Origin of the sequence: Nocardia sp. NPDC023733 (assembly GCF_040639775.1) — a bacterium.
In the GTDB taxonomy this organism is placed as follows: Bacteria; Actinomycetota; Actinomycetes; order Mycobacteriales; family Mycobacteriaceae; genus Nocardia; species Nocardia rosealba.
Genome location: NZ_JBFAAN010000001.1, coordinates 2,453,397 through 2,494,077, shown reverse-complemented (window position 1 = coordinate 2,494,077; position 40,681 = coordinate 2,453,397). Strand labels below are relative to the sequence as shown.

The following is a 40,681-nucleotide window of genomic DNA, read 5'->3' as shown; positions in this document are numbered from 1 at the left end:
CGGTAACGTGTGGAGGTGACCGGTACTAATAGGCCGAGGGCTTACTATCGAAGGTGTTACGCGTCCACTGTGCGGTATCTGAAACAACACACAGACACTGCAGCAAACCCTGACCAGGGGTGAAGTATCTCTTGGTTTTGGGGAGCGCTGTTTGTGGATAGTTTCATAGTGTTACGGCGGTTATAGCGGTGGGGAAACGCCCGGTCCCATTCCGAACCCGGAAGCTAAGGCCACCTGCGCCGATGGTACTGCACTCGACAGGGTGTGGGAGAGTAGGACACCGCCGGACAATCATTGCGATAGGGGACCCTTATTTGGGTCCCCTATCGGCGTTTGTGGGGCAGAAATGTCCCCGGCACGCCAGGCGGACGATGCCCCGTTGTCCGTCCGTGGTTGAATTCTTTGCAGGCGGGGCCATGACAACACTCCCCGGAGGCCGGGGAACCTAGAAAGGGATCGCCGTGTCGGAACACAACGACGGACGGAAGTCTTTCCGCCGGGACGGAGACGCCCGCGGTTTCGGCCGGCGCGGCGAACCGACCGACCGCCCCCGTGGCGGTCAGGGCGACAATCGTAGCTCGGCAGGCGGCTCCGGCCGCGGCGGCTACAACCGTGACGATCGCGGCGGTTCCGGCGAGCGAGGCGGTTTCCGCCGCGACGACAGCGGCGATCGTGGGGGTTCGGACCGCGGTGGCTACCAGCGTCGCGACGACAGCGGCAAGGGCGGCTACCCCCGGCGCGACGACGCCGCACGCGGTGGTTCCGGTGATCGTGGTGGCTTCCGCCGTCGCGACGAATCCGACCGTCCCGCAGGCGGTTTCGACCGCGGTGGTGACCGCGGCGGCTCCCGTCGCAACGATGACGACCGCCCCCGTGGCGGTGGTGGATTCCGTCGCAACGAGGGCGATGACCGTTCGCGCGGTAGTTCGGATCGCGGCGGCTTCCGCCGGAACGAAGGCGACGACCGTTCGCGCGGTGGATTCGATCGCGGCGGAGACCGTGGTGGTTTCCGTGGCAGCGACGACCGCCGAAGCGGTAGTTCGGACCGTGGTGGCTTCCGACGTAATGAAGGTGACGACCGTTCGCGCGGCAGCTCGGATCGCGGTGGGGATCGCGGTGGCTTCCGACGCAACGAAGGCGACGATCGGTCGCGCGGTAGTTCTGATCGCGGTGGTTTCCGCGGCAATGACGACCGTCGTGGTGGTTCCGATCGTGGCGGTTTCCGTCGCAGTGAGGGCGATGACCGTTCGCGCGGCAGCTCGGATCGCGGTGGCGATCGTGGCGGTTTCCGGCGCAATGAAGGTGATGATCGGTCGCGCGGTAGTTCGGATCGCGGTGGGGATCGCGGCGGCTTCCGCCGGAACGAAGGTGACGATCGTTCGCGCGGCGGGTTCGATCGCGGCGGAGACCGTGGTGGTTTCCGTGGCAGCGACGACCGCCGAAGCGGTAGTTCGGACCGTGGTGGCTTCCGCCGCGAAGGTGATGACCGTTCGCGCGGTAGTTCGGATCGCGGTGGGGATCGCGGCGGTTTCCGACGCAACGAAGGCGACGATCGTTCGCGTGGCTCGTCGGATCGTGGCGGCGATCGCGGCGGCTTCCGCCGTAACGAGGGCGATGACCGTTCGCGCGGTAGTTCGGATCGCGGTGGGGATCGCGGCGGCTTCCGCCGTAATGAAGGTGATGACCGTTCGCGTGGTTCCTCGGATCGCGGTGGTTTCCGTCGCACCGAGGGCGGCGACCGTTCGCGCGGTGGAGTCGATCGCGGTGCGGACCAGGGTGGGTTCCGACGTGGTGAGAGCGATGACCGTTCGCGGGGTGGCAGCTCCGATCGGGGTGGGTACCAGCGACGCGATGACGATCGCGGTGCCCGTCGAGACGACGACCGTGGACGCGGCGGGTTCAAGCGCAATGCCGGGACCGGCGGTCGCGGCAAGTACGTCGGCGAGGACGGCGCACCCCTGGACGGGACCTACCGTGAGAAGCGGAAGGAACGCGAAGGCGATGTGCTCGGTGTGATCTCGGCGGGCGACGCCGAGGGTGTTCCGGCAGACCGCGTTGCCGAGGACGCGTCCACTGAGCAGGGTAAGTCGGCGACCGAACACGTGGATTCCGGTTCCGGGCGTGAAGAGGCAGGCGGCCCGAGCGAGTCCGAGCACCGGAAGAGCTCGGACCGCGACGACCAGCCTGGTGACTCCGGTGCCACTCGCTCCGAGCTCTCGGACCGTGATGACCAGGCAACCGGCTCGGGTGTCGATGATCGCCGCTCGGCGAGCAACAGCCCGATCGACGACCTCGATGGCAACACGAAGTCGCGCGGCTCGGACAACGCTGCGGAATCAGCGGGCGGCACCGATGTCGACAGCTCGAACGCTGGCGAGAACGAGTCGGATCGCGCGAGCTCCGGATCTGACCGCGGCAACGACGATTCGGCTCGTGACTCCGCTCGCGCATCGCGTGAGAGCGAGGATTCGGCCCGTTCCGACGATCGTTCGAGCCGCGAAGACGTCGGCTCGGACCGCGGTGAAGACGACTCGAATCGTGCGGATGACCGGGCACGCGACGATGATCGCTCCAGCCGTGGGGGCTTCCGCTCGGATCGTGGTAGCGACCGCGCACCGCGTGGCGACGATCGTTCGGACCGCCGCGACGACCGCGGCGGGAGCGGTTACCGCGACTCGGGCGCCAGCCGGTTCGACAACGATGATCGCCGTCGTGGCGGCGAGGGTGCTCGTGCCGCGGGCGGTAGGCCGACCGATCGTCGGGCGGCCCGTCCCGAAGAGCCCGATATCCCCGAGGACGTGCAGGCCTCCGATCTCGATCCGGCTGTGCGCCGCGATCTGCTGAGCCTGGACAAGAGCAACGCCGAGACCGTCGCTCGGCACATGGTCATGGCCGTCGAACTGCTCGAAGACGATCCGCGGCTGGCGCTGGCCCATGCCAGGGCCGCCAGGCAGCGGGCGGGGCGGATCGCTGTGGTGCGTGAGACTGCCGGTGTGGTGGCCTACCACGCCGAGGAATGGGCCGAGGCGCTGTCGGAGCTGCGGACCGCTCGGCGCATGTCGGGTGGGTCCGGGCTGCTCGCTGTGATGGCCGACTGTGAGCGTGGACTCGGGCGGCCGGAACGGGCCATCGAGCTGGGGCGTAGTGAGGAAGCTCAGGCGCTCACCGGTGACGAGGCGACCGAGTTGCGGATCGTTGTCGCTGGTGCCCGGATGGACCTGGGGCAGTTCGATCAGGCTGTGGTGACCTTGCAGTCCTCGGATCTGGATCCGGCGCGTACGGGGTCGGCTGCTGCGCGGCTGTTCTATGCGTATGCGGATGCTCTCGTGGCTGCTGGGCGTACTGATGAGGGTTTGCAGTGGTTCCTCAATGCTGCGGCTGCCGATGAAGATGGTGAGACTGATGCGGAAGAGCGCGCCACCGAATTGACCGGTGGGGACGCTCAGTAGTTCGTTGAATGCGCAGCCGTCGGCTGGGGTCCGTAAGGGCTTCCGGTCGGCGGCTGTTGCTGTGTGTGGGCTGCGGAAGATGCGGGTCAGGACCGCAGGTTCGGTCCATGTTCGGTGCGTGGCGTCGATATCGCGAGTGTCTGCTCACTAGTTCCGACAACTCTCGGCGCTATTTCAGGCTGCGGTGGTCGGTCTTCCGACTGCGTTCGAGTGTTGGAGGGGTGATGCCGGAGGGGCTTGTTCGACGGCAGTGGTGGGGCGACGCGCCGGGGGACGGGGTGAACATGGGCACTCTGGGGGTCGGGGGTGGTGGGGATGCTCGATCATGAAGGTGGCGAGGGCGATTCGGGGTGAGCCGAATTTGTCGGTGGTCTCGCTTAGGGTCGCAGATGTACTCGGCCCGGCACGACGACGGAGTGAGGGTGTGTGAATCGGCTACGGGATCAATATGAGGCCTTGCTGCTCGATCTGGACGGGACGCTGTACCGCGGGCCCGAGGTGATCGATGGCGCACCCGAAGCGCTTGTGCCGCAGGGTGATTCAGCGCAGCGGTTGGTTTATGTGACCAATAACGCGGCGCGTGGGCCCGCGAAGGTTGCGGGGCATCTGGCCGAATTGGGGTATCCGGCGGCTGCCGAGGATGTGGTGACCAGTGCGCAGGCGGCTGCACGCATGCTCGGTCAGCGGCTGTCGGCGGGGGATGAGGTGCTGGTTGTCGGCACCGATGACCTCGCGGCCGAAGTCGAGGCGGTCGGTCTGAAGCCGGTTCGCCGGTTCGCGGACGTGCCGCCGGCAGCTGTGGTGCAGGGGCATTCGCCGACTACCGCCTGGCCCGACCTTGCCGAGGCTGCTTACGCCCTGCGCGCGGGGGTGCTGTGGGTGGCCGCCAATACCGACCGGACCCTGCCGAACGAACGGGGGCTCGCGCCCGGCAACGGTTCGATGGTAGCCGCGCTGCGCACCGCGTCCGATCGCGAACCGCTGGTGGCCGGCAAGCCCTATGCGCCGCTGATGGAAGACGCCGTCGAGCGGGCGGGGACGCGAAACGCGCTGGTCGTCGGGGACCGACTCGACACCGATATCGAGGGTGCGAACGGTCTCGGCCTCGATTCGCTGCTCGTGCTGACCGGGGTGAGCACCCTGGACGAGGTGGCCGCCGCGTCTCCCGAGCAGGTGCCTACCTACATCGCGCAGTCCCTCGACGCTCTCAATGCCGAGATCGTGCCGGGAGTGGTCGCACCCGCCGATGTCGCGGATCTGTTGCGGCAGCACCCGGGCAGGGCGGTACGGGTGCGCGCGGCCGATTCGGAAATCCGATAGCGTTGACGTCACGATGAGTACTCCGAGTTCGCCGCCGCCCGGCGCGTCACCGCAACCCCGACCAGGGATCCCGATGCCCGGCAGTCACCTGCCGGGCGCTCAGGCGCATCACGTACCGGCCGACCCGAACCGGATCAGATCCCAGGTCGACGAGTTGCTCGCCGAACTCGGCGAGCGACCCGCAGCGGGACCTGCGGAGAACACCGAGACCGGGGCCGACATCACCCGCCGCGCGCGCATCCTCGAGCAGGCGCACGAGGTGCTGGTGGACGCCCTGGCGACCGTGGACAAGATCTGAGGTGGCCAGACGAGCGCGGGTGGATGCCGAACTGGTTCGCCGCGGACTGGCCCGATCGCGGGAACACGCGGTCGAGCTGATCGGCGCGGGCCGGGTCTTGATCGCCGGGACTGTCGCGGTGAAGCCGGCTACCGCCGTGGAGGCGGGCACGCCGCTGATCGTGCGTGAGGAACCCGACGAGGTGTCGTGGGCGTCGCGTGGCGCCCACAAGCTGCTGGGTGCCCTCGAGGCGTTCGAGCCGCAGGGACTCGAGGTCGCCGGTAAGCGGTGCCTGGACGCGGGCGCCTCGACGGGCGGGTTCACCGACGTGCTGCTGAGCAAGGGCGCGCGGGAGGTCGTCGCGGTCGACGTCGGCTACGGACAGTTGATCTGGCGTCTGCAGAACGACGAACGCGTGCGCGTGTTCGACCGCACCAACGTGCGCGGCATCACCACTGAAACCATCGGCGGCACCGTCGAATTGGTCGTCGGCGATCTGTCGTTCATCTCGCTGGGACTCGTGCTGCCCGCACTCGCGGCCTGCGTGAGCGACGGCGCCGATCTGCTGCCGATGGTGAAGCCGCAATTCGAGGTCGGTAAGGAACGGGTCGGATCCGGTGGCGTGGTCCGTGACCCGGCGCTGCGTAGCGAAGTGGTGTGCGAGGTCGCGGCAGCGGCGGGCGCGCTCGGTCTGCGCACCCTCGGTGTCGTCGCCAGCCCACTGCCGGGACCGTCCGGCAATGTCGAATATTTCCTGTGGTTGCGCAAGGTCGGCCCGTTCGACTACGACGCCGAACAGGTGGCGGCGCTCGTCGCCCAGGCTGTGGAGGAGGGGCCGCAGTGAGTTCGCGTGAGAGCGGCCGCGAAATTCTGCTCGTCGCCCATCCGGGACGTGCGGAGATCATCGAAACGGCGCACCGGGTGGCGAAGATCTTCGCCGCGGCGGGCATCTGCCTGCGCGTGCTGGCCGACGAGGCCGACAGCACCCGATTCGAGGACGAGCCGGGCGGATACCCGGTGCGCGTCGTCCCGCACAGCCCGTCGGCGGCCAAAGGGTGCGAGATGGTGCTCGCGCTCGGCGGCGACGGAACGTTCCTGCGGGCCGCCGAACTCGGCAGGCCGAGCGGTGTGCCGGTGCTGGGAATCAACCTCGGCCGCATCGGTTTCCTCACCGAGGCCGAGGCCGAACACCTCGACGAAGCACTCGCCCAGGTGGTCGACCGCGACTACCGGGTCGAGGACCGGCTGACCATCGACGTCAGCGTCCGGGTGGACGATGTCGTCACCGAACGCGGCTGGGCCCTGAACGAGGCCAGCATCGAGAACGCACAGCGCATGGGCGTGCTCGAAGTGGTGCTCGAAGTGGATGGGCGCCCGGTATCGGCCTTCGGCTGCGACGGAATTCTCATCGCCACCCCCACCGGTTCGACCGCGTACGCCTTCTCGGCGGGTGGTCCGGTGGTGTGGCCGGAGCTCGAGGCCATGCTGGTGATTCCCAGCAACGCGCACGCGCTGTTCGCCCGGCCCCTGGTGACGAGCCCGGAATCGTTGATCGCCGTGGAAGCGGTGGCCACCGGGCACGACGCGATCGTCTTTCTCGACGGGCGGCGCACGCTCGCCTTGCCGCGCGGCGGCCGTGCCGAGGTGGTGCGCGGCGAACGACCGGTGCGGTGGGTGCGGCTGGACTCCGCGCCCTTCGCCGACCGGATGGTGCGCAAGTTCCAGCTGCCGGTCACGGGCTGGCGGGGTAGACAGCGAACGGGGAAGGACACCGATGCTGACCGAGATCAGGATTGACGGACTCGGCGTCATCTCGACGGCCACCGCGCAATTCCACGAGGGACTGACCGTGCTCACCGGCGAGACGGGTGCGGGTAAGACGATGGTCGTCACCAGCCTGCACCTGCTCAGCGGCGCCCGCGCGGACGCGGGCCGGGTACGGGTCGGTGCGTCGAAAGCGGTGGTCGAAGGCCGTTTCGTCGTCGACGACGTGAACGACGCCGCCCGCGCCGCGATCGGCGAGGTACTGGAATCGGCCGGTGCCGAGGCCGACGAGGACGGCAGCGTGATCGCCGTGCGCACCGTCAACAGCGACGGGCGTTCGCGAGCCCACCTGGGTGGTCGCGGCGTGCCCGCGGCGGTGCTCGGCGAGTTCACCTCCCGCCTGCTGACCGTGCACGGACAGAACGATCAGCTGCGCCTGCAGCGGCCCGAACAGCAACTCGCCGCACTCGACCAGTTCGCGGGCGACGGTGTGGCGTCGTTGCTGCGCAAGTACCAGGTGCACCGCCGCACCTGGCTCGACGCGCGCACCGAACTCCTCGAACGCACCGCCCGCAGCCGCGAACTCGCTCTGGAAGCCGACCGGCTCAAGCATTCGCTCGCCGAGATCGACGGCATCGCACCCGAACCCGGTGAGGACGCCCGGCTGGTCGCCGAGATCCGCAGGCTCAGCGACCTCGACTCGCTGCGTGAGGCCGCTGCCGCAGCCCACGAGGCGCTGTCCGGGCCCGCCGACTCCAGCGCCGACGGCGGCGGGGTGCTCGACCTGCTCGGTGGGGCGCGTGCCCGCCTCGACTCGGCCGACGACCCCGCCCTGACCGCACTCGCCCCGCGCCTCGGTGAGGCGATCGCGGTGGTCGTCGATGTGACGACCGAACTCAGCGGCTACCTGTCGGAACTGCCCTCGGACCCCAGCGCCCTGGACACGATGCTCAACCGCCAGGCCGAACTGAAATCACTCACCCGCAAATACGCACCCGACATCGACGGTGTGATCGCCTGGGCCGACGAATCCCGCGCCCGCCTCGACTCTCTCGACGTGTCCGAGGACGCGCTGGCCAAACTGGCCGCCGAGGTCGAGATCGCCGCGGGCAAAGTGCGCGAGGCTGCCCGCAAACTCAGCGCCGCCCGCACCAAGGCTGCGACCAAACTGGCCGCCGCCGTGAGCACCGAACTCGGCGGGCTGGCAATGGGCAAGGCGCGCTTGGAAGTTCAGGTGCGGCCGTTGCGGGCGAGTGCCCAGGACTCCGCGCCGCTCGATGTCGACGGGACCACCCTGCACGCGGGGTCCAACGGCGTCGACGAGGTGGAATTCCGGCTGTCGGCGCACTCGGGCGCGCAATCGCTACCGCTGAGCAAGAGTGCCTCCGGTGGTGAGCTCTCGCGCGTGATGCTCGCGCTGGAAGTAGTGCTCGCCGGCTCGGATCACGGCGCGACCATGGTGTTCGACGAGGTCGACGCGGGCGTCGGCGGTCGGGCCGCGGTGGAGATCGGCAAACGCCTCGCCCGCCTGGCCCGCACGCATCAGGTGATCGTCGTGACCCATCTACCGCAGGTGGCGGCCTTCGCCGACACCCACCTGGTGGTGAACAAGTCCGACGACGGAAAAGGCAAGGTGGACAGCGGGGTTCGCACCCTCACCGACGAGGAACGCGTGGTGGAACTGGCCCGCATGCTGGCCGGCCTCGACGACACCGAGACCGGCCGGGCACACGCGGAGGAACTGCTGGAGACCGCTCGATCAGAGCGAAGCGTCTCGCTCTGATCAGCGCAGCGCCTTGCGGATGCCGCCGATGAGCTGGTTGGTCAGCTGGCGCAGGCCGAACTCCATGGCCTTGGCCGGAACGGGCAGCGACGGCTCGGATTCCATGGTGTAGACCACGCGGGTGCCGCCCTCGGCGGTGTCGGCGAAGGTGATGATGCCGACGTGGCGCTTGACCGGCGCGCCCTTGACGATCTTGTACTCCATGCGCTCGCCGGGGACCAGCGCGGTGATCTCCTCGGTGACGCCGAGCTTGCCGAAGCCGAGCAGGTGCTGGGCGCCGACACCGGTGACGGCGTCGCCCTGCTTCACGAGCTTGACCTGGATGGGCAGATGGGGGCTCACGCTCTCCCGCTCACTGAAAAGGCGGTAGACGATGTCGCGTGGGGCGTCGAGAACCGTCTCGACAGTGCTGCTCGGCATTGTTTTCTGCTCCTGATCGAAGTATCTGTGACAGGGAGCATACGGGTATCGGGGCGGTCGGTGACTCGGCGCGCCTCCACCAAAGGTTGAGGGTTTGGCTTCATCATCGGGCTCATGAAGATGCCGGCGTTGTTGTCACGGAACACCGAAACGCTGCCCGGTGTCGCCGGGATCGCGCGGGTGGATCGCAATACCCGGCGATTGCTCGGTCGGGTCGGCGCGGGCGATGTCGCGGTCCTGGACGAGACCGATCTGGATCGCCACACCGCCGACCGGCTCGTCGAGGCGGGCGTCGTGGCGGTGATCAACACGTCGCCGTCGATTTCGGGTCGCTATCCCAATCTCGGTCCGGAGGTGCTGGTCGCCAACGGGATCGTGCTCATGGACGCGGTTTCCTCGGACGCGTTCGGCAAGATCAAGGACGGCGCGAAGATCCGCATCGACGCCGGTGTCGCCTATGCCGACAAGCTGACCAAGAAGGAACCCGAGGTCCTGGTCGAGGGCATCGAGTTCGACGAGTCGACGATCGCGGACCGGATGATCGAGGCCCGCAACGGGCTGGCCGATCACCTCGACGCCTTCGCGGGCAACACCACCGAGTTCGTGCGCACCGAGAGCGCGCTGTTGATCGACGGTATCGGTGTGCCCGATATCGAGCTGGATCTGCGCAACCGGCACGTGGTCGTGATCGCCGACGGGCCGGGGCATCTCGAGGAGTTGCAACGGCTCAAGCCGTTCATCAAGGAGTACGCGCCGATCCTGATCGGGGTGGGCCGCGGTGCGGATACGTTGCGCAAGCTCAAGTACAAGCCGGATCTGATCGTCGGTGATCCGGACGAGATCAGCACCCCCACCTTGCGTTCCGGTGCGGAGATGATCCTGCCCGCCGACACCGACGGCCACGCACGTGGGCTGGAACGCATCCAGGACCTCGGTATCGGCGCGACGACGTTCCCCTCGTCGGGGTCGCCGACCGATCTGGCGTTGATGCTCGCCGATCACCATGGTGCGTCGCTGATCGTGCTGGCCGGTGCGCACGCGTCGCTGGAGGACTTCTTCGACCGTGGCCGCCGTGACAGCAATCCGGCGACGTTCCTGACCCGGCTGAAGGTCGGTGCGAAGCTGGTCGACGCGAATGCCGTGTCGACGCTGTACCGGCATCGGTCGACCGGTGCGGCGCTGGCGTTCGTGGTGCTGGCGGCGCTGGTGGCGGTGGTCGTGGTGATTCTGGCCTCGCAGAGCGGGTCCGAGGTGTTCGATGTGGCCGCCGGGTATTGGGACCGGCTCGTCGAGTGGGTGCGGGTCCAGCTGTGATCTCACTGCGGCAGCACGCCATTTCGATCGCGGCGATCTTCCTGGCTCTCGCGATCGGGGTGGTTCTCGGTTCCCAGACGGTGGCCGCCGATCTGCTGTCGGGTCTGCGTTCGGACAAGGATGATCTCAGCGGTCAGGTCGAGGCGTTGAGCGCGGAGAACGACCAGCTCACCAGCCGTCTGGATGCGACGGACGGCTTCATCGCCGGTGCGTCGGGCCGCATTCTGGCAGGCACTTTGGCCGACCGTCGCGTGCTCGTGTTCACCACCCCCGATGCGGATCCCGCCGATGTCGACGGTGTGCGCAAGGCGCTCGAAACGGCGGGCGCCTCGGTGACCGGCCGGATCGCGCTCACCGATGCTTTCGTCGACAGCGGTGAGGGTGATCGCATGCGATCGGCGCTGACCAATGTCGTCCCCGCGGGGGCGCAGCTGCGCACCGGTGCCGTCGACCAGGGCAGCATGGCGGGCGACCTGCTCGGCCTGACCCTGTTCACGGATCCCGCGTCGAACAGTCCACGCGCCACCGCCCAGGAGCAGGCCCTGCTCCTGGAAACCCTGCGCGGCGGCGGCTTCCTCGCCTACGGCGACACGCCGACCGACCCCGCCCAGATGGCCGTCGTCGTCACCGGCGACGGCATCGCCGACGACGCCGGCCAGGGCGCGACCATCGCCCGCTTCACCGGCGCCGTCCGCGCCCGCACCGCCGCCACCGTCCTGGCGGGCCGCCCCGGCGCCGCCGAAGGCAACGCCCCCATCGCCCACGTCCGCGCCCAGACCCCCCTCGCCACCACCGTCACCACCGTCGACAACATCGACCGCGAAACAGGCCGCGTAACAACAGCCCTCGCCCTCCCCGAACAACTCAACGGCGTAGCCGGACGTTACGGAACAGGCCCGTCAGCAACCTCCCTGACACTGGTAGCAATGCCCCGCTGATTGAGAACCTCACCACCACAAAAAGGTGACTTTCCGCGCCGGCGATCCCAACAAAACCCCTGATCTGGCAAGCACATGGGTAACTCCCCGGGGACGGGCCAAGTCCTCCCCACCCAACCGCAAGCGGCCGACGCGACAGTTAACCCACCTCGGTTGCGCTTGAAGTTCCGGGGAGGCGGTAGGGTGGGGGTCCGTGGGTCATCAACGGAATCAGGCTCGAAATGCCACCAAGCACATCTTCGTGAGCGGTGGCGTCGCCTCCTCTTTGGGTAAGGGTCTCACCGCTTCCAGCCTCGGTCAGTTGCTGACCGCGCGCGGTATGCGGGTGACGATGCAGAAGCTCGACCCGTATCTGAATGTCGATCCGGGCACCATGAACCCGTTCCAGCACGGTGAGGTGTTCGTCACCGAGGACGGCGCCGAGACCGATCTGGATGTCGGTCATTACGAGCGTTTCCTCGATCGCGATCTGTCCGGTGCGGCAAATGTGACGACCGGTCAGATCTATTCGACCGTGATCGCCAAGGAGCGGCGGGGCGAGTATCTGGGTGACACCGTGCAGGTGATCCCGCACATCACCGACGAGATCAAGAACCGCATCATGGCGATGACCGGTCCGGATCTGCAGGGTCATGTGCCGGATGTGGTGATCACCGAGATCGGCGGCACCGTCGGTGACATCGAGTCGCAGCCGTTCCTCGAGGCGGCGCGCCAGATCCGCCACGATGTGGGCCGCGACAATGTGTTCTTCCTGCATGTGTCGCTGGTGCCGTACCTGGCGCCCTCGGGTGAGCTCAAGACCAAGCCGACGCAGCATTCGGTGGCGGCGCTGCGCAATATCGGTATCCAGCCCGACGCGCTGATCCTGCGCTGTGACCGTGAGGTGCCGCAGGGCCTGAAGAACAAGATCGCGCTGATGTGCGACGTGGACGTCGAGGCGTGCATCTCCACGCCGGACGCGCCGTCGATCTACGACATCCCGAAGGTGCTGCACAGCGAGGGCCTGGACGCCTACGTCGTGCGCAAGCTGGGGCTGCCGTTCCGCGATGTCGACTGGACGGTGTGGGGCGACCTGCTCGAGCGGGTGCACTCGCCGCGCGAGACCGTGGAGGTGGCGCTGGTCGGCAAGTACGTCGATCTGCCCGACGCCTACCTATCGGTGACCGAGGCGCTGCGTGCGGGCGGCTTCGCGCATCGTTCGAAGGTGCAGATCCGCTGGGTGCCCTCCGACGAGTGCGAGACCGAGGCCGGCGCGCAGGCCGCGTTGCGTGATGTGGACGCGGTGCTGATCCCCGGCGGTTTCGGTATCCGTGGCATCGAGGGCAAGCTCGGCGCCATCAGTTACGCGCGCAGGCGCGGTATCCCGCTGCTCGGCCTGTGTCTCGGCCTGCAGTGTGTGGTGATCGAGGCGGCCCGATCGGTCGGCATCGCGGACGCGAACTCCGCGGAGTTCGAGCCCGACACCAAGAACCCCGTCATCTCGACCATGGCCGACCAGGAAGACGTGGTCGCCGGTGAGGCCGATCTGGGCGGCACCATGCGTCTGGGCGCGTACCCGGCCACCCTGCAGAAGGGTTCGGTCGTCGCGCAGGCCTACGGCAGCGAGCACGTGTCCGAGCGGCACCGCCATCGCTTCGAGGTGAACAACGCCTACCGCGACGCGATCGCCAAGAGTGGTCTGGTGTTCTCGGGCACCTCGCCAGACGGGCATCTGGTGGAGTTCGTGGAGTACCCGGCATCGGTGCATCCGTTCTTCGTCGCCACCCAGGCCCACCCGGAGCTCAAGAGCCGTCCGACCCGGCCGCATCCGCTGTTCGCCGCGCTGATCCACGCCGCGTTGAAATACAAACTGGCCGAACGCCTTCCCGTAGACTTCCCGGAGGAAGAGCTCGCGGAGCAGGCCGCGGAACTCTGAATCGGTGGCAAGGCGGCGATGAGCGAACCCGGTAAGCACGACTTCGAGACGGTATCGAGCCGGGTGCTCTACAGCGGCGCGATCGTGGCATTGCGCCAAGATCAGGTCGCGATGCCCGACGGGCGGGTCGCCGAGCGTGAGGTCATCGAGCATCACGGTGCGGTGGCGGTACTCGCGCTCGACGACGAGGGACGGGTGGTGCTGATCCGTCAGTACCGCCATCCCATCCGCACCCGGCTGCTCGAACTGCCCGCCGGGCTGCTCGATATCGACGGCGAGGACCCGCTCACCGCTGCCAAGCGCGAGCTGGCCGAGGAGACGGGCCTGGCCGCCGCCGAATGGTCGGTGCTGGTGGACGTGGCGTTGTCGCCGGGTTTCACCGACGAGGCGCTGCGGGTGTTCTTCGCGACCGGGCTCACCGAGACCGATCGCCCGGACCCAGAGCACGAGGAAGCCGACCTGGAATTGGTGCGGATGCCGCTCGACGAGGCAGTGCGTGCGGCGTTGGCAGGCGAGATCGTAAACGCCACTGCCGTGGCGGGCGTGCTCGCGTACGCCTCGGCTCAGGCGAACGGGTTGACCCTGCGTCCGGCCGACGCACCGTGGCCCGGTCAGCCGACGGCGTTCCTGCGACGCAAAGCAGCCGAGGCGCGAACCGACGCCCGGTCGTGACGCGGCTTCCGGAGCACGTACAGGCAGCCGCGTTCCGGTACGGCGGCGGCGGGTAGGCGCGGATGAGCGTGCTGGCGCGGGAGATCGACGCCTACCTCGACCATCTGGCGGTCGAGCGCGGCGCCGCGCGCAACACGCTGGGCGCCTATCGGCGTGACCTGGCCCGCTACCAGGCGTTCCTCACCGCTCGTGGTGTCGGGTCGTTGCGCGACGTATCCCAAGGGGACGTCGCCGAATTCACGATGGCCCTGCGTGCGGGCGGCGAGGATCATCCGCCGTTGGCCGCGGGGTCTGTCGCCAGGGCATTGATCGCGGTGCGCGGGTTGCACCGGTTCGCGGCCGCCGAGGGCATCACCGACACCGATGTGGCGCACGCGGTGAAACCACCCGCGCCGGGTCGGCGGTTGCCGAAAGCCTTGCCGTACGACCAGGTTCTGCGCGTGCTCGAAGCTGCGGGCGGTGAAGGCGGGGCGGACGACGGCGGACCGCGCGGTCTGCGGGACCGGGCGCTGCTGGAATTGCTGTACTCCACGGGCGCCCGCATCTCGGAAATGGTCGGTCTCGACGTCGACGACATAGACACCGAGCAGCGGTGCGTCGTGCTGCGCGGCAAAGGTGGCAAGCAGCGCCTCGTCCCCATCGGCAGGCCCGCGCTCGCCGCCGTCGACGCCTACCTCGTGCGCGGTAGACCCTCGCTCGCCGCGAACGGAAAGGGCAGCGGCGGCGCCCTTTTCCTCAACAACCGGGGCGGCAGGCTGTCGCGGCAGAGCGCCTGGCAGGTGTTGCAGACAGCGGCCGAACGCGCGGGCATCGGTGCGACGGTGTCGCCGCACACGCTGCGCCACTCCTTCGCCACCCACCTGCTCGACGGCGGCGCCGACGTGCGCGTGGTGCAGGAACTGCTCGGGCACGCCTCGGTGACGACCACCCAGATCTACACCCTCGTCACGGTGAGCACCCTGCGTGAAGTGTGGGCGACGGCCCACCCGCGTGCCCGCTGAGGGTGACCTCCCCACTTCGGGTGAAGCGGGTATCGTGCGAACACGCCCGGCGTTGCCATGCCGTACCCGAGCGGTGCGAGCGGTAGCGTCTACCCGGAGCTGGACCGTACGAAAGTGAGGCGGGTGGCGAACCGGCCTCGCTACCCTCGACAGGGGTTACCGGCAAGGAAACGTATAAGGAGCAGCGGATCGTGACGACAGCGGAAACACCGTGGGACGGTGGGCCGGAACAGGTCACCGAGGCCGTCGAGATCGGCCCGACGGGCCGCCCGCTGCGCCTGGTACCCGAACCACCGCAGGTCAAGCAGCACGGCGACGCGCTCGTCGTGGCCATGTGCAATCAGAAGGGCGGGGTCGGCAAGACCACCTCGACCATCAATCTCGGTGCGGCACTGGCCGAATACGGGCGCCGCGTACTGCTGGTCGATCTCGACCCGCAGGGCGCGCTGTCGGCCGGTCTCGGCGTTGCCCATCACGATCTCGACCTGACCGTGCACAACCTGCTGATCGGCGGCAAAGCCTCGGTCGACGACGTGCTGCAGACCACCAAGGTCGACGGCATGGACCTCCTACCCAGCAACATCGACCTCTCGGCCGCCGAGATCCAGCTGGTGAACGAGGTGGGTCGCGAACAGTCCCTCGGCCGCGCGCTGGCCGGAGTGCGTGATCGCTACGACTACATCCTCATCGACTGTCAGCCCTCGCTCGGGCTGCTCACCGTCAACGCGCTCGCCTGCTCCGACGGGGTCATCATCCCGATGGAATGCGAGTACTTCTCGCTGCGCGGACTGGCCCTGCTCAACGACACCGTGGAGAAGGTGCGCGACCGCCTCAATCCGCGGTTGAGCCTGTACGGGATCGTGGTCACCATGTTCGATGCGCGGTTGCTGCATTCGCGTCAGGTGATGTCGCGCGTGGTCGAGGTGTTCGGCGACCTCGTCTACGACACTGCCATCTCGCGCACCGTGCGGTTCCCGGACGCCAGCGTCGCCGGTGAGCCGATCACCACCTGGGCGCCGAAATCGGCGGGCGCGGAAGCGTATCGCGCCATGGCACGCGAGGTCATCCACCGGTCGGGCCGGTGATCGAGGCACAACCTGCGGTGCAAGCAGTACCCGAAGAGGCAGTACCGGCGGAAACCAGCGGATTCCATCTGCGGCTCACCAACTTCGAGGGGCCGTTCGATCTGCTGCTGACGCTGATCAGTTCACGCAAACTCGATGTCACCGAGGTGGCGCTGCACAAGGTCACCGACGAATTCATCGCCTACACCAAGGCATTGACCGCCGAGCTGGCCGAGAACACCAAGCTGCGCGCGGACAAGATCCTCGATCAGACCACCGAATTCCTCGTCGTCGCCGCGACGCTGCTCGACCTGAAAGCCGCCCGGCTGCTGCCGTCGGGGGAGATGACCGACGCCGATGACCTCGAACTGCTCGAGGCACGCGACCTGCTGTTCGCCCGGCTGCTGCAGTACCGCGCGTTCAAACAGGTGGCCGAACTGCTCGCCGAGCTGGAAGCCGCCGCGCTGCGCCGGTATCCGAGGTCGGTGGCGCTGGAAGATCAGTTCGCCGGGCTGCTCCCCGAAGTGACCCTCGGGGTGGATGTCGCCGCGTTCGCCGAGATCGCGGCCGCCGCGTTTCGGCCGCGTCCGATCGCCGAGGTAGGGCTCGGACATCTGCACATGCACACCATCTCGGTGGCCGAACAGGCCGAGCTGGTGCTGGCCCGGCTCAAGGAACGCGGACCCGGCGGGTGGACGACCTTCGCCGAGCTGGTGTCCGATTGCACGGTTCCGGTGGAAATCGTGGCCCGGTTCCTGGCGTTGCTCGAGTTGTATCGCGGCAAGACCATCGCCTTCGACCAGCCCGACCCGCTCGGCCCGCTGGCCGTGAGCTGGCTCGGCGAGCTCGACCCCGACGCCGAGGCGGCGGCCTTGACCTTCGAGGAGGATTACGGATGAGCGAGACAGTGGTGGAATTCACTCCTGAGCAGCTCGACGACGCGGAACTGCGGTCCGCGCTCGAGGCCATGCTGCTCGTCGTCGACGCTCCCGCGCCGGTAGAACAGCTGGCCGCGGCCCTGGACGACACCAGCGAACGGGTCGAGGAAACCCTGCGCGCGATGTCGGCGGAACTGACCGCACGCGGCAGCGGCATCGACCTGCGTTTCGTCGGTGACGGTTGGCGCTTCTATACTCGACAGGAGTACGCGCCCTATGTCGAGCGGGTACTGCTCGACGGGGCCCGGACGAAGCTCACCCGGGCCGCCTTGGAAACCTTGGCGGTGGTCGCCTACCGCCAGCCGGTGACCCGCACCCGGGTCAGCGCGGTTCGCGGGGTGAACGTCGACGGAGTGATGCGCACGCTGCTGGCGCGGGGCTTGATCGCGGAAGCGGGTCAGGACCCGGAAACCAACGGCACGCTCTACCGCACCACCGAGTTGTTCCTCGAACGGATCGGGCTCGCCTCACTGGGCGACCTGCCACCGCTGGCGCCGCTGCTTCCCGGCGTCGATCTGATCGACGAGATCAGCGAGAGCCTGGACACCGATCCCCGGTACACCAGGCTGCAAAAACCCGCCGAGTCCGACATGGATCTCGGCACCGACGATTGACAGGACAGATGAATAATTCCGCTCGCCGAGATGGCACACCGGATCGAAGAAAACGCAGCGACCAGCCCCGAAGTGGCGCGAACCGAACCGCGGCTCCCCGCGGCGGCAGTGCGCGCACCGGTCAGGCCGGTACCCGTGGCGAGGCCCCCGGCCGCCGCGGCACCAGCGCGGGTGGCTTCCAGCGCGGCAATCAGACAGCGGCCCGATCGGCCGGCTCCTTCCAGCGTGACGCCGAGTCCGGTGGTCGCCGCGGCGCGACCGGCGGCTACCAGCGCGACGACCGTCGCAGCGCCCCCGGTGGTTACCAGCGTGACGATCGACGCAGCGCCCCGGCCGGTGGCGACCGTCGTGGCCCGTCCGCCGGTGGTTACCAGCGTGACGACCGTCGCGGCGCAGGCGCTGCCAACGGTGGCGGTTACCCGCGTGGTGACGCCGACCGCGGACAGCGTGGCGACACAGCCGGACAGCGCAGCGGCACTTCGGCCGGCACGCAGGCCTTCGCGGCGCGCAACAAGAAGTCCGCGAAACCGCAGCGCAAGGTCGTCGCCCCGACGATCCTGAACAACGCCAAGCCTGCCCGTCATCAGCACGCCGACACCGCCGAGGGCCCCAAGAAGCTCCCGTGGGGTGAAGGCGAACGTCTGCAGAAGGTGCTGGCCAAGGCCGGTGTGGCCTCGCGCCGCGCCGCCGAGGAGATGATCGCCCAGGGCCGCGTCGAGGTCGACGGCAAGATCGTGCGCGAGCAGGGTCTGCGCATCGACGCCGAGAACGCCGTCGTGCGCGTGGACGGCACCCGCGTGGTCGTGCGGGACGAACTCGTGCACCTGGTGCTGAACAAGCCCAAGGGCTGGCAGTCCACCATGTCCGACGACCTGGGCCGCCCCTGTGTCGGTGACATCGTCGCCGAACGCATCGCCGCTGGTCAGCGCCTGTTCCACGTGGGTCGGCTCGACGCCGACACCGAGGGCCTGCTGCTGCTCACCAACGACGGTGAAATGGCGCACCGCCTGATGCACCCGTCGTTCGAGGTGCCCAAGACCTACCTGGCCACCGTGTACGGCGAGGTCAACTACCGGCTCGTCGGCAAGCGGCTGCGCGAAGGCGTCGAGCTCGAGGACGGGCCGGCCAAGGTCGACAAGTTCATGGTGCTCGAGTCCTACGAGGGCCGGTCGCTGGTGAAGCTGGTGCTGCACGAAGGCCGCAAGCACATCGTGCGCCGCCTGCTCGACGAGGTGGGTCACCCGGTGATCCGCCTGGTCCGCACGCACCTCGGTCCGGTGGCACTCGGTGATCAGCGTCCCGGCACCCTTCGGGTGCTCGGCCGCGACGAAATCGGCAAACTCTACGAGGCGGTGCAGCTGTGAACGGAGTGGATTTCTCGGTGGAACCTGCCCAGGGCAGGCTGGCCGGCGACGGCACGCTCGTCGTCGCCATGGACGGCCCGTCCGGCACCGGCAAGTCCAGTGTGTCGCGCAAGCTGGCCACCCGCCTGAACGCCCGCTATCTCGACACCGGTGCCATGTACCGGGTGGCGACGCTGCGGGTGCTGCGTGCGGGCGTGGATCTCACCGATGCCGAGGCGATCGCCGAAGCCGTTGCGGCGCTGCCTCTTTCGATCGGCACGGACCCGAGTCACGAGGTCGTCGAACTCGACGGTGACGACGTGTCGGCCGAGATCCGCGGTGACGCGGTGACCAAGGCCGTTTCGGCGGTGTCGGCGGTGGCGCAGGTGCGCGACCAGCTCGTCGCCCTGCAGCGTGAGATCGCCGCCGTGGCCGGCCGGATCGTGGTCGAGGGCCGCGATATCGGCACCGTCGTGCTCACCGACGCCGACGCCAAGATCTACCTCACGGCCTCCGCGGAGGCGCGCGCCCAGCGGCGCAATGCCCAGAACATCCGCGAGGGACGCGGCGACGACTACCCGGCCGTGCTGGCCGACGTGCAGCGCCGCGACACCCTCGATTCCACCCGCAAGGTCTCGCCGTTGCGCCCCGCCGCCGACGCGGTGCTCGTCGATACCAGCGATCTCACGATGGAACAGACCATCGACGAGCTGTATCGCGTGGTGGCCCAGCAGCTTTCGGCCACGACAGGAGGGTCGCGATGATCGAGGATGTACTCGAGGGCGACGGTATCTGGACCGATGAAACCGACTGGGAGATCACCGATCTCGAAGGTGAGGGCGAGGGTGAGGAACACCTCGCCATGCCGACGGTCGCGGTGGTCGGCCGTCCGAATGTTGGCAAGTCGACCCTGGTGAACCGCATCCTCGGCAGGCGCGAAGCCGTTGTCGAGGACGTTCCCGGTGTTACCCGTGACCGGATCTCGTACGAGGCCAGCTGGGCCGGACGCCGCTTCCTTGTGCAGGACACCGGCGGGTGGGAGCCCGACGCCAAGGGCCTGCAGCAGCATGTGGCCCGTCAGGCCGAGGTCGCGATGGAGACCGCCGACGCGATCCTGCTCGTCGTCGACGCCACCGTCGGCGCGACCGCGACCGACGAGGCCGCGGTGCGTAAGCTGCGCCGCTCCAAGATCCCGGTGATCCTGGTCGCCAACAAGGTCGACGATCAGAAGGTCGAGATCGAGGCCGCGACGCTGTGGTCGCTCGGCCTCGGCGAGCCGCGCATGGTCTCGGCCGCGCACGGTCGCGGTACCGGTGACCTGCTCGACGATGTGCTCGCCGCACTGCCCGAGACCCCGCGCGAAGGCACGGGTGTGGCCGGGCCGCGTCGGGTGGCGCTGGTCGGCAAGCCCAATGTCGGCAAGTCGAGCCTGCTGAACAAGCTGGCCGGCGACGAGCGTTCCGTGGTCCACGATGTCGCGGGCACCACCGTCGATCCGGTCGACTCCCTGGTGGAGCTCGGCGGCAAGGTGTGGAAGTTCGTCGACACCGCCGGTCTGCGCCGCAAGGTCTCCAATGCCACCGGCACCGAGTTCTACGCCTCGCTGCGGACCAAGTCGGCGCTCGAGGCGTCGGAGGTGGCGATCATGCTGATCGACGCCTCGGTGCCGATCACCGAACAGGACCTGCGGGTGATCAGCCTGGTCGCCGACTCCGGTCGCGCGCTGGTGCTGGCGTTCAACAAGTGGGACCTGGTCGACGAGGATCGCCGCTACATGCTCGAGCGCGAGATCGATCGCGACCTCGTGCGGGTGCCGTGGGCGCAGCGGGTGAACATCTCCGCGCACACCGGTCGCGCCGTGGCGAAGCTGGTGCCGCAGATGGAGACCGCGCTCGAGTCCTGGGACAAGCGCATCTCCACCGGCCGGTTGAACACCTGGCTCAAGGAAGTCATCGCGGCCACCCCACCGCCGATGCGCGGCGGCCGACAGCCCCGCGTCATGTTCGCCACCCAGGCCAGCACTCGTCCGCCGACGTTCGTGCTGTTCACCACCGGTTTCCTCGAGGCGGGTTACCGTCGTTTCCTGGAGCGCCGCCTGCGCGAGGAGTTCGGTTTCGACGGCTCGCCCGTGCGCATCTCGGTGCGTGTGCGCGAGAAGAAGGAACGCAGAAAGTAGTTCGACCCGACGAGGCCCCGGCGTACACCGCCGGGGCCTCGTTTCGTTATGCGTCGAAGACGCGATCGAGCAGGTGCTCCACCAATTGTGGTGAGCGCGCGGCGTAGTCGTTGTCGGTGAGCATGCCCTGGGCGAGTCCGCCGAGCGTGAGCAGGATCAGCTCGGCGTCCGCGACGATCGTCGCGTCGTCGGCCTCGTCGCCGCGCGCACGCCGGAGCTGGTCTGCCACTGCGTTCACGATGTATTTCGGCGCCCCGGTCATATCGGCGGCCGCGACGTCGGAACCGGTGAGGGCGGCCGCGTGGAAGATCCCGAGAATTACCGCGTTCTGCCTACTCGCTTCGTCGAGGGGGAGTAGCGCGAGCAGCATCGCGCGCACCACGTCGCGTGGCCCGGACCCCGGGCCCAACGCCGCGAGTTCCCGCCCGAACCGCTCTCCGGAATCGATCACCACCGCCTGATGGGTGGCGACCAGGAATTCCCGTTTTGTCCCGAAGTAGTACTGCACCGACCGCACCGATACCCCGGCTTCGGCGGCGACTGACTGGAACGTGGCCGCGTCGAGCCCGCCCCGCGCGATCACTCGCCGCGCGGCATCGGTGATGACCCCGCGGCGCTCGTCATGGTCGGCCAAACGCGGCACCCTGCCTCCTTCGTCGCTGTCGGCGAAATCTTTATGGTACGCCCATATCACCTATGTGGTACGGTCATATCATCAACGAGGAGCAGGGGTGGTTATGGCCAAGATCGGGCGATTCAAGAACGACGCCGCGCGCGAGGAGTACCTGCGGACCTATCGGGAGCTGGAGAAGCAGTGGCCCGTTTCGTCGGAGATGCTCGACATCCCTACTTCCTTCGGCATGACGAAGGTCCGTAAATCCGGTGCGGGACAAGGTATTCCGTTCGTGCTGATGCACTCGCTCGGCGGTAACAGCCTGATGTGGCGCCACGTGATCGAGGACTTCGCCCGCGATCACGTGGTGTACGCGCCGGAGATGATCGGTGCGCCTGGTCTCAGTGTGCAGACCGCACCGATCGACGAGACGAAGTTCGGTGCCTGGTTGGGGGAGGTGCTCGACGGACTCGGCGTCGAGCGGGTTCACCTGGTCGGCTACTCACAGGGTGCATGGCAGGCGATGGCTGTCGCGACCACTCAGCAGGCACGGCTGGCGAGCCTGAGCGTCGTGGAGCCGAGCGGCACCTTGACCAAGATCAAATGGAGCCTGTTGTGGACGATGCTTCGCGTCGGTGCCCGGCCGACGGACAAGAACCTGCGCGCGATGAACGCACGGCTCAATCCGGGCGTCACCCTCACCGACGCCGAATTCGCCGGTGTGAAGGCGGCTCTCGGGTATGCCCCGACGATCGGCTATCCGAAGATGTTCACCGACGAGCGACTCGCGACGATCACGACACCGACCCTGCTGCTGCTCGGGTCGGAGTCGTTGGTGGTCGATCCGCAACTGGCCGAACAACGCGTGCGCGACAACCTGCCCACCTGCGAGGTCGAGATCTTCCCCGGTGTGGGGCACGGTCTCTTCTATCAGATTTCCGGGCAGGTGACCGCGCGCATCCTGGACTTCGCCCGCCGCTACGAACACATCGACGCGCGCCACGCCGAACAGCTGACCTATCCGGACTGATAATCCGCTGAGAACGGTGCATAGTGGACACCTTGGGGGCGGCTGAGGCGTTGTTTCGGTAAGAGGTCGACGGTGGCCTCCGGAAGGAGTGCGTCATGAGTCTCATCGGAACCCTGCTCGGGTGGGTACTGACGGTGTTCTTGGTGCTGTTGATCGCGCGGATGGTGGTCGACTGGCTCGAAACGCTTGGCAATCGGTCGCCGTGGGTGGGGAAGGTCCGGTCGGTGACCCATGCGGCGACAGAACCGGTGATCGCGCCGGTGCGCAAGGTACTCAAGCCGGTCCGGCTGGGCGAGGTCTCCATCGACCTCGCCTTCACGGTCGTGTTCATCGCCGTGCTGATCCTGCGGGCGGTGGCGTTCAGCCTGTGACCGGCGCACCTTCCACCCGCCACCTGGTGAGCACCGCGCTCACACAGGTGGCGTCGGTGAGGGCGTCGACCGTGTCGGCCAGCGCCGATTCGCGGGCGCGGTGGGTGAGGACGATGAGATGTGCGTCGTCGCCGTGGTGTTCCTGACGCACACGTTCGATGCTCACCCCGTGGTCGGCGAAGATCGAGGCCACCTGCGCGAGCGCGCCCGCGTGATCGGTGACCCGCAGGTTCAGGTAGTAGCGGGTGGGAATGTCGCCGAACGGCGCGACCGGTAGCTCGGCGTAATACGAGGCGCGTGGAGCCCGGCCACCGTTCACGCGGTTGCGCGCCGCACTCACCAGATCACCGAGCAGTGCCGAGGCAGTGGCCCGCGTCGCGTCGCGACCGGAGAACATCAGTCGCCCGGCGCCCTCGGCGTCCACCGTCACCGCGCTGAACGGCGCCTCCACCTGGGCCAGCGGGTGCGCGGCAGGCAGCAGTGCGGGATGCACTCGTACCGAGATCCATTCCTTGCCACCGTCTTCGGGCTCACTGATGCGGGTGCACACGGTCAGCTGACGCAACCGCAACGACAACGCGTCGGCAGCCGCCAGGTCGTGTGCCGGCGCCACCCCGAACTCCTCGAAATGCACATCGGTGACCTCCACCCGGGTATGAAAGGCCAACGTGGCGAGGATCGCCGCCGCGTGCGCGTCGGCCGCGGCGAAGACGCCGAGCACCTCGCGCACGCGATCGCCCGACAGCGACTGCGTGAGCGGCCGGACCACCGGCACCCCGCCCGCAACGGCGGCCTCGAAACACAGATCCGCCCCGAATTCCTCGGCAGCCGACATCAATTCGGCACCGTGCGAGGCGATGAGCGCGGTATTCGCGGTCACCACCGAACGCCCCGCCCGCAATGCGTCGAGGACGGCGTCCAAGCTCTCGGCGGTCGCGGTGGTGTCGACGACGAGGTCGGCCGCGTCCGTGTCGAGGGTCAATCGCGCCCCGGCTCGTGCGCTCAGTTCGTCGGTGGATTCGGCGATGATCCGCACCACCTCCCCGGCCTGCGCCCCGGTGCCGAGCACCGCGACACGCAACGAACGGGAACGAAAGTGCCGAGTAGCCATACGAATTCGCCTAACGCCGAGAACCGCCGAACATCGGAGCCGGCGCACGCGCGCCACCCCCATGCGGCCAGTATCCCGCCAGAAACGGCACGGCGGCACCACTTTTCGCGTCACAAACCGCCCAGCCACGCCCGGATTGCCGGGATACTCGACGGGAGTTACCCGCGAGTACCTCGCGGGCGAGCAGGGAGAGGACAGCGGGATGGCCCTGGTTGTACAGAAATTCGGTGGCTCGTCGGTCGCGACCGCGGAGCGCATCCGCCGGGTCGCCGAGCGGATCGTGGAGACCAAGAAGCAGGGCAACGACGTGGTTGTCGTGTGCTCGGCGATGGGCGACACCACCGACGAATTGCTGGATCTGGCGGGTCAGGTGGCGCCGGCACCGCCGCCGAGGGAGATGGACATGCTGCTCACCTCGGGCGAGCGGATCTCGAACGCGTTGGTGGCCATGGCCATTCATTCCCTCGGCGCGGAGGCGCGTTCGCTCACCGGTTCACAGGCCGGGGTGATCACCACCGGCGCGCACGGCAACGCCAAGATCATCGAGGTCGATCCCGGCCGGGTGCGGCGCGCCCTCGACGACGGCGAGATCGTGCTGGTCGCGGGCTTCCAGGGCGTGAGTCAGGACAGCCGTGACGTCACCACGCTCGGTCGAGGCGGCTCCGACACCACCGCCGTCGCCTTGGCGGCCGCGCTGCACGCCGACGTGTGCGAGATCTACACCGATGTCGACGGCGTGTTCACCGCCGACCCGCGCATCGTCGGCGATGCCCAGAAACTCGACCAGGTCTCCTACGAGGAGATGCTCGAGATGGCGGCGTGCGGCTCCAAGGTGCTCATGCTGCGCTGCGTCGAGTACGCCCGCCGCTACCAGGTCCCGGTGCATGTTCGCTCGTCCTACACCGACACCGTCGGCACCACCGTGTTCGGCTCGATGGCCGACATCCCCGCCGACCAGGCCGTGCTCACCGGAGTCGCGCACGACCGCAACGAGGCCAAGGTGACCGTGGTCGGCGTGCCCGACGAACCCGGTTACGCCGCGCAGGTGTTCCGTGCCGTGGCCGATGCCGAGGTGGGCATCGACATGGTCGTGCAGAACACCGGAACCGGCCGCACCGACATCACCTTCACGCTGCCCGCCGCCGACGGCGACCGCGCGGTCGCGCTGTTGCGCTCGCGTCGCGCCGAGATCGGCTTCGCCGATGTGCGCTACGACGACCGCGTCGGCAAGGTATCGCTCATCGGTGCGGGCATGCGCAACAATCCCGGCGTCACCGCGACCTTCTGTGAGGCACTGGCGGCAGCGGGCATCAATCTCGACCTCATCGCCACCTCCGAGATCCGCATCTCCGTGCTGGTCCGCGACACCGACCTCGACGAGGCGGTGCGCATCCTGCACCGCGCCTTCGACCTGGGCGGGGCGGAGGTGGCCGTCGTGCACGGCGGAACGGGACGCTGACCTGGTTCAGCCGATCGAGGCGGTGAGGGCGCGCAACGCCTCGGCGGTGGCCGGGATGAGCGGCGCCCGTCGTTGCGCGGCGCGGGCGGCCAGTTGTTCCATGATCCGCTCGCGCACCCCCGGCCATTCGTCGCGCAGGATCGAATAGAACGCGGTGTCGCGTACCTCGCCGTCGAGGCCACGGGAATGCGCCCGGCGTACACCGTCGCTGACCGCGCCGAGCCGTTCGATGGCCGCCCGGGAGCGCAGGTTGCGGGCGTCGGCGCGCAGGGTCACCCGGCGCACCCGCCACGTGTCGAAGGCGTGGGTGAGCAACAGCAGCTTGGAGTCGAGATTCACCTGGCCCCCGCGCACGGCGGGGGTGAGCCAGGTGTTGCCGATCTCCACGGCGTCGGGAATCGCGCCGCCGGGGGAGGCGGTGACCGGTTCGGCCGACAGCGGCCAGGTGAGCGGACCCTGCCAGTAGTCGAGGCGGGTGAAGCGGGTGGCGCCGACCACGCATTCGTCACCGATCATGACGATGGCGAAGGCCAGCGCCGAACCCGCCAGCTGGGCGGCCTCGGCCTGGAAGACATACGTGCGCGCTTCCTGTTCGCCGTGCGGGACGACGGTGAACCCCGGTTGGCCACGCAGCGCCTGCGCGGCCGCTGCCAGACCGGGAACGTGGTGGGGTGCAAGGGGTTCCAGCCGTACGATGCGGCCGTCGAGGATAACGGGTGCGGGCATGGTGACCGGCGTCCTTCGTTTGAGAGGGTCGCAGAATCACGAGGCGTGGATCCTCACGCGGCACATGATTCGGCGAAGCGACACGAACGATCCAGCAGCATCGAAAAGAAACTGGATGGACGATAGCCGAACGTGCGCCGTTCAAACACTCGAACGCACCCGTATGTCGCGCGCGTGTGCACGACACGAAATGGGCGCCGATTCCGGTGCCGCCGACTCGCTCCGGTCACAAACCGCTCCGATGTCTGTCTCGAGGCACGTTTACGCACCTCAGAGGCTATAACGGTTCTATAAATCACATCATTGTCGGCTTGCTGGGCAATTGTCCAGAATTGTCGGACTATTCCAGTTCGAACGCCTATTCCTGGGAAATGTAACAACCGTTATCGCTTCGTGTCGAACATCTATTCGATGTGACCCAGATCACATGGTCTGTTATCCTCCGGTTAGACCTGGCACGCTCGATATTGCTGAACGTTAACCGTTTGTGATCACTGCGCGCGCCACCTGCGTGGTTTGACCTACCGGCTGTGTCGGGACGGCCGTCCGGAAGGGAGCTCGTGACTATGAGCAGCATCTACTTCGAACCGAACAGCAATCTGTCAGTTACCAAGCGTGACCGCCACGTCACCGACGACTCCATCGCCCCGCTGGCGATTCCGAGCCTGGTGCTCGGCATGTTCCTGGTCGGCCTCGGCCTGATCGCGCTCCTGCGCCTCGGCGACTGGTTCGCCAACTATGGGCCCGAACTGGTCATTTCTGCCTATGCCCTCTATATGGCGGCGTCCGGTTGGCTGGTGGTCTGGAGCGCGGCGACCGTCCGGTCGCAGCGCGGTCACGGACCGGCCGGGTCGTCCTGATCGTCTCGGCCCGCCGCCGCGAGTGCCTCCGACAGTTCCCGGCGCAGACGCTGCGCCGTTGCCTCGTCGCCCGCGTCGGCGGCCGTGGTGATGTCCTGGCGTAGCTGGGCGATGGTGTCCTGCGAAACCATGAGAATCCTCCTTCAGATGTATGCCGACGACGTGGCGGGCGCCAGGTCGTAGACGGCGTATTCGGTACCGATCACCGGCTGGGCGACATTGCGCACCCGGATTCCGCCCGGGGTGGTGCCGCGTTCGGTGCCCGCGTGGGCGTGACCGTGGACCGCCAGGTCGGCGCCGCACGCATCGATCGCCTCCCCGAGCAGGTAGGAGCCGAGAAACGGGTAGATCTCCGGCGGCTCGCCGTGCAAGGTGTCCGACACGGGCGAGTAGTGGGTGAGTGCGATGGTCACGTCGGTGTCGAGCCGGCTCAGCGCCGTGTGGAGCTGTTGCGCGAGCTCGACTGTGTGGGTCGCGAACTCGCGCATCTGCGGTTCGCCGAAGGCGCTCGCGCACTTGCCGGCGAACCCGCCGCCGAAACCCTTGGTCCCCGCGATGCCGAGCGTGCGTTCACCGATGGTGAGCACCGTCGAGGTGCCCTCGAGCACGGTGATGCCGTGCGCGGACAGCAGCGCGCTCATCTCCTGCTCGCGGTCGCTGTGATAGTCGTGATTGCCGAGCACCGCCACAACCGGGACGTCGAGATCGCCGAACTCGCTCGCCACCACCTCCGCCTCCTCGAGGGTGCCCAGGCGGGTGAGGTCACCGGCGAGCAGCAACACATCCGCGTGCTCTGGCAGCCGTTCGAACACCGGCCTGCACCGACCACGCGAATCCGCGCCGAGGTGCACATCGCCTACCGCCGCTACGCGCATCCCACTCACCTCAGCACTTCCGGTTCGGCCGGTTCGGCGGGTCTGCGTACCCGCACGTCGTTGTGGACCCGCAGGTCACCGATCCGCTCGTGCAGCACGGCCTCCAGTGCCCGCCTGCTCTGAGCGTCGGCGACCTCGCCGGTGAGTACGACGACATCGGAGCGCAGCGTCACGTGCACACTCATCGTCGCGGTCCGCGGATCCTCGGCGAAGGCGCGGCGCAGGTTGGCGACCACGTACTGCGGTGGTTCGGCGGCGGGCGCGGGTGGTACGTGGTGGACGCCGAGGTCGTCGAGCAGCCCGAGAAATGCCCGCGCGTAAGGCGATTCGGCCGTGTCGCGGTGCACCTGAGCCCAGTCGATCTGTTCGCGCAGGGCGCGGGCGACCTCGAGCAGGCGGGTGAAATCGAGACGGTGCGCGTCGAGCACCATGAGTTTGTCGACCAGCACGTCGGTGGCGGGGAGCACCGGTGCGGTCGCCGGGCCGACCGGCATCGACTCGGCACGGTCGAGCAGGTCGTCGTCGACGGTGCGATGGTTCGTGCGGAAGATCAGGTCGACGAGGATCTCGCCGTCATAAACCTTGGTCAGCCAGTTCTCCGGTGGATCGACGGGCCGTAAGCCCTTGGCCGCCAACGCGTCCCGCGCGGCATAGGCGTCCTCGGCGCGGAGGAAGATGTCCACGTCGTGATCGCTGGCCGGGCCGCCGTGCGCGTACACCGCGCAGCCGCCGGCCACCGCGAAGCGAATGCCGTTGTCGTGCAGGGTGTTGACCACACGGGTCAGCGTCTGCAACAGGTCCGAGATCTCGGCGGTCATCAGGCCACCACCTTTCGCCGGGGACACCCCGGGCCCGGCATCGTGCCAGGCCCGGGGTCGGTAGCAGGGGGTCAGCGGCCGCCGTGGCTGTGCTGACCGCCCTCGCGCTTGGCCTCGGTGGGCTGCGCCTGGGCGCCCTTGCGGCCTGCCTCGCGCGGGTCGGCGGAATTACGATCGCCGAAGCTGCCGCTGCTGGCCTGGCCGCCACGGGCCGCCTGCTCCTGGGTGTCGTTTCGGTTGCCGAACTGTCCAGGGTTGTTCGGATCAGGCATGAATGCCCTCCTCGTGTCGTCTGGTCTTCTGGCATGTGGCCGTTGTTCTCGACCACACCGTCGCACTACCCGGCCGCGCGCCGCTCAATCACGGGTACGCCGGTCGGTGGCGGGATTCGGGCGGTGTGTGCCGGGTATGCGCGCAAGGAGGGCATCGGCCCCCGGGCGACGAGGAGCGGTGATGGACGACGATGACGCCGACTGGAATCGACGGGTGCGTGGTGAGAACACCATCCAGCGTCTCGACCGCAACTGGGCCTCCTTGCTGCAGGAACTGCGGGTGCTGCAGACCGGTGTGCAAGTACTCACCGGTATCTTGCTGACCTTGCCGTTCCAGTCCCATTTCGACGCCCTCAGCACGGAATTGCGGGTGGTATACCTCGTCGTCGTCACCGCGTCGATCGCCGCGACCGCCCTGCTGGTCGCCCCGGTGGCAATGCATCGGCTGCTGTTCCGCAGGCACCGGCTCGATGCCCTGGTCACCGGCGCGCACCGGCTCGCGCTGGCCGGTATCGCCCTGCTCGGGGTCGCGCTCACCGGCATCGCCGTGCTGATCTTCGATGTGGTGGCCGGGACCACGGCGGGCATCGTCGCCGGAGTCGTCGCCTCGATCGTGTTCCTCGGTCTGTGGGTGGTCCAGCCGCTGGTCTACCGCAAGGGGCCGGAGACGGACTGAGCTATTCGCTGCTTTCGCGATCTTCCAGGCCAACGGCGTCGGACAGTTCCTGCCGTTCCCTGTCCAGTGCCGGATACTCGTTGCTCAATTCACCCATCAGCGCCGCGAGACCGGCGGCGAGCGCGTTGAGCTTGTGCTGGGCGGCGTCGTCGTTGCGGGCCTGGGTGTTCTGCAGCAACGCCACGAGCAGGAAGGTGACGATCGTGGTCGCCGTGTTGATCACCAGTTGCCAGGTGTCGATGCTCGGGAAAAGGAACACCGAAGGTGCCCAGATCAGGACCAGGGTGAGGCAGGCGGCGAAGAACCAAGCCTTGGACGCGAAATTGCTTGCGCCCGTGGCGAAACGGTCGAAGAAGGGCTTGTGATCCGAGATGTCCGACGGCATCGTCGCGTCGTTCGACTTGTGTCCGGACATGTCGACCACCCACCTTCACCGGGCCGGGCAAAGAACTCTGTGACAGGCGAATATCCGTTTCTCGGGATTTCAACCAAAAGGTCGGTTCGGTTCGGCCGCACCGGGTAAACGCCCGCTGTCCACCGATCCGAAAGAGGTGAAGCATGGCCGTCTGTGAGACGTGTGGCAACGACTACGCGCGCGCGTTCACCGTGAGCCGCGACGGGCAGAGCTGGACATTCGACAGCATCGAATGCGCCGCATCGAAGCTGGCACCCGACTGCGCGCACTGCGGATGCCGGGTTCTCGGCCACGGGGTCGAGGCCGGACAGACCGTCTTCTGCTGCGCCAACTGTGCCCGCCGCGCCGGGCACGACGCCCTCGTCGACAGCGTGTAGGAGGAGCCGTGCACGAGGACATGATCTGGGTGCAACTCACCGTGCCCGCCGGAGTGGACGACGTCTTCGCGGTGCTCGCGGACGGGTGGTCGTATTCGGGCTGGGTTGTGGGCGCCTCGCACATTCGCCGCGTGGACAAGGGCTGGCCCGCGGTCGGTACCCGCATCCATCACAGCGTGGGGCCGTGGCCCCTCGTCATCGAGGACACCACCGAGGTGCGGGCATCGGACGCACCGCACACGCTGGAACTCGACGCGCGGTTGTGGCCGATGGGCGCGGCTGTCATCCGCTTCGAGCTGCGCGAGGTCGCCCCGGCCACGACCGAGGTGCGGATGGGGGAACTGGCCGTGCGCGGGCCGGGCAAGCTCGTCCCACGCGCCGCGCAGGAGTTGTTGCTGACCCCACGCAACCGCGAAACCCTCGACCGGCTGTCGGACCTGGCTGTCGGCCGCAGCCGCGCCGCGGCCGGAGGCTGACCGTCAGGGCTCCAGGTCGGTGAGCGCCTTGCCGCTCGGGATATCGAGCGGCACCGAGACCTGGTCGTGGGCGATCAACCAGCTGCCACCGACCTTGCGCAGGCACAGCGTCGCGCGCACCCACATGCCGTCGGTGACAGCGCCGTCGCGCAGTGTGCCGCGCAGCCTGCCGAAACCGTGCCCGTACGCCACCTCGTTGCCGGTCGTGAAGGTCAGGTCGTGGAACTCGTAGGTCAGGGTGTCGAACACCTGGAATACCCGTGCCCAGTTCGCCAGCTTCGCCGCCCTCCCGCAGTGTTGCAGGGGTGGCTCGATATCGAACGACACGGCGTCGTCGGTGTAGAGGGCGCCGATGCCGTCGAGGTCCTTGTTCCGCAGACACTCGACCAGCCGGTCGATCTGTGCGCGGATCTCGGCGGTTTCGTCGGCGGGCCGCCGCAGCGGTGCCAGGGCTGTGGTCCACGCGACGAGCTGGTCCAGCGTCTTGCGCAACGCGAGGTCGTGGTGCTCGCGCGCGACGAAGGTGGTGGCGTTCTCGAAATCGGTGAGCACGCCGATCGAGACCGAATGGCCGATGTCGGCCATCCCCAGCGTCCCGCACACGGTGCGCAATTGCACCACGGAGCGGGCGCCGCCGTTGACGCCGTACCCGACGAAGGCGACGGTCTTGTCGGTCCATTCCGCGAAGGCGTGGTCGAGGGCGTTCTTCAGGACGCCGGGGACACCGCCGTTGTACTCGGGGGTGACGATGACGAACCCGTCGAACGGTGCGATCCGGGCGGCCCAGGAGCGGGTGTGTTCGTTCTCCGACGGGCCGAACATCGGTGGCGTTGTCTCGTCGAAGTGCGGGAGCGGGTGGTCGCGCAGGTCGACGAGCTCGAATTCGGCGTCGCCGCGTCGCGACGCCGAATCCAGCACCCATCGGGCGACCTGGGCTCCGTTACGGTTGGATCGGGTGCTGCCGAGAATGATGCCGATTCTGATCATGACCTTCCGACGACGCGGACGCCGGAAATGTCAGGCCCTCACAGATCGGGGCGCTGTTTCGTCGGTCATGGTGAGGGAACCGACCGCGAGGAGCCGATCATGACCGACCCCCACCTGTCCGAGGTGATGAGTGAGCGCCGCCAGTTGCTCAATCTCGCCTACCGGCTGCTCGGATCGCTGGCCGAGGCCGAGGACGTGGTGCAGGAGACCTATGCGCGCTGGTACGCGATGAGCGAACAGCGCCGCGCCGAGGTGACCACGCCCGGTGCCTGGCTGACGACGGTGGCGGGGCGCATCTGTCTCGACCTGCTCGGCTCCGCCCGCGCCCGCCGGGAACGCTATGTGGGCGAATGGATTCCGGAACCGGTCCCCGGCCGTTCCGACTTCTTCGGCGGTACCGCAGCGCCCGACCCCGCCGATCGGGTGACGCTCGACGAGTCGATCAGCATGGCCTTCCTCGTCGTGCTCGACTCCATGACCCCCGCCGAGCGGGTGGCCTTCGTGTTGCACGACGTGTTCCGCTACTCCTTCGCCGAAATAGCCGAGGTGGTGGGGCGCACTCCGGCCGCGTGCCGTCAGCTCGCCTCGAGCGCCCGCCGTCGCATCGACACCTCACCGCGCCCACCTGAAACCGCGCGCGCCGAGGTGGTGCGGAATTTCAAACGGGCCTGGGAGGCGGGCGATATCGAGGGACTCGTCGGGTTGCTCGACCCGACCGCGATCGCGACGGCGGACAGCGGTGGGCTGGTTCCCGCCTTCCTGGAGCCGCTGGTCGGCAGCAGTGAGATCGCGACGGCGTGGATCCACATCGGCACGCGGTTGTCGACAGTGGTGCTGGTGGAACGCATGGTGAACGGGCAGCTCGGTCTGGTCGCCGAGGCCGACGGGAAGGTTATCTCGGTCTACTCCTTCGACATCATCGACGATCGGATCAGCCGGATCTGGGTGATGCGGAATCCGGAGAAACTGCGTGCGTGGACAGGCTAGGGATCGTTGCGGGGAACGCGGCCGTCCACGTCGGTGAATCCGTAATCCTCGGCCAGATCGGCGACCTTCCACGCCTTTCCGGTGCGCGCGAGTCGGTCGGGGTCGGCGGCCAGGGCGACAACGGCCCGGCCGGGAAACCTCGGTGTCTCGGCGGCGTTCAGATCGAAGGTTCCTTCGCCGGGCAAGGTCACCAGGCGACGGCCCTGGTCGTCGGCGGGAACCATCTGCAGCAGTTCGGTATTCACGATGCCGGGCCAGAGGGATACCGCGGTGGTCGCGGTGCCGTCGAGATCGTGGGCGAGGTCGGCGGTGAGCCGGTCCAGGGCGGTCTTGGCGACCCCGTACACCGCGTTGTGCAGGTAGCGCTGCGAACCGGGGGAGGAGATATTGACGATCAAACCCTTCGACTCGATCAGCAACGGCGCGGCGAAAACGCTTGCCGCGTAATGCGATCGGACGCCGATGTCGAACGTCTCGTCCCAGGCCGCAGGCGGTACCTCCCAGAATTTGCGGCCGAGCCAGCGGGCGGCGGCGGGGGAGTTGTAGACATTGTTCACCAGCACGTCGAGGCGGCCCTGTTCGGCGCGCACCCGCGTGAACAGTTCCTCGACCGCCCCGTCGTCGCGATGATCGCAGACCACCGCCACACCGAGCCCGCCGAGGGCGGTCACCTCGGCGGCGGTGTCGTGCACGGTGCCGGGGAGCCTGCCCGCGGTGGTCGTGCGACCGGTGACGTACACCGTCGCGCCCGCCGCGCCGAGTTCCTGGGCAATGCCTTTGCCGATGCCGCGGCTGGCTCCGGTCACTACCGCGACCCGTCCGCCGAGAATCTTGGGTGTTCCGCTCATGGCCTCGGGACACTACCTTGAAATAGGAACACGTTCTAGATTCTTGGAGGCGCTGGTGGAACTTCGGCATCGATTCCTGGACGCCGGCGACGTCCGGTTACATGTGACCGAGCAGGGGCAGGGGTATCCGGTGGTGTTCTGCCACGGCTTCCCGCACACCGGCTACATCTGGCACCGCCAGCTCGCGGCCGTCGCCGAGGCGGGTTTCCACGCGATCGCGCCCGATCTGCGCGGCTACGGACGCACGCAGGCGCCCGCCGATGTCGAGGCGTACACGAATGCGGCCGTGATCGGCGATCTGCTCGCCCTGCTCGACGACATCGGCGCGCGGCAGGCGGTTTTCGTCGGCCTCGACTTCGGCGCCCAGCTGGTGTGGGAGCTGTCGTTGCGTGCGCCCGAGCGGGTGGCCGCCGCGGTGGTACTGAACAATCCCTTCGCACCGCGCCCACCCCGCCCGCCGTCCGATTTCTGGACCAAGGCCGCCCAGCGCCACTTCCTGCACCTGTCCTATTTCCAGGAACCCGGCCGTGCCGACGCCGAACTCGCCGAGCGGCCCCGCGAATTCCTGGCCAGGGTCTACTACTCGCTCTCCGGGGACTACCACTACCTCGACACCTGGAAGAACCCGCCGGGGCTCGGCTATCTCGATGTCCTGCCGAAAGCCCCCGATCTGCCGTGGTCCTGGCTCGGTGAGTCCGAATTCGACACCCTCGCCACCGAATTCGAACGCACCGGGTTCACCGGCGGCCTCAACTGGTATCGCAACCTCGACCGCAACTGGCACCTCACCGAGTCGCTGGCCGATCGCCCCGTGACCGTCCCGACCTATTTCCTCTACGGCGAGAACGACCCCGACATGGAGGGGTTCAGCGGCCGCGACCCGCTGGCCACACTGCGCGCCAATGTGACGGATCTGCGTGCGGTAGTGCAGGTTCCGGGTGCGGGGCATCTGGTCCATCTGGAACGCACGGACCCGGTGAACGAGTTCGTTCTCAACGCGCTCGCCGACCTGGCGCCACGGCCGTAGCGGTCGGGTCGGTTCAGCGTGCGCGGTCGTAGACGAGGGCGAGTTCGCCGGATGCGCCGGCGGTGTGGCTGGTCAGTGTCCACCGGGAAGCCGGCAGCCCGTCGGTGAAGAACAGCGCGCCACCCCCGGCGATCTCGGGAACGATCATCAGATGCAGGCGGTCGATCAGATCGGCCGCGAGCAGATCGGCCACGATCGTCGGGCTGGTGTTGACCAGGATGTCGCCGGTACCAGAGCTCTTCAAGTCGGTGATCACCTCGGCGGCGGGTGCGTTCACGACGCGCGTTCGCTCCCAGGGTGATTCGGTGAGCGTGCTCGACAGCACCACCTTGTCCACGTCGACGAGCCACTTCGCGTAGGCGCGGTCGCGCGGATCGGCGTTCTCGTCGGCGGCGACGGTCGGCCAGTAGCCGAGGAATCCTTCGGCGTTGCTGCGCCCGAGGACCGCGGTTGTCGCGTCGGCGTGAATTCCGCTGAGGTAGTCACGGGCGGTTTCGGTGCTCGCGTAAGTGACGATGGTGCCGAGATCGGACGGGCCAGCCGGTCCGTGGTAGCGGCCGTCGAGGGTGAGGCTGATGTTGGTGGTGACGCGGCGAGTGCTCATGATCGGGCTTTCCTGTCGAGGTTGTCGAGGACCTGGGACCAGCCGGTTTCGATACCGGCGATGAAAGAGGCTGCCGCCACCGTGGTTTCGGTGACGACGAGGTCGAGCCGGAATCGGGTCCCGGACCCGTCGGGCTCGAAGGTGAGGGTGTAGTTGCCGGTGAAGGAGACCTCGCCTGCCGCGTCGAGTACCGACAGGTCGAAGACGAGGCGGTGGTGTTCGTCGGCCTCGATGACCCGTCCGGTCGACCGGTAACGCCCGCCGTCGTCGTCGCGGTAGTCGAGCACCACCCGGCCGCCGGGAAACTGCTCGATCCGGCAGTCGGTGATGGTCATCGACGGCGGCACCCACCAATCCGCGAGCAGATCCGGATCCACCCAGTGCCGCCACAGTGCCTCGGGTGCGACTCCGAACGTCCGCTCGAAAGCGAAGCTGCGCCCGTCGGCCCACCGATCATGCTGCGCGGCAGCGGTTTCGGCTTCGATGGCGGCCAGATAGCGCTCCACCACATCTCGCTCGTCGGCGTGCTCCTCGATGGTCGCGAGCATCGCGCGCAACCGCTTGTCGAGCTCCCGCAACGGTCCGGGTTCCACGGCGTAGACCCGGCGCTGCCCGAGCGGGAACACCGAGACGAGGCCCGCCTTGGCGAGGGTTTGGAGGTGCTTGGTCGTCTGCGGCTGACGCAACCCGGTGTGGGTGGCGAGTTCGCCGACCGACCGAGGCCGCTGCGCGAGGAGTTCGACGATGCGCCACCGTGCGCTGTCGCCGAGTGCGGCTGCGATCTCTTCCATGCCCAGAAGTATTCACTGTGAAGAATATTCCTGTCAAGGAATACAACTGTGGCCCCCGGCTTTGTCAGCCGGGGGCCACAATTCGAAAGAGGAGCCGGATCAGTCGCGGAAGGCGTCCTTGACCTTCTCGCCGGCATCCTTCAGGTTGGACTTGGCCTGGTCGCCGCGGCCCTCGTTCTGCAGATCGCGGTCGTCGGTGGCCTTGCCGGTCGCTTCCTTGGCCTTGCCGGCCAGCTCTTCGGCCTTGTTCTTCGCCTTGTCTGCCAAGCTCATGGCATTCCTTCCGGACAGAACGCTCGACCACAGGTGATCGATGGGCCATCCTTGGGACCCACGGGGCGTCTACCCGGGGCCACCGAACACAAACAGGGCCTAGGTGAGAAGGTCGGCCAGATCACCGATCACCACATCGGCGCCCGCGGCGCGCAGGGCGGCCGGGCCCGTGCCGCGATCGACCCCGATCACCCGGAAACCACCCCGACGACCTGCCTCGACGCCCGATACCGCGTCCTCGATGACGATCGTCTCGGCGGGTTCGACACCCAGTGCTCGGGCGGCGGCGAGAAACATCGCCGGATCGGGCTTGCCCGCAAGCCCGTCACGCTCGGCGACGGCGCCGTCGACGATCACCGCGAACCTGCCGAGCAGTCCGGCGGTGTCGAGCACCAGCACCGCGTTGCGCGAACTGGATACCACTCCCATCGGAATCCGGAGCGCCGCAAGAGCATCGACCAGACGCAGCGAGCCGTCGAACACGTCGACCCCGTCGCGGTGCACGATCTCGGTGAATCGCCCGTTCTTCCGGTTGCCGAGGCCGTGCACGGTGGCTGCCTCAGGAACGTCGTCGACGGTGCCGTCGGGTAGTCGCAGCCCGCGCGAGGACAGCACCGCTCGCACACCGTCGATCCGTGGTTTGCCGTCGACGAGGTCGTAGTAGTCGTCATCGGTGAACGGTGCGACCTGTGGGGGCAGGAACTCGGTGAACAGCGTGGTCCACGCGCGGCGGTGCACGGCAGCGGTATCGGTCAGGACCCCGTCCAGGTCGAACAGCACGGCGGCGGCCTGCTGTACGGCCACCCGCTCGGTCACGAGGCGACGCTTTCGGGCGCGCGTACCTCGACGACCTCGCCCGGCCACACCCGCACGGGGTCGCCCCACACGCTGATGGTTTCGGCGGGGCCGTCGCCGATCAACTCGAACCGGGCGTCGTGGTGGCCGAGGTCGACGCGCACCACCCGCCCGTGCCAGTGCACCGAGAACCGCAACCGCTGCCACGACGCCGGCAGCGCGGGGGCGAACCGCAATCCCTCGCGGGTGGCCTGGAAACCGCCGAACCCATGCGTGGCGACCTGCCAGGTGCCCGCCGCCGAAGCGATGTGCATGCCCTCTTCCGTATTGCCCTGATTGTCGTCGAGATCGACGAATGCCGCACGGCCGAAGTACCTTTCGGCCGTGCCCGCCTCGCCCACCCGCAAGCCGACGATGGCATGGATGGAGGGGCTCAGCGACGATTTGTGCAGTGTTCGCGCCTCGTAGAACAAGTAGTTCTGCCTGCGTGTCTCGAGCGAGTACTCCTCGGGCAGCAGGTGCATGAGCATCACCACGTCGGGCTGTTTGAGCAGCGACGTGCCCTCACAGTTGAAGTGGTCGAAACCCGCCGGGTATCGCGGCATGTCGTTGTCGTCCCATTCGGTGATGGGGACGACGGTGCGTTCGAAATAGCCGTCGAACTGCTCGATCACCCCGCAGTCGGGGTCGACCGGCACGCGGATTCGCCGGGCCGCTTCGACCCATTGCTCGGCTTCGGCCGCCGACAGCGCCAACGGTTCAGTAAGGGCGGCAAGCAGTTCCGGTTGTTCGGCGGTCATCCGCCGATAGACCGCCGCAGCCTGTTCCAGGTGCCAGCGCACCAGCCGGTTGGTGAAGGCGTTGTTGTCGACGTGGGAATGGAATTCGTCCGGCCCCATCACTGTTCGCAGCACCAGCGCATCGCCTTCGGGTTCGCATCGCTGTACCCAGTAGCGGGCGGTCTCGAACAGGATCGGCGCACCCTCGGTGAACAGGTACGTCTCGTCGCCGGTGACCTCGGTGTAGCGCATGATGGCGTACGCGACATCGGCGGTGACGTGCAGTTCCTCCTCCCTGGTGTAGAAGCGGCCGGAGCCGTCGTGGGTGTACTGCGGGCATTCCTCACGGCCTGTGTCCGCCGATTCCCACGGAAAGCGGGCACCGGTGGCGCCGTTGTCGGCGGCCACCTCGCGGGCACCGGGCAGGGTGTGGTGGCGGTAACCGAGCAGCGCGCGAGCCGCACGCGGCTGGGTGAACAGGTAGAACGGCAGCAGCATGATCTCGGTGTCCCAGAAGACGTGGCCGCGATACCCTTCGCCGGACAGGGATTTGGCGCCGATACTCACCGTCGGGTCGTCCGGGTTGGCGGCGATGAGCAGGTGATAGACGGCGAACCGCAATGCCTGGGTGACGCGGTCGTTGCCGACCACCTCGCAGTCGGATTCGGCCCACAACCGGTCCCACGCCGCCGCGTTCGCCGCGTTCGCCTGGTCGAAATCGGCGACCCTTGTGACGGTCGTTCGCGCCCGATCATTCGGTGCCGCAGCGGCTTCGGGATCACGGCTGGTGGCGACGCCGACGAATTTGTCGACGCCGACCGTCTCACCCGTCCCCACGGCGAAGTCCACGTCGACCGCGACCGACTCATGAGTGCGCAGCTCCACCCGGCGTTCGGGTGTCGACGGCAATTCAGTGCGCAACGCGTAGGCCAGATCGACGCCGCTGTCGATCGTGCGGCATTCGAGCATTCCCACGTCATCGGTGAATCCGGTTCCGGTGGAACGCAAATGGGTGGACAAAGCCCACTTGTCCCACTTGCGGTCGTACCCGAACTCGGTGTCCTCACGGTAGGTGGGCAGCCGCTCGAGATTGCGCCGGTGCCCGTCGATGCCGGTGCGGATCGTCACCGTTGCCGCGCGATCCAGCGCGGTCACCCGAACCCGCAGGCAGCACAGATCGCGATCGGCCATGCTCGCGAAACGTTCGGTGCGCAGCACGAAGCGCGCACCGTCGGCCAGCGCGAATTCGGTCTCGCGGGTGAGGACCCCGCGGCGCAGGTCGAGCTCGCGGTGATGGCGGAGAACCGACGCCGATTCGGTGTCGAGCCGGGTTCCGTCGGCGAACACCTCGGTGACCAGCCAGTCCGGCGCGTTCACCAGGTCGACGACCGGCGCGTCGAAGGCGTCGTACACCCCGGCCAGAAAGGTGCCGGGCAGCGAGCCGGTATGCCGCTCCTCGAGCGAGCCCCTGGTACCGAGGCGGCCGTTACCGACGGTGAAGATGGTCTCGAAATAATTGGCGCGGTGCGGGTCCCATTCGTTCTCGACAACGATCCACGGGTTCATGGCGGCCCTCCGGGAGGTGATCGAAGGTGCGGATCAGGCGGTCGCGGTCGGATGCTGGTAGCCGGTGGCCTCGTCCATGTCCTCGAGCGATTTGCCCTTGGTCTCGGGCACGAACCTGGCGACGAACAGCAGCGACAGCAGCGCGAACACCGCGTACATGCCGTAGGCGAAACCCAGCGAGAACGTCTTCAGGCTGGGGAAGCTGACCGTGATCGCCCAGTTGGCCGCCCACTGACCGGCGGCGGCGAGCGAGAGCGCCGCTCCGCGAATGCGATTGGGGAACATCTCACCCAGCAGCACCCAGACCACCGGCCCCCAGCTCATCCCGAAGAACACCACGAACAGATTGGCCGCGACGAGCGCGAGGACACCGGGCACACCGGTCAGGTGCGGTTCGAGCACCCCCTCGGCATTGGGCACCTGCGGCGCGGTCCCGAAGCACACCGCCATGGTGGCCAGGGTGATGGTCATGCCGATGGAACCGGTGAGCAGCAGCGGTCTGCGCCCGACCTTGTCGACCAGCATGATCGCCACGATGGTGGTGGCGATATTGACCACCGAGGTGAACACACTGATCTGGAACGAGCTGGACTCCTCGAAACCCACTGCTTCCCACAGCACGTTCGAGTAGTAGAAGATCACGTTGATGCCGACCGCCTGCTGGAACACCGAGAGCATCAGGCCGATCCAGACGATCGGGTAGATCTTGCCCGCGGGATTCTTCAGATCGCGCCACGACGGTTTGGTTTCACCCTCGAGGCTGTGCTCGATGCGGCCGATGGTGACCTCGAGGTTGCGCTGGCCGAACAGCGTCGACAGCACACTGCGTGCTTCGGGAATCCGATGGGTCGCCACGAGGAAGCGCGGGGATTCGGGGATCGTCGAGGCGAGCAGGCCGTAGACCACGGCCGGAACCGCCATCGACAGGAACATCCACCGCCAGGCTTCGAGCCCGAA

43 protein-coding genes, 1 rRNA gene and 1 pseudogene (1 of these 45 running past the window's edge) are annotated in these 40,681 nt (G+C 67.8%); 28 read left to right on the top strand and 17 right to left on the bottom strand.

Annotation, left to right across the window (positions count from 1 at the left end; genetic code table 11):
• Positions 1-172 precede the first annotated feature (172 nt).
• The 8 genes and pseudogenes from rrf (at position 173) to recN (ending at position 8,593) form a co-directional block, all read left to right on the top strand.
• Positions 173-289 (top strand): 5S ribosomal RNA (rrf, locus tag AB0F86_RS11660).
• Positions 290-828: 539 nt separating this feature from the next.
• Positions 829-2,016, top strand: coding sequence for a hypothetical protein (locus AB0F86_RS11655; protein ID WP_356983714.1), 1,188 nt, complete (start codon positions 829-831; stop codon positions 2,014-2,016).
• A gap of 692 nt (positions 2,017-2,708) precedes the next feature.
• Positions 2,709-3,449, top strand: a pseudogene (locus tag AB0F86_RS11650) (hypothetical protein); the annotation flags it as partial.
• A 426-nt stretch (positions 3,450-3,875) separates the two neighbouring features.
• Entirely contained in the window at positions 3,876-4,769 is an 894-nt protein-coding gene (locus AB0F86_RS11645; RefSeq protein ID WP_356983712.1) for an HAD-IIA family hydrolase, read from the top strand.
• Positions 4,770-4,842: 73 nt separating this feature from the next.
• On the top strand, positions 4,843-5,067 hold the full coding sequence (locus tag AB0F86_RS11640; RefSeq protein WP_357171651.1) for a hypothetical protein: 225 nt from the start codon (positions 4,843-4,845) through the stop codon (positions 5,065-5,067).
• Position 5,068: 1 nt separating this feature from the next.
• Positions 5,069-5,890 (top strand): TlyA family RNA methyltransferase, encoded by an 822-nt coding sequence (locus tag AB0F86_RS11635; protein ID WP_181698621.1) that lies wholly within the window; start codon positions 5,069-5,071, stop codon positions 5,888-5,890.
• Positions 5,887-6,843: an NAD kinase gene (locus AB0F86_RS11630; RefSeq protein ID WP_356983710.1), complete on the top strand. Its 957-nt coding sequence runs from the start codon at positions 5,887-5,889 to the stop codon at positions 6,841-6,843. Before AB0F86_RS11635 ends, AB0F86_RS11630 begins: the two co-directional genes overlap by 4 nt.
• Positions 6,821-8,593, top strand: a complete 1,773-nt coding sequence (gene recN, locus AB0F86_RS11625) for a DNA repair protein RecN (protein WP_356983709.1) — start codon at positions 6,821-6,823, stop codon at positions 8,591-8,593. The genes AB0F86_RS11630 and recN overlap by 23 nt, the downstream gene beginning before the upstream one ends.
• On the opposite strand, the gene AB0F86_RS11620 is transcribed toward recN, so the two are convergent.
• Positions 8,594-9,013, bottom strand: coding sequence for an SRPBCC family protein (locus AB0F86_RS11620; protein WP_067493939.1), 420 nt, complete (start codon positions 9,011-9,013; stop codon positions 8,594-8,596).
• A gap of 114 nt (positions 9,014-9,127) precedes the next feature.
• Between AB0F86_RS11620 and steA the strand changes: the two genes are divergently transcribed.
• The 11 genes from steA to der all read left to right on the top strand — a co-directional run bounded on the left by steA (position 9,128) and on the right by der (position 20,988).
• Positions 9,128-10,327, top strand: a complete 1,200-nt coding sequence (steA, locus tag AB0F86_RS11615; protein WP_181698625.1) for a putative cytokinetic ring protein SteA — start codon at positions 9,128-9,130, stop codon at positions 10,325-10,327.
• Positions 10,324-11,265: a copper transporter gene (locus tag AB0F86_RS11610; RefSeq protein ID WP_356983707.1), complete on the top strand. Its 942-nt coding sequence runs from the start codon at positions 10,324-10,326 to the stop codon at positions 11,263-11,265. The genes steA and AB0F86_RS11610 overlap by 4 nt, the downstream gene beginning before the upstream one ends.
• A 193-nt stretch (positions 11,266-11,458) precedes the next feature.
• Positions 11,459-13,180 carry a CTP synthase gene (locus tag AB0F86_RS11605; RefSeq protein ID WP_067493949.1) on the top strand — a complete coding sequence of 574 codons (1,722 nt, stop codon included), beginning with the start codon at positions 11,459-11,461 and terminating at the stop codon, positions 13,178-13,180.
• A gap of 18 nt (positions 13,181-13,198) precedes the next feature.
• Positions 13,199-13,852 (top strand): NUDIX hydrolase, encoded by a 654-nt coding sequence (locus AB0F86_RS11600; RefSeq protein WP_356983705.1) that lies wholly within the window; start codon positions 13,199-13,201, stop codon positions 13,850-13,852.
• A gap of 62 nt (positions 13,853-13,914) precedes the next feature.
• Positions 13,915-14,853 (top strand): site-specific tyrosine recombinase XerD, encoded by a 939-nt coding sequence (xerD, locus tag AB0F86_RS11595; protein WP_356983703.1) that lies wholly within the window; start codon positions 13,915-13,917, stop codon positions 14,851-14,853.
• A gap of 191 nt (positions 14,854-15,044) precedes the next feature.
• Positions 15,045-15,938: a ParA family protein gene (locus AB0F86_RS11590; protein WP_067494410.1), complete on the top strand. Its 894-nt coding sequence runs from the start codon at positions 15,045-15,047 to the stop codon at positions 15,936-15,938.
• A gap of 17 nt (positions 15,939-15,955) precedes the next feature.
• Positions 15,956-16,816 carry a segregation/condensation protein A gene (locus tag AB0F86_RS11585; protein ID WP_181698629.1) on the top strand — a complete coding sequence of 287 codons (861 nt, stop codon included), beginning with the start codon at positions 15,956-15,958 and terminating at the stop codon, positions 16,814-16,816.
• Positions 16,813-17,469 carry an SMC-Scp complex subunit ScpB gene (gene scpB, locus AB0F86_RS11580; protein ID WP_356983701.1) on the top strand — a complete coding sequence of 219 codons (657 nt, stop codon included), beginning with the start codon at positions 16,813-16,815 and terminating at the stop codon, positions 17,467-17,469. Before AB0F86_RS11585 ends, scpB begins: the two co-directional genes overlap by 4 nt.
• Positions 17,470-17,477: 8 nt before the next feature.
• A complete protein-coding gene (locus AB0F86_RS11575; protein WP_356983699.1) occupies positions 17,478-18,833 on the top strand; it encodes a pseudouridine synthase in 1,356 nt (451 codons plus the stop codon).
• A gap of 68 nt (positions 18,834-18,901) precedes the next feature.
• Positions 18,902-19,576 (top strand): (d)CMP kinase, encoded by a 675-nt coding sequence (gene cmk, locus AB0F86_RS11570; RefSeq protein WP_225280301.1) that lies wholly within the window; start codon positions 18,902-18,904, stop codon positions 19,574-19,576.
• Complete coding sequence (der, locus tag AB0F86_RS11565; protein ID WP_181698632.1) at positions 19,573-20,988, top strand: ribosome biogenesis GTPase Der; 1,416 nt, start codon at positions 19,573-19,575, stop codon at positions 20,986-20,988. The genes cmk and der overlap by 4 nt, the downstream gene beginning before the upstream one ends.
• A gap of 46 nt (positions 20,989-21,034) precedes the next feature.
• Here der and AB0F86_RS11560 read toward each other — a convergent pair whose 3' ends face one another.
• Positions 21,035-21,631: a TetR/AcrR family transcriptional regulator gene (locus AB0F86_RS11560; protein WP_225279270.1), complete on the bottom strand. Its 597-nt coding sequence runs from the start codon at positions 21,629-21,631 to the stop codon at positions 21,035-21,037.
• Positions 21,632-21,725: 94 nt separating this feature from the next.
• On the opposite strand from AB0F86_RS11560, the gene AB0F86_RS11555 reads away from it, so the two are divergent.
• Positions 21,726-22,631, top strand: a complete 906-nt coding sequence (locus AB0F86_RS11555) for an alpha/beta fold hydrolase (protein WP_356983698.1) — start codon at positions 21,726-21,728, stop codon at positions 22,629-22,631.
• 95 nt (positions 22,632-22,726) lie between these two features.
• Positions 22,727-23,002 (top strand): YggT family protein, encoded by a 276-nt coding sequence (locus tag AB0F86_RS11550; RefSeq protein ID WP_181698635.1) that lies wholly within the window; start codon positions 22,727-22,729, stop codon positions 23,000-23,002.
• Here the strand turns inward: AB0F86_RS11550 and AB0F86_RS11545 are convergent.
• The gene (locus AB0F86_RS11545; RefSeq protein WP_181698636.1) at positions 22,992-24,113 is read right to left on the bottom strand and encodes an ACT domain-containing protein; all 1,122 of its coding nucleotides are present in this window, start codon (positions 24,111-24,113) and stop codon (positions 22,992-22,994) included. The two genes, AB0F86_RS11550 and AB0F86_RS11545, sit on opposite strands and share 11 nt — an antisense overlap.
• 202 nt (positions 24,114-24,315) lie before the next feature.
• Here AB0F86_RS11545 and AB0F86_RS11540 point away from each other — a divergent pair, with 202 nt between their 5' ends.
• On the top strand, positions 24,316-25,572 hold the full coding sequence (locus tag AB0F86_RS11540) for an aspartate kinase (protein ID WP_181698637.1): 1,257 nt from the start codon (positions 24,316-24,318) through the stop codon (positions 25,570-25,572).
• Between the two features lie 6 nt (positions 25,573-25,578).
• Here AB0F86_RS11540 and AB0F86_RS11535 read toward each other — a convergent pair whose 3' ends face one another.
• Positions 25,579-26,298 (bottom strand): GNAT family protein, encoded by a 720-nt coding sequence (locus AB0F86_RS11535; RefSeq protein WP_181698638.1) that lies wholly within the window; start codon positions 26,296-26,298, stop codon positions 25,579-25,581.
• 566 nt (positions 26,299-26,864) lie between these two features.
• Between AB0F86_RS11535 and AB0F86_RS11530 the strand changes: the two genes are divergently transcribed.
• Positions 26,865-27,158, top strand: coding sequence for a hypothetical protein (locus tag AB0F86_RS11530; RefSeq protein ID WP_181698639.1), 294 nt, complete (start codon positions 26,865-26,867; stop codon positions 27,156-27,158).
• On the opposite strand, the gene AB0F86_RS11525 is transcribed toward AB0F86_RS11530, so the two are convergent.
• From AB0F86_RS11525 to AB0F86_RS11510, 4 genes are all read right to left on the bottom strand, one after another.
• Positions 27,134-27,289 carry a hypothetical protein gene (locus AB0F86_RS11525; RefSeq protein WP_157104676.1) on the bottom strand — a complete coding sequence of 52 codons (156 nt, stop codon included), beginning with the start codon at positions 27,287-27,289 and terminating at the stop codon, positions 27,134-27,136. The genes AB0F86_RS11530 and AB0F86_RS11525 overlap by 25 nt on opposite strands.
• A 12-nt stretch (positions 27,290-27,301) precedes the next feature.
• Complete coding sequence (locus tag AB0F86_RS11520; RefSeq protein WP_356983694.1) at positions 27,302-28,033, bottom strand: metallophosphoesterase; 732 nt, start codon at positions 28,031-28,033, stop codon at positions 27,302-27,304.
• A 5-nt stretch (positions 28,034-28,038) separates the two neighbouring features.
• The gene (locus AB0F86_RS11515) at positions 28,039-28,851 is read right to left on the bottom strand and encodes a BON domain-containing protein (RefSeq protein WP_356983692.1); all 813 of its coding nucleotides are present in this window, start codon (positions 28,849-28,851) and stop codon (positions 28,039-28,041) included.
• A 71-nt stretch (positions 28,852-28,922) separates the two neighbouring features.
• Entirely contained in the window at positions 28,923-29,123 is a 201-nt protein-coding gene (locus AB0F86_RS11510) for a hypothetical protein (RefSeq protein ID WP_067988858.1), read from the bottom strand.
• A gap of 181 nt (positions 29,124-29,304) precedes the next feature.
• Here AB0F86_RS11510 and AB0F86_RS11505 point away from each other — a divergent pair, with 181 nt between their 5' ends.
• On the top strand, positions 29,305-29,799 hold the full coding sequence (locus tag AB0F86_RS11505) for a DUF6328 family protein (protein ID WP_181698642.1): 495 nt from the start codon (positions 29,305-29,307) through the stop codon (positions 29,797-29,799).
• Between the two features lies 1 nt (position 29,800).
• Here the strand turns inward: AB0F86_RS11505 and AB0F86_RS11500 are convergent, their stop codons facing one another.
• A complete protein-coding gene (locus AB0F86_RS11500; RefSeq protein ID WP_356983691.1) occupies positions 29,801-30,214 on the bottom strand; it encodes a low affinity iron permease family protein in 414 nt (137 codons plus the stop codon).
• A 143-nt stretch (positions 30,215-30,357) separates the two neighbouring features.
• Between AB0F86_RS11500 and AB0F86_RS11495 the strand changes: the two genes are divergently transcribed.
• Both AB0F86_RS11495 and AB0F86_RS11490 read left to right on the top strand, forming a co-directional pair.
• Positions 30,358-30,591, top strand: coding sequence for a hypothetical protein (locus tag AB0F86_RS11495; protein ID WP_067493989.1), 234 nt, complete (start codon positions 30,358-30,360; stop codon positions 30,589-30,591).
• 8 nt (positions 30,592-30,599) lie between these two features.
• On the top strand, positions 30,600-31,067 hold the full coding sequence (locus tag AB0F86_RS11490; RefSeq protein ID WP_308017117.1) for an SRPBCC family protein: 468 nt from the start codon (positions 30,600-30,602) through the stop codon (positions 31,065-31,067).
• Positions 31,068-31,070: 3 nt separating this feature from the next.
• Here the strand turns inward: AB0F86_RS11490 and AB0F86_RS11485 are convergent, their stop codons facing one another.
• Entirely contained in the window at positions 31,071-32,054 is a 984-nt protein-coding gene (locus tag AB0F86_RS11485) for an NAD(P)H-dependent oxidoreductase (RefSeq protein ID WP_356983688.1), read from the bottom strand.
• 99 nt (positions 32,055-32,153) lie between these two features.
• Between AB0F86_RS11485 and sigJ the strand changes: the two genes are divergently transcribed.
• Positions 32,154-33,041 (top strand): RNA polymerase sigma factor SigJ, encoded by an 888-nt coding sequence (sigJ, locus tag AB0F86_RS11480; protein WP_356983687.1) that lies wholly within the window; start codon positions 32,154-32,156, stop codon positions 33,039-33,041.
• Here sigJ and AB0F86_RS11475 read toward each other — a convergent pair.
• Positions 33,038-33,889 carry an SDR family NAD(P)-dependent oxidoreductase gene (locus tag AB0F86_RS11475; protein ID WP_181698645.1) on the bottom strand — a complete coding sequence of 284 codons (852 nt, stop codon included), beginning with the start codon at positions 33,887-33,889 and terminating at the stop codon, positions 33,038-33,040. The two genes, sigJ and AB0F86_RS11475, sit on opposite strands and share 4 nt — an antisense overlap.
• A gap of 55 nt (positions 33,890-33,944) precedes the next feature.
• Here AB0F86_RS11475 and AB0F86_RS11470 point away from each other — a divergent pair, with 55 nt between their 5' ends.
• Positions 33,945-34,916 carry an alpha/beta hydrolase gene (locus AB0F86_RS11470; protein WP_356983684.1) on the top strand — a complete coding sequence of 324 codons (972 nt, stop codon included), beginning with the start codon at positions 33,945-33,947 and terminating at the stop codon, positions 34,914-34,916.
• Between the two features lie 13 nt (positions 34,917-34,929).
• Here AB0F86_RS11470 and AB0F86_RS11465 read toward each other — a convergent pair whose 3' ends face one another.
• From AB0F86_RS11465 to AB0F86_RS11440, 6 genes are all read right to left on the bottom strand, one after another.
• Positions 34,930-35,520, bottom strand: a complete 591-nt coding sequence (locus tag AB0F86_RS11465) for a dihydrofolate reductase family protein (protein WP_356983682.1) — start codon at positions 35,518-35,520, stop codon at positions 34,930-34,932.
• Positions 35,517-36,311, bottom strand: coding sequence for a metalloregulator ArsR/SmtB family transcription factor (locus AB0F86_RS11460; RefSeq protein WP_356983680.1), 795 nt, complete (start codon positions 36,309-36,311; stop codon positions 35,517-35,519). The genes AB0F86_RS11465 and AB0F86_RS11460 overlap by 4 nt, the downstream gene beginning before the upstream one ends.
• Before the next feature lie 99 nt (positions 36,312-36,410).
• A complete protein-coding gene (locus AB0F86_RS11455; RefSeq protein ID WP_067494014.1) occupies positions 36,411-36,584 on the bottom strand; it encodes a CsbD family protein in 174 nt (57 codons plus the stop codon).
• A 99-nt stretch (positions 36,585-36,683) separates the two neighbouring features.
• A complete protein-coding gene (locus AB0F86_RS11450; RefSeq protein ID WP_356983679.1) occupies positions 36,684-37,400 on the bottom strand; it encodes a beta-phosphoglucomutase family hydrolase in 717 nt (238 codons plus the stop codon).
• The gene (locus AB0F86_RS11445; protein ID WP_356983677.1) at positions 37,397-39,724 is read right to left on the bottom strand and encodes a glycosyl hydrolase family 65 protein; all 2,328 of its coding nucleotides are present in this window, start codon (positions 39,722-39,724) and stop codon (positions 37,397-37,399) included. The genes AB0F86_RS11450 and AB0F86_RS11445 overlap by 4 nt, the downstream gene beginning before the upstream one ends.
• 33 nt (positions 39,725-39,757) lie before the next feature.
• A protein-coding gene (locus AB0F86_RS11440) for a sugar porter family MFS transporter (protein WP_181698651.1) crosses the window boundary here: on the bottom strand, positions 39,758-40,681 show its 3' portion. The gene runs 555 nt beyond the window's last position; 924 of the gene's 1,479 nt are visible here — the last part of the coding sequence; its start codon lies beyond the right edge, outside the window; the stop codon is at positions 39,758-39,760.

Coding starts and splice junctions, on each gene's coding strand:
- AB0F86_RS11465 (WP_356983682.1), bottom strand. CDS start 35,520: ATGAGCACTCGCCGCGTCACCACCAACATCAGCCTCACCCTCGACGGC.
- AB0F86_RS11510 (WP_067988858.1), bottom strand. CDS start 29,123: ATGCCTGATCCGAACAACCCTGGACAGTTCGGCAACCGAAACGACACC.
- AB0F86_RS11525 (WP_157104676.1), bottom strand. CDS start 27,289: ATGGTTTCGCAGGACACCATCGCCCAGCTACGCCAGGACATCACCACG.
- AB0F86_RS11540 (WP_181698637.1), top strand. CDS start 24,316: ATGGCCCTGGTTGTACAGAAATTCGGTGGCTCGTCGGTCGCGACCGCG.
- AB0F86_RS11460 (WP_356983680.1), bottom strand. CDS start 36,311: ATGGAAGAGATCGCAGCCGCACTCGGCGACAGCGCACGGTGGCGCATC.
- AB0F86_RS11520 (WP_356983694.1), bottom strand. CDS start 28,033: ATGCGCGTAGCGGCGGTAGGCGATGTGCACCTCGGCGCGGATTCGCGT.
- AB0F86_RS11550 (WP_181698635.1), top strand. CDS start 22,727: ATGAGTCTCATCGGAACCCTGCTCGGGTGGGTACTGACGGTGTTCTTG.
- AB0F86_RS11545 (WP_181698636.1), bottom strand. CDS start 24,113: ATGGCTACTCGGCACTTTCGTTCCCGTTCGTTGCGTGTCGCGGTGCTC.
- AB0F86_RS11505 (WP_181698642.1), top strand. CDS start 29,305: ATGGACGACGATGACGCCGACTGGAATCGACGGGTGCGTGGTGAGAAC.
- AB0F86_RS11485 (WP_356983688.1), bottom strand. CDS start 32,054: ATGATCAGAATCGGCATCATTCTCGGCAGCACCCGATCCAACCGTAAC.
- AB0F86_RS11495 (WP_067493989.1), top strand. CDS start 30,358: ATGGCCGTCTGTGAGACGTGTGGCAACGACTACGCGCGCGCGTTCACC.
- AB0F86_RS11530 (WP_181698639.1), top strand. CDS start 26,865: ATGAGCAGCATCTACTTCGAACCGAACAGCAATCTGTCAGTTACCAAG.
- AB0F86_RS11640 (WP_357171651.1), top strand. CDS start 4,843: ATGCCCGGCAGTCACCTGCCGGGCGCTCAGGCGCATCACGTACCGGCC.
- AB0F86_RS11620 (WP_067493939.1), bottom strand. CDS start 9,013: ATGCCGAGCAGCACTGTCGAGACGGTTCTCGACGCCCCACGCGACATC.
- xerD (WP_356983703.1), top strand. CDS start 13,915: ATGAGCGTGCTGGCGCGGGAGATCGACGCCTACCTCGACCATCTGGCG.
- recN (WP_356983709.1), top strand. CDS start 6,821: ATGCTGACCGAGATCAGGATTGACGGACTCGGCGTCATCTCGACGGCC.
- cmk (WP_225280301.1), top strand. CDS start 18,902: ATGGACGGCCCGTCCGGCACCGGCAAGTCCAGTGTGTCGCGCAAGCTG.
- steA (WP_181698625.1), top strand. CDS start 9,128: ATGAAGATGCCGGCGTTGTTGTCACGGAACACCGAAACGCTGCCCGGT.
- AB0F86_RS11555 (WP_356983698.1), top strand. CDS start 21,726: ATGGCCAAGATCGGGCGATTCAAGAACGACGCCGCGCGCGAGGAGTAC.
- AB0F86_RS11535 (WP_181698638.1), bottom strand. CDS start 26,298: ATGCCCGCACCCGTTATCCTCGACGGCCGCATCGTACGGCTGGAACCC.
- AB0F86_RS11445 (WP_356983677.1), bottom strand. CDS start 39,724: ATGAACCCGTGGATCGTTGTCGAGAACGAATGGGACCCGCACCGCGCC.
- sigJ (WP_356983687.1), top strand. CDS start 32,154: ATGACCGACCCCCACCTGTCCGAGGTGATGAGTGAGCGCCGCCAGTTG.
- scpB (WP_356983701.1), top strand. CDS start 16,813: ATGAGCGAGACAGTGGTGGAATTCACTCCTGAGCAGCTCGACGACGCG.
- der (WP_181698632.1), top strand. CDS start 19,573: ATGATCGAGGATGTACTCGAGGGCGACGGTATCTGGACCGATGAAACC.
- AB0F86_RS11600 (WP_356983705.1), top strand. CDS start 13,199: ATGAGCGAACCCGGTAAGCACGACTTCGAGACGGTATCGAGCCGGGTG.
- AB0F86_RS11455 (WP_067494014.1), bottom strand. CDS start 36,584: ATGAGCTTGGCAGACAAGGCGAAGAACAAGGCCGAAGAGCTGGCCGGC.
- AB0F86_RS11500 (WP_356983691.1), bottom strand. CDS start 30,214: ATGTCCGGACACAAGTCGAACGACGCGACGATGCCGTCGGACATCTCG.
- AB0F86_RS11515 (WP_356983692.1), bottom strand. CDS start 28,851: ATGACCGCCGAGATCTCGGACCTGTTGCAGACGCTGACCCGTGTGGTC.
- AB0F86_RS11575 (WP_356983699.1), top strand. CDS start 17,478: ATGAATAATTCCGCTCGCCGAGATGGCACACCGGATCGAAGAAAACGC.
- AB0F86_RS11475 (WP_181698645.1), bottom strand. CDS start 33,889: ATGAGCGGAACACCCAAGATTCTCGGCGGACGGGTCGCGGTAGTGACC.